Annotated in this window: 47 protein-coding genes, 1 tRNA gene and 1 pseudogene (1 of these 49 only partly in view); 32 read left to right on the forward strand and 17 right to left on the reverse strand. The window is 72.1% G+C overall.

The window, feature by feature from the left end:
• Positions 1–105, forward strand: partial view of a DUF393 domain-containing protein gene (locus ABZU43_RS04395; protein WP_109819716.1) — the 3' portion only. It extends 315 nt beyond the left edge of the window; 105 of the gene's 420 nt are visible here — the last part of the coding sequence; its start codon lies beyond the left edge, outside the window; it ends in the stop codon at positions 103–105.
• Here the strand turns inward: ABZU43_RS04395 and ABZU43_RS04400 are convergent.
• From ABZU43_RS04400 to trxA, 3 genes are all read right to left on the reverse strand, one after another.
• Complete coding sequence (locus ABZU43_RS04400) at positions 69–1,040, reverse strand: HTTM domain-containing protein (RefSeq protein WP_355005112.1); 972 nt, start codon at positions 1,038–1,040, stop codon at positions 69–71. The genes ABZU43_RS04395 and ABZU43_RS04400 overlap by 37 nt on opposite strands.
• On the reverse strand, positions 1,037–1,477 hold the full coding sequence (locus ABZU43_RS04405; protein WP_355005113.1) for a hypothetical protein: 441 nt from the start codon (positions 1,475–1,477) through the stop codon (positions 1,037–1,039). Before ABZU43_RS04405 ends, ABZU43_RS04400 begins: the two co-directional genes overlap by 4 nt.
• 154 nt (positions 1,478–1,631) lie before the next feature.
• Positions 1,632–1,994 (reverse strand): thioredoxin, encoded by a 363-nt coding sequence (gene trxA, locus ABZU43_RS04410; RefSeq protein WP_007455291.1) that lies wholly within the window; start codon positions 1,992–1,994, stop codon positions 1,632–1,634.
• 548 nt (positions 1,995–2,542) lie between these two features.
• Between trxA and ABZU43_RS04415 the strand changes: the two genes are divergently transcribed.
• From ABZU43_RS04415 to ABZU43_RS04465, 11 genes are all read left to right on the forward strand, one after another.
• A complete protein-coding gene (locus ABZU43_RS04415) occupies positions 2,543–3,058 on the forward strand; it encodes a MaoC family dehydratase (protein ID WP_030486570.1) in 516 nt (171 codons plus the stop codon).
• A gap of 93 nt (positions 3,059–3,151) precedes the next feature.
• The gene (locus ABZU43_RS04420; RefSeq protein WP_355005114.1) at positions 3,152–3,688 is read left to right on the forward strand and encodes a hypothetical protein; all 537 of its coding nucleotides are present in this window, start codon (positions 3,152–3,154) and stop codon (positions 3,686–3,688) included.
• A 51-nt stretch (positions 3,689–3,739) separates the two neighbouring features.
• A complete protein-coding gene (locus tag ABZU43_RS04425; protein WP_355005115.1) occupies positions 3,740–4,363 on the forward strand; it encodes an RNA methyltransferase in 624 nt (207 codons plus the stop codon).
• 79 nt (positions 4,364–4,442) lie between these two features.
• Positions 4,443–5,120, forward strand: a complete 678-nt coding sequence (locus ABZU43_RS04430; protein ID WP_355005116.1) for a DUF6758 family protein — start codon at positions 4,443–4,445, stop codon at positions 5,118–5,120.
• Positions 5,121–5,236: 116 nt separating this feature from the next.
• On the forward strand, positions 5,237–5,395 hold the full coding sequence (locus ABZU43_RS04435; RefSeq protein WP_007455302.1) for a hypothetical protein: 159 nt from the start codon (positions 5,237–5,239) through the stop codon (positions 5,393–5,395).
• A gap of 6 nt (positions 5,396–5,401) precedes the next feature.
• Positions 5,402–6,277, forward strand: coding sequence for a PH domain-containing protein (locus tag ABZU43_RS04440; protein ID WP_355005117.1), 876 nt, complete (start codon positions 5,402–5,404; stop codon positions 6,275–6,277).
• 103 nt (positions 6,278–6,380) lie between these two features.
• Entirely contained in the window at positions 6,381–7,163 is a 783-nt protein-coding gene (locus ABZU43_RS04445; RefSeq protein ID WP_355005118.1) for a SigE family RNA polymerase sigma factor, read from the forward strand.
• A complete protein-coding gene (locus tag ABZU43_RS04450) occupies positions 7,160–8,422 on the forward strand; it encodes a hypothetical protein (protein WP_355005119.1) in 1,263 nt (420 codons plus the stop codon). Before ABZU43_RS04445 ends, ABZU43_RS04450 begins: the two co-directional genes overlap by 4 nt.
• Before the next feature lie 53 nt (positions 8,423–8,475).
• Positions 8,476–9,348 carry a PHP domain-containing protein gene (locus tag ABZU43_RS04455; RefSeq protein WP_355005120.1) on the forward strand — a complete coding sequence of 291 codons (873 nt, stop codon included), beginning with the start codon at positions 8,476–8,478 and terminating at the stop codon, positions 9,346–9,348.
• 41 nt (positions 9,349–9,389) lie between these two features.
• Positions 9,390–10,004, forward strand: a complete 615-nt coding sequence (locus tag ABZU43_RS04460) for a MarC family protein (RefSeq protein WP_091394729.1) — start codon at positions 9,390–9,392, stop codon at positions 10,002–10,004.
• 43 nt (positions 10,005–10,047) lie between these two features.
• Positions 10,048–10,968 carry a PD-(D/E)XK nuclease family protein gene (locus tag ABZU43_RS04465; RefSeq protein ID WP_355005121.1) on the forward strand — a complete coding sequence of 307 codons (921 nt, stop codon included), beginning with the start codon at positions 10,048–10,050 and terminating at the stop codon, positions 10,966–10,968.
• Positions 10,969–10,987: 19 nt separating this feature from the next.
• Here ABZU43_RS04465 and ABZU43_RS04470 read toward each other — a convergent pair whose 3' ends face one another.
• Entirely contained in the window at positions 10,988–11,851 is an 864-nt protein-coding gene (locus ABZU43_RS04470) for an oxygenase MpaB family protein (protein ID WP_355005122.1), read from the reverse strand.
• Between the two features lie 59 nt (positions 11,852–11,910).
• The gene (locus ABZU43_RS04475) at positions 11,911–12,339 is read right to left on the reverse strand and encodes a Fur family transcriptional regulator (RefSeq protein ID WP_238671193.1); all 429 of its coding nucleotides are present in this window, start codon (positions 12,337–12,339) and stop codon (positions 11,911–11,913) included.
• Positions 12,340–12,541: 202 nt separating this feature from the next.
• On the opposite strand from ABZU43_RS04475, the gene ABZU43_RS04480 reads away from it, so the two are divergent.
• On the forward strand, positions 12,542–13,024 hold the full coding sequence (locus ABZU43_RS04480; RefSeq protein WP_355005199.1) for a DUF2231 domain-containing protein: 483 nt from the start codon (positions 12,542–12,544) through the stop codon (positions 13,022–13,024).
• 28 nt (positions 13,025–13,052) lie between these two features.
• Here the strand turns inward: ABZU43_RS04480 and ABZU43_RS04485 are convergent, their stop codons facing one another.
• Positions 13,053–13,565: a hypothetical protein gene (locus tag ABZU43_RS04485; protein WP_355005123.1), complete on the reverse strand. Its 513-nt coding sequence runs from the start codon at positions 13,563–13,565 to the stop codon at positions 13,053–13,055.
• A gap of 196 nt (positions 13,566–13,761) precedes the next feature.
• Here ABZU43_RS04485 and ABZU43_RS04490 point away from each other — a divergent pair, with 196 nt between their 5' ends.
• On the forward strand, positions 13,762–13,944 hold the full coding sequence (locus ABZU43_RS04490; RefSeq protein ID WP_355005124.1) for a hypothetical protein: 183 nt from the start codon (positions 13,762–13,764) through the stop codon (positions 13,942–13,944).
• Between the two features lie 125 nt (positions 13,945–14,069).
• On the opposite strand, the gene ABZU43_RS04495 is transcribed toward ABZU43_RS04490, so the two are convergent.
• A complete protein-coding gene (locus ABZU43_RS04495) occupies positions 14,070–14,267 on the reverse strand; it encodes a hypothetical protein (protein ID WP_355005125.1) in 198 nt (65 codons plus the stop codon).
• A gap of 280 nt (positions 14,268–14,547) precedes the next feature.
• On the opposite strand from ABZU43_RS04495, the gene ABZU43_RS04500 reads away from it, so the two are divergent.
• A complete protein-coding gene (locus ABZU43_RS04500; protein WP_355005203.1) occupies positions 14,548–14,778 on the forward strand; it encodes a hypothetical protein in 231 nt (76 codons plus the stop codon).
• Between the two features lie 14 nt (positions 14,779–14,792).
• On the opposite strand, the pseudogene ABZU43_RS04505 reads toward ABZU43_RS04500, so the two are convergent.
• Positions 14,793–14,999, reverse strand: a pseudogene (locus tag ABZU43_RS04505) (FmdB family zinc ribbon protein); the annotation flags it as partial.
• Positions 14,996–15,673, reverse strand: a complete 678-nt coding sequence (locus ABZU43_RS04510) for a 5-formyltetrahydrofolate cyclo-ligase (RefSeq protein ID WP_355005126.1) — start codon at positions 15,671–15,673, stop codon at positions 14,996–14,998. The gene ABZU43_RS04510 and the pseudogene ABZU43_RS04505, both read right to left, overlap by 4 nt.
• An 84-nt stretch (positions 15,674–15,757) precedes the next feature.
• Between ABZU43_RS04510 and ABZU43_RS04515 the strand changes: the two genes are divergently transcribed.
• The 6 genes from ABZU43_RS04515 to ABZU43_RS04540 all read left to right on the forward strand — a co-directional run bounded on the left by ABZU43_RS04515 (position 15,758) and on the right by ABZU43_RS04540 (position 22,548).
• Entirely contained in the window at positions 15,758–18,112 is a 2,355-nt protein-coding gene (locus ABZU43_RS04515) for a diguanylate cyclase (protein ID WP_355005127.1), read from the forward strand.
• Between the two features lie 9 nt (positions 18,113–18,121).
• Entirely contained in the window at positions 18,122–19,084 is a 963-nt protein-coding gene (locus ABZU43_RS04520; protein WP_355005128.1) for a UTP--glucose-1-phosphate uridylyltransferase, read from the forward strand.
• Positions 19,081–20,394 (forward strand): gephyrin-like molybdotransferase Glp, encoded by a 1,314-nt coding sequence (gene glp / locus ABZU43_RS04525; RefSeq protein ID WP_091394702.1) that lies wholly within the window; start codon positions 19,081–19,083, stop codon positions 20,392–20,394. The genes ABZU43_RS04520 and glp overlap by 4 nt, the downstream gene beginning before the upstream one ends.
• Before the next feature lie 111 nt (positions 20,395–20,505).
• Positions 20,506–21,156, forward strand: a complete 651-nt coding sequence (locus ABZU43_RS04530; RefSeq protein WP_355005129.1) for a GNAT family protein — start codon at positions 20,506–20,508, stop codon at positions 21,154–21,156.
• A gap of 200 nt (positions 21,157–21,356) precedes the next feature.
• Positions 21,357–22,139: a hypothetical protein gene (locus ABZU43_RS04535; protein ID WP_355005130.1), complete on the forward strand. Its 783-nt coding sequence runs from the start codon at positions 21,357–21,359 to the stop codon at positions 22,137–22,139.
• Between the two features lie 335 nt (positions 22,140–22,474).
• Positions 22,475–22,548, forward strand: a tRNA-Ala gene (locus ABZU43_RS04540).
• A 104-nt stretch (positions 22,549–22,652) separates the two neighbouring features.
• Here ABZU43_RS04540 and ABZU43_RS04545 read toward each other — a convergent pair.
• Complete coding sequence (locus ABZU43_RS04545) at positions 22,653–23,387, reverse strand: hypothetical protein (protein ID WP_355005131.1); 735 nt, start codon at positions 23,385–23,387, stop codon at positions 22,653–22,655.
• 59 nt (positions 23,388–23,446) lie between these two features.
• Between ABZU43_RS04545 and ABZU43_RS04550 the strand changes: the two genes are divergently transcribed.
• Entirely contained in the window at positions 23,447–24,532 is a 1,086-nt protein-coding gene (locus tag ABZU43_RS04550) for a Gfo/Idh/MocA family oxidoreductase (RefSeq protein ID WP_355005132.1), read from the forward strand.
• A 117-nt stretch (positions 24,533–24,649) separates the two neighbouring features.
• Positions 24,650–25,669 carry a hypothetical protein gene (locus tag ABZU43_RS04555; protein WP_355005133.1) on the forward strand — a complete coding sequence of 340 codons (1,020 nt, stop codon included), beginning with the start codon at positions 24,650–24,652 and terminating at the stop codon, positions 25,667–25,669.
• Between the two features lie 64 nt (positions 25,670–25,733).
• Here the strand turns inward: ABZU43_RS04555 and ABZU43_RS04560 are convergent, their stop codons facing one another.
• Positions 25,734–26,501 carry a DUF4352 domain-containing protein gene (locus tag ABZU43_RS04560; RefSeq protein WP_355005134.1) on the reverse strand — a complete coding sequence of 256 codons (768 nt, stop codon included), beginning with the start codon at positions 26,499–26,501 and terminating at the stop codon, positions 25,734–25,736.
• 202 nt (positions 26,502–26,703) lie between these two features.
• Positions 26,704–27,360 (reverse strand): 4'-phosphopantetheinyl transferase superfamily protein, encoded by a 657-nt coding sequence (locus ABZU43_RS04565; RefSeq protein ID WP_355005135.1) that lies wholly within the window; start codon positions 27,358–27,360, stop codon positions 26,704–26,706.
• A gap of 198 nt (positions 27,361–27,558) precedes the next feature.
• On the opposite strand from ABZU43_RS04565, the gene ABZU43_RS04570 reads away from it, so the two are divergent.
• On the forward strand, positions 27,559–27,828 hold the full coding sequence (locus ABZU43_RS04570; protein WP_355005136.1) for a hypothetical protein: 270 nt from the start codon (positions 27,559–27,561) through the stop codon (positions 27,826–27,828).
• Between the two features lie 46 nt (positions 27,829–27,874).
• Here the strand turns inward: ABZU43_RS04570 and ABZU43_RS04575 are convergent, their stop codons facing one another.
• The 3 genes from ABZU43_RS04575 to ABZU43_RS04585 all read right to left on the reverse strand — a co-directional run bounded on the left by ABZU43_RS04575 (position 27,875) and on the right by ABZU43_RS04585 (position 31,963).
• Entirely contained in the window at positions 27,875–28,657 is a 783-nt protein-coding gene (locus tag ABZU43_RS04575) for a peptidase (RefSeq protein ID WP_355005137.1), read from the reverse strand.
• Positions 28,657–29,934 (reverse strand): VWA domain-containing protein, encoded by a 1,278-nt coding sequence (locus tag ABZU43_RS04580; protein ID WP_355005138.1) that lies wholly within the window; start codon positions 29,932–29,934, stop codon positions 28,657–28,659. Before ABZU43_RS04580 ends, ABZU43_RS04575 begins: the two co-directional genes overlap by 1 nt.
• Before the next feature lie 367 nt (positions 29,935–30,301).
• The gene (locus ABZU43_RS04585; protein WP_355005200.1) at positions 30,302–31,963 is read right to left on the reverse strand and encodes a phospholipid carrier-dependent glycosyltransferase; all 1,662 of its coding nucleotides are present in this window, start codon (positions 31,961–31,963) and stop codon (positions 30,302–30,304) included.
• A 131-nt stretch (positions 31,964–32,094) separates the two neighbouring features.
• Here ABZU43_RS04585 and rsmI point away from each other — a divergent pair, with 131 nt between their 5' ends.
• Positions 32,095–32,943, forward strand: a complete 849-nt coding sequence (gene rsmI, locus ABZU43_RS04590; RefSeq protein WP_355005139.1) for a 16S rRNA (cytidine(1402)-2'-O)-methyltransferase — start codon at positions 32,095–32,097, stop codon at positions 32,941–32,943.
• 31 nt (positions 32,944–32,974) lie between these two features.
• Here the strand turns inward: rsmI and ABZU43_RS04595 are convergent, their stop codons facing one another.
• Positions 32,975–34,027, reverse strand: a complete 1,053-nt coding sequence (locus tag ABZU43_RS04595) for a hypothetical protein (protein WP_355005140.1) — start codon at positions 34,025–34,027, stop codon at positions 32,975–32,977.
• 158 nt (positions 34,028–34,185) lie between these two features.
• On the opposite strand from ABZU43_RS04595, the gene metG reads away from it, so the two are divergent.
• Positions 34,186–35,988, forward strand: a complete 1,803-nt coding sequence (gene metG / locus ABZU43_RS04600) for a methionine--tRNA ligase (RefSeq protein ID WP_355005141.1) — start codon at positions 34,186–34,188, stop codon at positions 35,986–35,988.
• Between the two features lie 43 nt (positions 35,989–36,031).
• On the opposite strand, the gene ABZU43_RS04605 is transcribed toward metG, so the two are convergent.
• On the reverse strand, positions 36,032–37,279 hold the full coding sequence (locus ABZU43_RS04605; protein WP_355005142.1) for a hypothetical protein: 1,248 nt from the start codon (positions 37,277–37,279) through the stop codon (positions 36,032–36,034).
• A 129-nt stretch (positions 37,280–37,408) separates the two neighbouring features.
• On the opposite strand from ABZU43_RS04605, the gene ABZU43_RS04610 reads away from it, so the two are divergent.
• From ABZU43_RS04610 to ABZU43_RS04635, 6 genes are all read left to right on the forward strand, one after another.
• A complete protein-coding gene (locus ABZU43_RS04610; RefSeq protein ID WP_355005143.1) occupies positions 37,409–38,308 on the forward strand; it encodes a TatD family hydrolase in 900 nt (299 codons plus the stop codon).
• The gene (gene rsmA, locus ABZU43_RS04615; RefSeq protein ID WP_355005144.1) at positions 38,302–39,171 is read left to right on the forward strand and encodes a 16S rRNA (adenine(1518)-N(6)/adenine(1519)-N(6))-dimethyltransferase RsmA; all 870 of its coding nucleotides are present in this window, start codon (positions 38,302–38,304) and stop codon (positions 39,169–39,171) included. Before ABZU43_RS04610 ends, rsmA begins: the two co-directional genes overlap by 7 nt.
• 32 nt (positions 39,172–39,203) lie before the next feature.
• The gene (locus tag ABZU43_RS04620; protein WP_355005145.1) at positions 39,204–39,785 is read left to right on the forward strand and encodes a Uma2 family endonuclease; all 582 of its coding nucleotides are present in this window, start codon (positions 39,204–39,206) and stop codon (positions 39,783–39,785) included.
• Positions 39,782–40,729: a 4-(cytidine 5'-diphospho)-2-C-methyl-D-erythritol kinase gene (locus ABZU43_RS04625; protein WP_355005146.1), complete on the forward strand. Its 948-nt coding sequence runs from the start codon at positions 39,782–39,784 to the stop codon at positions 40,727–40,729. Before ABZU43_RS04620 ends, ABZU43_RS04625 begins: the two co-directional genes overlap by 4 nt.
• Positions 40,730–40,849: 120 nt before the next feature.
• Positions 40,850–42,655 (forward strand): ABC-F family ATP-binding cassette domain-containing protein, encoded by a 1,806-nt coding sequence (locus ABZU43_RS04630; protein WP_355005147.1) that lies wholly within the window; start codon positions 40,850–40,852, stop codon positions 42,653–42,655.
• A 100-nt stretch (positions 42,656–42,755) separates the two neighbouring features.
• Positions 42,756–43,211 carry a DUF4383 domain-containing protein gene (locus tag ABZU43_RS04635; RefSeq protein WP_355005148.1) on the forward strand — a complete coding sequence of 152 codons (456 nt, stop codon included), beginning with the start codon at positions 42,756–42,758 and terminating at the stop codon, positions 43,209–43,211.
• Positions 43,212–43,293 lie beyond the last annotated feature (82 nt).

Consider the following 43,293-nt stretch of genomic DNA (forward strand, 5'->3'; position numbering starts at 1 on the left):
CGCAACCGGCACCGGCTTCCCGGCGGCACGGCGGCCTGCTCCCTGCCGCAGGAGGCCCGGGAGCGGCTTTACGGGCCAGCCGGTCGCCCGACCACCGGCGCCTGATCGTCGCGTGCCGGCCCCGCGCCGGCGGTAACCGGGCCCGGGTCGGTCGGCACCGGGTCGACGTCGGCCGGGCGCGGCGCCGAGGCATCTGTCGTGGCCGCCTCGGGAGAGTCGCGGCCGGCGAGCCGGCGCGCCCAGACCAGCGGACGCACCCGTTCCAGCGGCAGGAAGCTGGTCATCGCGGCCAGGTGCGGCGCGAACGAGATCGTGATGGTCGCGATGGTGACCGCGTGGAACGAGTAGAAGAAGCCGACCATGGCGAGTCGCCAGCGGGGTGGCAGGAAGAAGACCACCGGGCTCAGCAGTTCGAACGCCACGATGCCGAACTGGGCGACGATCAGCAGGTACGGCACCTGGGCGATGAGGTCGGCCAGGTCGGTGCCGCGCCGGATGATCGCGCGGGCCAGGACCGAGCCGGTCAGCCAGTCCAGGCCGCCGAACCGCAGCTTGGCGAAGGCGGCCAGGAAGTACGTGCAGATCACCGCGATCTGGGTGACGCGTAGGGCCCAGCCGCCGGCCTCGGTGCGGGTGGTGTCGCCGTGTCGGGCGCGGCCGGCGGTGGGCAGCACGGCCAGTGCGACGAGCAGCCCGAACCGGTCGTGGTCGACCTTCCCGTAGCTCATCGCGATGATCATCCACTCCAGGTACAGCGCGCACACCGCCCAGCCGAGCAGGCGGGGCGCTCGTCCGGTGGCGGCGAGGAGGGCGAGCAGCAGCAACGCCCAGAAGATCACCGTCACCAGCGTCTCGGTTGGCGTCGGCAGTGGGAGCAGGCGGCCGATCAGGAGTGGTTGGTACAGGTCGCCGGGCACGCTGACCCGGGTGCGTACCCAGGGGGTGAAGATCACCAGGTCGGCGGCGACGAACAGGTAGATCAGGGTGCGGAAGGCGGCCACCCGGCCCCGGGGTACGGCCTCGGTCAGCCAGCGGTTCATCGGGCGGCCTGCCAGCTCACGACGGTCTGGTCGGTGTGCTCGCCGGTCGGTCGGCCGGCGCGGATGCCGTGCCAGCGGATGACGATGCGGACCTCGACCAGCGCGGGGGCGTCCGGGTGGCGTTCGGCGTACGCGTCGGCGACCTCGGTGAGCAGCGTCGGGTCGGCGGCGTATCGGGCCTGCTGGCCCTCGATCTCGGCGCGGCGGATGCCTGTCGCGTTCTGGTCGAGGTCGATCACCGCACCGGAGCTGTTCACCCCCTCGACGCGGGTGTCAGGGGCGGGTGCGTTCGGCGGGTTGGAGGTGGAGTACATCCGGAACGGGCCGAACGGGAAATCGTCGTCGCTGCCCCAGAAGGTGCCGACGACGAGCAGGACGAGGCCGAGTGCGGTCGCGCCCAGCCGGGTCACGCGCCCTCGGGTGGTCAGATTCTCCATCGGGTCGTGACGATACGGGATGTACCGACGGCCTCGGGTCCCTCCGACGGCCAGTTCGGCCCGACCAGCCAGGTGATCATGGGTGGAGTCTGCGGGGTACGACGAAGGCCGGGCCCGCACCGGGCCCGGCCTCGCGTGTCGTCGTGGGGACGACTCAGTGGTTGTGCTCGGCCAGCTGCTTGCGGACGTCGTCCATGTCCAGCGCCTCGACCTGCTCGATCAGGTTCTCCAGCGCGGACTCGGGGAGGGCGCCCGGCTGGGCGAAGACGATGACGCCGTCGCGGATCGCCATGATCGTCGGGATCGAGCGAATGTCGAACTTGGCGCCCAGCTCCTGCTGAGCCTCCGTGTCGACCTTGCCGAAGACGATGTTCTGGTGCTTCTCCGAGGAGCGCTCGTAGACCGGGGCGAACCGCTTGCACGGACCACACCAGTCGGCCCAGAAGTCGACCAGGACGATGCCGTCGTTGCCGGTCACCTCGTCGAAGTTCGTCGAGGTCAGCTCAACGGTTGCCATTGCACTCTCCGATCACCGCGGTTTATCTACGTCCCGTAGAACCAGGGCTGACCGTATCGAATTCCCGGGGGGTGGGTCACGAAACGTGCCCGGGGCTGCCGGGGGGTGCCGACGGTCATCGACAAGCATCTGTTCACACCCGACCTGCGGAACGCAAGTGCATGACGCACTTGCGTGACCTGCGGTGATGGGAGCGTTTCCAGGGAGATCCACGCGATTGAGCACTACGAATCGGTAACTTGGGCCTTGACAAGGAGGTATCCGGCCTGCGGAGATCGCTGATCAACCTCCGCCTCATCACTCACAGTAGTGTTACAAAAAGATAAATGTGACCGCGACCTCTGTTGAAGCTACGCACCCGTAGGGCAGAATTCCTCACATCAGAGCGTGGGCGGCGGGTGCCGGGGAGGGCCCCGCCGCTCATTGCGTCTCCCCCCAGGCGAGTGACCGGTGTGACATTTCCGCCGCCGTCGCGCCCCGCCGGTTGCCTTAACCATCGGTAAGGCATGCTGTGCCGAACTCCATCGCCGCCCGTCGAAGGGACCAGCATGCAGTTCGGTCGCTACTACGAGGAGTTCGAGGTCGGCGCGGTCTACCGGCACTGGCCGGGCAAGACCGTCACCGAGTACGACGACCACCTCTTCTGCCTGCTCACCATGAACCACCACCCGCTGCACATGGACGCGCACTACGCCGCGACGGCCAGCCAGTTCAAGCGCAACGTCGTGGTCGGCAACTACATCTACTCGCTGCTGCTCGGCATGTCGGTGCCCGATGTGAGTGGCAAGGCGATCGCCAACCTGGAGGTCGAGTCGCTGCGGCACGTCGCGCCGACCTTCCACGGCGACACGATCTACGGCGAGACCACGGTGCTGGACAAGCGAGAGTCCGGCTCGAAGCCCGACCGGGGTGTGGTGTCGGTGGAGACCCGCGGCTACAACCAGGACGGCACGATGGTCTGCGTCTTCCGGCGCAAGGTCATGGTCCCCAAGCGGGAGTACGCGGCCGCCGCGGTGCCCGACGGCGTGGATCCGGAGCGGCCCAGCTTCCCCGAGCCGCGCTGACGAGTCACGGCGGGCTCGACCGTCGACGAACACCGGGTTCCTTCCCCAGCGCGGGTCTGCTGGGGAAGGGGTCCGGTGCCCGTCGCGGGGCATATGCTGACGCCGGAGGTTCCGATGAGCCACTCCGTCGCGGGAGAGCCGCCCTCTGCCGGCCGCCGAGCCGCACCCTTGACCACCGCTGTCTACTCCGCCGTCGAGTGGGATCTGCTCACCAGCCTGCCCGGTCGGGTCCTCGTGGCCGCCGCGGCACCGGGGCCTGGCCGGACGGAGCGTGGAGTGATGGCCGGCCTGGCCGGTCTGGATGCCGTGGCCGCAGGCCGAGCCTCCGACAGCGACCTGGTCCGCGCGGTGGTCGCCACGATCTACGCCCGCCACGACGGCACCCCACAACCCGCCGAGCGGCTCACCGACCTGGTGGACCTGCTGGCCGCCTGCCGGGCGGCGAGCCGGGTCCTCCGGCGGCGGGCCGACCCCGCCGACTCGGCCGCGTACCGCCAGTGGGTGCAGTCTGTCGCGGCCCGGGTCTGTCGTGCGGTGCCCGGCACCGGCACGCGCCGGGTGGACCCAGCGGCCAGCCCGGCGGACCGGCGCTTCCTGGACCGGCTCGGTGCCGCCCTCGACCTGGGCTGACCGGCAGGTCGGCGTGGCCGACGCCGACGTGGTCCGTACCCTCTGATGACCGTGACCGACGACCAGCTTGAGGTGGGCGTGGGCCCCTGGCCGGGGGACCCGCCGGACGACAGCCGCTACGACCCGCAGCTGCTCGCGGAGGGGGACCGGCGCAACGTCGTCGACCGCTACCGCTACTGGCGGCACGAGGCGATAGTCGCCGACCTGGACCGGCACCGGCACGGCTTCCACGTCGCGATCGAGAACTGGCAGCACGACTTCAACATCGGCACCGTGGTGCGTAACGCCAACGCGTTCAACGCCGCCGAGGTGCACATCGTCGGACGGCGACGGTGGAACCGGCGCGGCGCGATGGTGACCGACAGGTACCAGCACGTACGGCACCACGAGACGATCGAGGAGTTCGTCGCCTGGGCGGCCGAGCGGGAACTGCCGGTGTTCGGCATCGACAACCTGCCCGGGTCGCGTCCGCTGGAGACCGGCACCCTGCCGCGGGACTGCGTGCTGCTGTTCGGCCAGGAGGGCCCCGGCCTCTCCGCGCCGGCCCGTGCCGCCTGCCACCAGCTCTACTCCATCGCCCAGTACGGCTCGACGAGGTCGATCAACGCGGGCGTGGCCAGCGGAATCGCCATGCACGCCTGGATCCGCGCGCACGCCGGTACGCCGCCGGACTGACCCACGTACGGTGCCGAATCGGACGTTCCGGCTTGACGTGCCGGCGGTACGGGGAGACGGTGGGGATGTGAGTGTCGCGGTGAGTTGTCCGAGATGCGGGGGCCCGGTACGGGCGCCGGATCTGATGAACACCGACTCGAGATGTGCGCGCTGCGGCCCGGTGCCGCCGTTGCACGTGCCCGAGCACATCGGAGCGGACATCGTGGCCAGCGTGGTGGAACGGATCACCGCGACCGGCGATCCACCGGTGACACCGCTGTGGTGCCCGTGGCCGCTGCCGCCCGGTTGGACACTCACCGGCGTGGCGTACGCCGGGGACGACCGCACGGGTGTGCGGGCGACAGTGGTGGCGTGCGCGGGCCCCGCGCCCCTTGGTGGTGGTCCGGCCGATCTGGTCTTCGTGGCCGAGGAACCCGGTGTCGGCCTGGGCACCCGGCTTGCCGGTCTGACCGGGCCGGATCCGGGACCGGAGTTGATGGACGCGTTGACCGACCCGGGGCCGGGTCACCCTGACCACGTCGGACAGGCGAAGATCAAGGTCGGCGGGCACCCCACTCCACTGTGGTTGGTGAATTCTCCAACGGATCGAAGCGCGTACGCCGGCGAAGCTCGGGGAATGTGGCTCCATGCGATAGCCTGGCCGGCGAGTGCGGGTCACCTGCTCGCGGAAGACGTCGTGCTACACGACCTGACCGAGTGGACTCCGCCCGAGCTCGTGTACGGCGCACCGTCCCCGTATCTACCCGGTAGAGCTTGACAACTCTTCCGGATTGACGGAGAACGGACGCAGATATTCACTGTACGACACCACACTGATACTCTGGGTGCCGCTGCGGTAATGGGACCCGGCGCCGCGCGAGAGGATGGCCCGCCATGGTCAAGAAGGTCCTCACCTGGGCCGGAATCGCATTCTTGATCTTCTTCGTCGCCTACCGACCAAACTCGGCGGCGGACGTGTTCAAGTCGCTCGGCGGCGGGATCATGGATATCGCCCAGGGGTTTGGCGACTTCTTCACCAGCCTCGTCGCCTAGCCGCCGATGGGCAGCCCCTCCGGTCCACCCTTCGACCCGGACGACCCCGACCGGGAACGTCGCGAGCGCGACACCGAGCCGATCCCGCGGATCGGGCCTGATGACGGCCCGGGCTACGGGGCCGGTCCCAGCCTGTCCGACGGTCCGTCCCTTTCGGACGACGTCGGCTATGGCGACGGGCCCGGCTACGCCGGCCAGGGTCGTTCCGGTCGGGGGTGGATCCGTGATCCGGAGGCCAGCTACCAGCCGCCGCAGATCTCCGAGGACGAGCTGGCCGGGTTGCGTGCCGACGCGACCGGCTCGACCCCTCGGCGGGTGCTGCCGCTGGAAGACGAGCCCAGTTCGCTGGTGGCTCGCTACCTCTTCCCCACCGAGCGCTACCGGGGCGAGTGGAAGCGACACTGGATCCACCTCAGCAACCCGCTGTTGATCGGCGTCGCGGCGACCTTCGTGCTCGGCTATCTCTCCGGCTTCCTCGCCGGTCAGGACGTCGGCGCGTTGACCACCATTGCCGTGCTGCTGTGGTTCGCGGTGATGGGCTGGGTGGCGTGGAAGGTCGCCGACTGGTGGTATGACCGGTTCATCCTGACCAACAAGCGGGTCATGGTGGTCAACGGGATCGTCACCCGCAAGGTGGCGATGATGCCGCTGGTCCGGGTCACCGACATGAAGTACGAGCAGACCCCGACCGGTCGAGCGCTCAACTACGGCACCTTCGTGCTGGAGTCCGCCGGCCAGGAGCAGGCGCTTCGCGAGGTCAAGAACCTGCCCAACCCGAACGAGCTCTACCTGCGCGTCGTCGAGGAGATGTACGAGCCGCAGGCCGTCGAGGCGCGGCTCGGCAAGGAAGCCGACGAGGCCAAGGCCGACGACGGGGCGTGAAGGTTTTCGACCGAACATCGGAGCAAGTGCGCACCTTTCGTCATGGACCAGACCGCCCCTGACGTGGCACTCTGCCAGGACGGCAGGGGTGTGGAGGTGGGCGGTGGCGAGCAAGGACTCGTTGGAGGAGCAGTTCCGCGAGTTCGTCGCGGCCCGCTCCGCCGCGCTCCTGCGTACCGCTTATCTGCTCACCGGCGACTGGGCCACGGCCGAGGACCTGCTCCAGACGGCGCTGACCAAGACCTACCTGGCGTGGAAGCGGCTCGGCGGGATCGAGGCGGTCGAGCCGTACGCCCGGCGTGTGATGGTCAACACGTCGACCAGTTGGTGGCGGCGGCGCTGGCACGGCGAACGCCCGACCGAGGTGCTGCCCGAGCGGGCCGGTGTCGACGAGATCGAGCAGCAACTTGACCGTGACCTGCTCTGGCGGCATCTCCGGGAGTTGCCCAACCGGCAGCGGGCAGTGCTGGTGCTGCGCTACTACGAGGACATGTCGGAGGCGCAGACCGCCGCGATGCTGGACATTTCACCGGGCACTGTGAAGAGCCAGTCGTCCCGGGCGCTCGCCACGCTGCGTCGGCGACTGGGCGCGGACGCACCGGAGCTGGCAGCCGCCGTCGGCATCGCCGGCCGGACTGGCGCTGCCGACAGTGCCGCGGGCGCTATCGGTGCCGGCGGCCGGACGGCGGGCTCGGGTTCCCGGACCGGGCGGATCCCGGCCACCGGTGCCGCTGCCTCACCCCGTCCCGGACGGGCGGCTGGCCGACCCGTGCCCCGCCCTACCGCTCCGCGCCCCGCAGTGCCGCGTGGGATCGATCCGCAGGTGGTCCTGCCCACCGCCCCGGCGGCCGTGCCCGTCGGCACGGGCTCCGGGGAACAGCAGTGAGTCAGTTCCCCGGCCGACGCGACAACCTGACGGACGGCCCACAGCGTTCATACCAGGTGCGGCCTGACGAGTTGGAAGGTGCGGTGCGGGAGACACTCTCGCACCAGGTCGCCCTTGCCCGCCCGCTGAGCGTCGACCCGGCCGGCCAGGCCATCCGTCGCGCGAACCGGATCCGGCGTCGACGCACCGCCGCCGGCCTCGCCCTCGCGGCGGTCACCACCGTGCTGCTCAGCGCCGGCATGGCCCAGCTCGGTGCCGAGACCAGGCGGGACGGCTCACCCATCGTCGTGATCGGCGACCCCGATCCGACCAGTCGACCGTTCCCGACGGCCAGCATTCCCGGCCCCGACCCCTCGCCCACGGCGTCGACCTCGCTCATCGTCAGCGAGACGCTGGTCAGCGCCGACGGGCGGCGGCTGGTGTTGCCCGACGTCGGGCCGGCCGAACGCGTCCAGCCGCTGCCCAGCGGAGGCGGTTGGCTGGTGGTGGGCGCGCCGAGCACCGCCGGGCGCTCTCTGTCGGTGGTGCAGGACGACGGCCTGGTGCAGGTGCTGCTGGCCGGTGCCGGCGCGATCGTCCTGGCCCCGGACAGCCGCCAGGTCGCCTGGCGCGACGGAGACGATCTCCTGATGGCGGGTGTGGTCGGCACCCAACTCATCGGGTCGGTGCGCACCCCGGTGCCGGCGGCGGCGGAGCCCGTCCGGTTCGTCGGTGACAGCGTGCTGGTCCGACTCGACCCGGCCAGCGCCGGTCACACACTCTGGCGGCCCGGGGCGGGGCCGCTGCCCGACGCCCTCGACCGGTTGAGCCTCAACGTCTACGGGCGGCTGCCCGACGGGCGGCTCGTCGGGCAGGTCAGCACGGCCGATCCGGGCCGGACCTGCCTTGCCATCCTCACCCCGACACGTCACCTGGACCCGGTACGCACGGGCTGCGGTCCGGACCTGAGCCAGGACGGCGTCGGCGGGGTTTCCCCGGACGGGCGGTGGCTGCTGGTCAACGAGGACAGCGGCTCGGCCGGTCGGTCCCTGCTGGTCGACCTGCGGCGGCTCGGGCCGGGTGCGACAGCCGTTGCGGCCGGGCCGCCGATGACCGGGGCGATCGTCTGGAGCGACGAGGCCCAGGCCTCCTACCTCGACGGCGACGGCGAGCTGGTCCGGGTCGACATCGGCCAGGTGCGGGCGGGAAAGCCCGCCGGCCCCGCTGCGGTGCCCGGCGTGCCAGCCGGAGAGCGGCCGATCCTGGTGCAGGGCTTCTGACCCCAGGTGGCCCATGTGAGCCGGGCTCACCGTTTCCTCGGTAACGTCGGGCGGTGACCTCGCGTACCGGCCCCGCCCCCCGGATCGACCTGCACGCCCATTCGACGGCCAGCGACGGCACGCTGACCCCGGCCAAGCTGGTCGGCGCGGCCTCCGCCGCCGGGCTGGACGTGCTGGCGATCACCGACCACGACACCACGGCCGGCTGGGCGCCGGCAGTGGCCGCGCTGCCACCCGGTCTGCGTCTGATCCGGGGTGCGGAGTTGTCGTGTCGCTGGTCCGGCCCGCAGCCCGCGGTGCCGCTGCACCTGCTCGCGTACCTGTTCGACCCGGACCACGCGGAGCTGGTGGCCGAGCTGGCGCGGGTCCGGGCCGCCCGGGAAGAGCGTGGCGAACGGATCGTCGGCCTCCTGCGGGCCGACGGCATCGACGTGAACTGGCCGGACATCCTGGCCGGCGCGGGTGGCGGCACGGTGGGACGTCCGCACATCGCGCAGGCACTCATCCGCGCCGGCCTGGTCGGCAGCGTCCGGGAGGCGTTCGGCCCGGACTGGCTGGGCGAGCGGTACCGGCTGCCCAAGGAGGACATCGACGTGTTCCGGGCCGTTCGGCTGGTCCGGGCGGCCGGAGGCGTGCCGGTCTTCGCCCACCCGCGAGCCACCCGACGCGGCCGGGTGGTGCCCGACGAGCTGATCGCCGAGCTGGCCGCCGCCGGGCTCGCCGGGCTCGAAGCCGACCACGAGGACCACAGCCCGGCCGAGCGGGACCACGTGCGGGCGCTCGCCGCCGAGCTCGGTCTGCTCGTCACCGGCTCCTCGGATTTTCACGGCACCCACAAGACCGTCCAACTCGGCGCGTTCAGCACCAGCGTCGAGGCGTACGAGCGGATCGTCGCCGAGGGGGTGACCGAGGTCGCTTGGGGCTGATCCGGGTATTTCGCCCATCGCGGCGCGGCTAGGTTGATCGCGTGGATCTGAAGCTGTTCGGCGAGGTCTTCGTGACTCTGCTGGTGATCACCGACCCGCCGGGCATGATGCCGATCTTCCTGGCGCTGACCGGCCCCCTGCCCGCCCGCGACCGCAACCGGGCAGCCTGGCAGGCCGTCGCGTTGGCGCTCGGCGTCATCGTGATCTTCGCGGTGGCGGGGCAGACCTTGCTCGACTACCTGCACGTGGACCTGCCGGCGTTGCAGGCAGCCGGTGGGCTGCTGCTCGTGCTCGTCGCCCTTGAGCTGCTGACCGGCAAGGCCGACGACCCGAGCCAGCAGGTCACCTCCAACATCGCCCTGGTGCCGCTGGGCACGCCGTTGCTGGCCGGTCCGGGTGCCATCGTGGCCACCATGCTCTTCGTCCAGCAGGCCGACGGGCTGGGAGAGTTCAGCGCCATCGCCGTGGCGATCCTCGCCGTGATGGTCGCCGTCTGGATCGTCCTGCGCTTCTCCGGCGGCATCGTGAAGATCCTCCGGCCGGGCGGGATCGAGGTGCTGACCCGGATCGCCGGCCTGCTGCTGGCCGCGATCGCCGTGCAGCTCATCGCCGACGCGGTGGCCGCCTTCGTCACGCAGTACGTGAACATGGCCTGACGGCACACGCGCGATGTCGGAGATGGATGGCAGGATCTCAGAGGTGCGACGATCCTCATCAGCGGGCCGGCCGGCCGCCGGCGGCCGGGCCCCGCGGCAGCGCGCCGGCGACGCCGAGCAGCTCGGCTTCGAGGGCATGCCCGAGCGGCTGTTCGTCTGCACCCCGAGCAAGCTCGGCGCGTACGCGGACTGCCCGCGTCGCTACCGCTACTCCTACGTCGACCGGCCCGCCCCACCCAAGGGCCCGCCGTGGGCGCACAACTCGCTCGGCGCCAGCGTGCACACCGCCCTGAAGAACTGGTATGCGCTGCCCGCCGACCGAAGGCGTCCCGAGGCGCTGGCCACACTGCTCAAGGGCACCTGGGTCCGCGAGGGCTACCGCGACGACGAGCAGGAGCGGGCCGCCTACCGGCGGGCGCTGGGGTGGCTGGAGTCGTACGTCGACACGCTGGAGCCGGATTCCGACCCGCTCGGCGTGGAGCGGGTGGTGGCGGTCAAGACCGCGGTGCTGGCGTTCAACGGTCGCACCGACCGGATCGACTCGCGGCCCGGCCCGGACGGGCCGGAGCTGGTCATCGTGGACTACAAGACCGGCCGCACCGGGCTGGACACCGACGACGCCAGGGGCTCGCAGGCGCTCGCGCTCTACGCGTACGCCGCCGAGCGGGTGTTTCGTCGGCCGTGCCGCCGGGTGGAGCTGCACCACCTGCCGACCGGCACTGTCGCCGGCCACGACCACACAGTCGAGTCGCTGGCCCGACAACTGACCCGCGCCGAAGAGACGGCCCGCGACATCATGGCCGCCGAGCGGGCAGTCGCCGACGGTGCCGACGCGGACGAGGCTTTCCCGGTGGCACCCGGCCCGCGCTGTGGCTGGTGCGACTTCCGGCGGCACTGCCCGACGGGCGCACAGGTCCCGGGCAAGGAGCCGTGGGCGGCAGTGGACCGGCCGGCCGACGGCTGATCTCCTGCCGAGGGTGGGGTCAGCCGGCCAGCGGGGCGGCAGCGTGCCGCGCGGCCCGCTCCTTGGCTGCCTGAATCAACGGCCCCTCCAGGTAGCGACGGGGGACGGCGGCGAACGCGAGCCGCAGCGCGCGCAGGGACAGGTCCGCCGACAGCGCGGTGGTCGGTAGACCGGGACCTCCGTACATCCGGCGTGCCCACGTCGGCAGCAGCGCGAACGCGGTGCTGGCGATCCCCAGGTACGCCCAGCGTGGCGGGCCCAGCGTGAGCCCCAACCGGACCGGCAGGCTGAGCTTCCACGGCAGCGGCGGGGCGGTGAGGAACAACGCCGTCTCGGCGGCCTCCCGGGTCATCCGCAACTGTGGCCGTACGGCCTCGTAGTAGTCAGCGACCTCGGCGGCGGTCCCCGGGACGGTGGCCGGGTCCAGGCCGACCAGGGCTGCGGCGCGGCGCTGCTCGGTGTAGTAGCCGTCCACCTCGTCGTCGCTCAGCGGCAGCCCGGCGCGTCGGGCCGTGCTCAGGAACGACTCGACCTCGGTCACGTGCACCCAGCGCAGCAGGTCCGGTTCGTCGATCCGGAACTGTTCACCGGTGAGCGTGTCGGTGGCCCGCAGGCGGTCGTGCAGGCGGCGCAGCCGGGCCCCGGCGGCCTCCGCCTCGGCGGTGGTCCCGTAGACGGTGGTCGCCACGTAGGTGGCGGTGCGGAGCAGTCGACCCCAGGCGTCGGTGCGGTAGTTGCTGTTCTGCGCGACACCGGCCATGGCCCGGGGGTGCAACGCCTGGAGGTAGAGCGAGCGCAGGCCGGCGACGATCAGGATCGGCTCCTCGTGCACCTTCCACGTGACCGAACCCGGACCGAAAAGGCCGAGGTCATCGGAGTCCACCGCACAAGAGTGCCACGATCGGGCCCACCTCGCCGCTCACGTGCCGCCGGTGCCGACGGTCAGACGTCGGCGGAGCGGCGGGCCCGGCAGCCCGGGCAGAGGCCCCAGAAGGTCACTTCGGCCTCGTCGACCTCGAACCCGTGCGCGCTGTTCGGCTCCAGGCACGGTGCGCTGCCCACCGCGCAGTCGATGTCGGCGATCTCGCCGCAGCCTCGGCAGACGACGTGGTGGTGGTTGTCGCCCACCCGCGCCTCATAGCGGGCGGGACTGCCCGCCGGCTCGATCCGGCGGGACAGCCCGGCCCGGGACAGCGCGCCCAGTACGTCGTAGACCGCCTGGGTGGAGACCGAGTCGAGGCGTTCGCGCACCCGCCGGGTGATCTCGTCGACCTCCAGGTGGCCGCCGTCGGCCAGCACGTCCAGCACCGCGAGGCGGGGGCGCGTGACACGCAGACCCCTCGACCGCAGCAGCTCCTCGGCACCGGACATTGGCCAATGACAACACGCTCGACCCGCATCGACAACCGTCGCCCGCTCCGGGTGGCCACCGACACAGCCGGGCAAGATCGAGAGTACGGCCCGAGCGAATGAACCCGATCGACGCGGCGCGCGTGTCATCCGTCGAGAGCCTGGGGACGATCGGCGGACCATAGGCTGAACACCCCTGACCATGATCCACCTGGAGGGTTCGATGTTCGAGGAGATCCTGGGTCTACCGGTGCACGTCCTGGTAATCCACGCGGTCGTCGTGTTCGTACCGCTGCTGGCGGTGCTGGCCATCGCGTACGTGGGGCTACCGCGGTGGCGGCACCGGCTGGACTGGGCCCTGGGCCTTCTCGCCGTGGCCGCGCCGGTGACCGCCTTCGTCGCGGTCGAGTCGGGTGAGGCACTCACCGACGCGCTGGTGGCCCGGGGCTTCCAGGGGCCGATCCTCGATCAGATCTTCGAGCACTCCCGCTACGGGGACATCCTGTTACGCGTCGTGGTGCCGCTCGGGATCGTGGCCATCCTGCTGCTCGTGGCGACGAGTGGGCACCCCCGGGTGCCGCGCCTGCCCGCGCTGGTCATCCCGGTGTTGGCGGTAGCGGCAGTGGGGCTTTCCATCGCCGCCCTGATCTACGTCTACCTGACCGGCCACTCCGGCGCCGAGACGGTGTGGGGCACCACCCTCTGAGCTGCTGGCCGCCGCCCGGGGGTGGACATCAGAAGATGACCCGCGAGCAGAGCAGACAGAGCAGTACCAGCAGCACCACGCCGGCCGCCGCCCCGAAGCCGTAGGTGACCCGCTGCGATCGCTGCTCGGCCGCGTCCAGGTCGGCCATGTCCTGCGGTGGCAGCCGTCGCGGCGGCGCCGGCTGCAGGTGTACGGGTGGACGCCAACCCGCCGGCGGCGGCACGCTCGGTGGCGGACCGGAGTATCCGCTGCCAGGTCCTCCCGTCGGCGCCGGTGCGGTTGGTGCGGGCGTCGGCGGGCCTGCGTTCCCGCTGGTAGTGCCTCCCGCCGACGCCGGTGCGGGCGGCGGCGGGTCTGCGTTCCCGCTGGCAGGGTGGCCCGTCGATGCTGGGCTGGCCTGCTCGTTCTGCTGTGGGTTGGTGGACCCGGCCGGTGGTGTGGTGGCGGGCGCGGCAGGAGGTTGGTCGGCCACCGCGTCGTCACCGGCGTCGGGCCGTCGCCAGTAGTCGTCCGGGTCGCTGCCACCGCTGGGGGTCGTCACGCCGTCCGACGCTACCAACGCCACCGGCGGCCCGGTCGCTTCTGGCCGGCGCGCCCACTGTCGGCGGTCTGGCCGGCGCGCCCACTGTCGGCGGTCTGGCGGCGTGCCCACTGTCGGCGGTCCGGCCGGCTCTGGCCGGCGTGCCCACCGCCGACGGCCCGGTCCACCGCCGTCGGCTGAGCTAGTCTTGCCGCTCGTGAGCACCGAGGACCCTGGCACGCACGGCGCACCGCGAGACGATGACCGCGCCGTCGACCTGAGCGAAGACTTCGTGGTGCTGCCCGAGCAGACCACCGACGACACCGACCGTGGTTGGGGTGAGCGGTCGGGCGGCAACGACGACTGGCTGCTCGCCGAACGCCCCCCGCACTGGGAATGACCCCCGCAGGCTCGGCCAGACCCTGACGATCTCCATCCGCCAGCCGACCTGCTCTGGGCGGTGGTCGGTGCTCGACCGGGGGCGGATGCCTGTCCTGCTGCGCTCGCCCGACCGACCTTGGTCGCCTACCGGGTCGGGTCGTCCGCCACCGATGGCGCGTCGGAGGGCACGGCGGTAGGAGGGCATCCAGTCGGGGTGTGCAGGACCGCGGCGGCCAGGCCGAGCAGCGCGGCGACCAGGCCGGCCCGGAGCAGGGTACGCCCGCCGGGCAGAGTGAGCTGGCGCAGCGGGCGCAACGCCCGCGCGAAATCCGGATCGACCATCGCCTCTGCCGCCTCCCGTCCCCGAGCGCCGCAGTGGCACCCGTGCAGGGAGGCTAGGCAGTTCCCGCCGCCTCGGCCGACCCACGGCCGACGCCTGTGGACAACCGCCCGGCCTGTGGAAAACGCCTATCCGTCGGCGCGATCTGCTAGGAGAGCCGCTGTGATCGACTCGGGATCAGGGAAAGCGGGCGGTCAGAGCGACGGGGACAGGCCGGCTTGCGGGAACCCGAGTGGATCGAGGCCCGACCCGTAATGGGGTCGGGCCTTCGGCGATCAGGACGTGGAGCTGGCCGTCGCCGCCTTGCCGCCGCCCGATGCACCCGAGGACGACCCCGAGGAGGACGACGACCCCGAGGACCCCGACCCCGAGGACGAGGACGACCCGGACGAGGACGAGGACCCCGAAGAGGACGACGAGCTGTCAGCGGAGGACGACTCGGACTTCGCCGGCTTGGTGGTCGTGCCGCCGGCGGTCGTCTCGGAACCGGACGCCCGGGAGTCGGTGCGGTAGAAGCCCGAACCCTTGAAGACGATGCCGACCGAGTTGAAGACCTTGCGCAGCCGCCCCTGACACGCCGGGCACTCGGTCAGCGGCTCGTCAGAGAAGGACTGCACCGCCTCGAGCTGCTCACCGCACGTGGTGCAGGCGTACTGGTACGTGGGCACGTTCTCCTCCGGATCTGGGCTCAGCCAGTTGGCACTCGACGTATTCGAGTGCCAATGGTGCGTCATTCGCCCCGGGTTCGTCCAGCAGACGTGTGGGGCGCGACACCGTGCGCCGCACCCGGGCCGCCGTCAAGCGTACGCACCCCGTCGGCGGGAGTGACGACCGCGCGCACCCGACGGTCGTGGGGCTCCGCCGGCAGCGCCTCGACCAGCTCACCGTCGTGCAGCGGCACCACCGTCAGGGCCGCCGCGGGTACCCGGGCGAGGGCGCGGTCGTACGACCCGCCACCGCGTCCGAGCCGCCGACCGTGGTGGTCCACCGCGAGAGCCGGAACGACCACGAGTTCCGCGTGCGCCACGGCGGCCACCCCGAGACGGGCACCGACCGGTTCTCGGATACCCCGTCCCGCCGCGATCACGGCATCGGGCCCGTTATACGCCGCCCAGTCCAAATCCAGGTCACCGAGGAGCACCGGCAGTAGCAACTCGGCGTCCGCCGGCAGCGCCGCCCGCAGCACCTCGGGCAGGTCGGGCCCGCCCGGTTCGGAGCCGACCGGCACGTACGCCGTCATCCGGTGTGGGCGCAGTCGGCGTACCAGGGCGACCAGCTCGGCCTGCACGCGCCCGGCGGCGGCTGCCCGGGTCGTGGCGGGCAGCGACCGGCGGCGGGCGAGCAGCTCGACGCGGGTGTTCCGCTTCGCCACGCGGGTCACTTCCGCTTCATCAGAAAATTCCGGCACGCAACACTCCTGACGCAACGCCTCTCCCACGGTTGCACTGTGTCAGCATCGCAAGCAACGGAGGCGGAACTTCCGGGGGGACGAGTGACGCTACGCGGGCGGTTGACGGCAGCCTTCCTCGTGGTGGTGCTCGGGCCCGTCCTGCTCGGCGCGCTTTTCGTCGCCTCCACCGTCGCGGCGGTGGACCGCAGCCGCTCCACCGAGCGCCTGGCGGTGGCTGCCTCCACGGTTCGCACCTCGGTCGACGCGCTCTGCCAGCAGCTACGCGCCACCGCCGACGCGGTGGCGCTCACCGCCGAGCCGGCCGTCGCCGCCGCGCAACTGGTCGGCCGGGGTCTGGCCGCCGCGGTGCTGGTCAGCGACGTGGCCGGCCAGGTCACCTACCTGTCGCCCGGTGCTCCGTCGACCCCGTGGCAGGACTGCGCCGGCTCGGCCGAGGGCACGAACGGGGGCTCGAACCCCGGCTCGGCCGGCCCGGTCCGTGCGTTGGCCGCCCAGGTCGACCTGCACGATCGCGCCGGCACCCGGCTGGGCACTGTGACCGCCGCGCAACTGGTCGACCCGGCCTTCGTGGCCCGACTGGCGGCGGTGACCGGGGTGGCGGTCACCCTCCTCGACAGTGGGGCGAGCGCCGCGCGGGTCACCCACACGACCGAGTCCCGTGACGTCCGCGACGCGGTGCTGGCCGCCGCCGTCGGCGTACGGGGCGAGCAGGTCACCGAGACCAAGGAGGGCCGGTACGTGCGCAGGCTCGGGCCCTCCGATGCGCAGCCGCTGCCACTGGTGCTCTCCGTGCCCAGTGAACGGCCACCGGGGTTGCACGCCACGCTGCTCGGGGTGGTCGTGCTGGCCGGGCTGCTCGCGGTGCTGGCCGCCTGGCGGCTGGCCCGGGTGACCACCCGGCCGCTGGCGGAGCTGGCCGGTGCCGTCGACCGGGTGGCCCAGGGCGACCTGACCGCCCGGGTGCCGGTGCGCAGTCGTGACGAGTTGGGTCGGCTGGCCGCCGCGTTCAACCGGATGACCCGGGAGACCGGCTCCTACGTCGCGGCGTTGACCAGCAACCGGGACCAGTTGCGCGGGCACCTCGCGGTGCTCGGCGACACACTGGCCAGCACCCACGACCTGCAGCGCATCCTGCGGGTGATCCTGCGCAGTGCCATCGGGGCCACCGGCGCGCGTGCCGGTGCCGTGCTGCTGGTGGAGACCGGCGGGGTGCTTGTCGCCCAGTGCACGGAGGGGTTGGACGGGCGCTGGCCGGCGGAGGAGGCGGACGGGACGCAGACGCTCCGGGTGCCGGTGGGCGTCGGCGTGGTCGGTGAGGTCGCCGCCACCGGGGAACCGCAACGGGGCAGGGCGGAGCAGACCGAGACGCCAACGGGTGAGCCGCGCTGTCGCACCTACGTCGCGGTTCCGTTCGCCGCCCCGCCCGGCGGTGCCACGGCCACCCTCGGCGGATTCTCGGGGCCGGTAGACGAGGCGGGCGCGGCGGCCGCCCTCGGCGTGCTGGCCCTCTACGACCGGCTGGGCGCCGACGAGTTCGACGACGACGACCTGGCCACCCTGCGCACCTTCGCCGGCCACGCGGCCGTGGCGGTGGACAACGTCCGGGTGCACGAGGAGGCGCAGCGGCTCTCCCTCACCGACCCGCTCACCGGGTTGTGGAACTACCGCTACCTGCGCGAGTCGATCCGGCGGGAGGTGGAACGGGCCAGCCGCTTCGGGCGGATGCTCAGCGTCCTCGCGTTGGACCTGGACCGGTTCAAGGACGTCAACGACACCTACGGGCACGCCGCGGGGGACACCGTCCTGGCCGAGTTCGCCCGCCGGGTGCGCGGGGAGATCCGGGAGGTCGACCTGGCCTTCCGCCAGGGTGGTGAGGAGTTCGTGCTGCTGCTGCCGGAGACCGACGCGCGGGGCGCGGCGATCGTGGCCGAGCGGCTCGGCGCGGCGGTGCGCGACACGCCCATCGCTGTCGAGGCGTACGCCGGGCCGGTCCTGGTGACCGTGTCGGTGGGCATCGCCGTCTTCCCGGACCACGGCAGCACCGGGCGGGAGGTGCTGGAGGCCGCCGACGACGCCCTCTATGCGGCCAAGGCGGCGGGCCGTGACACGTACCGGGTCGCCGAGGTTCGCTCGGATCTGCCGACCCGGGAAATTCCCGTGCTCGCGTGCGCGGTGAGCCCAACCGACGGGCTGCCGCGCGCCGGCCAGCCGGTGCAGGCCAGCCGGGAGCCGGGCGGGCCCGCCCGGTCCGACCCGGCGGTGGGCGTACCGGAATCATCGCTGGCGGGCCCGGCGCACGCCCGACCGGATTCGGTCGACGACACGCCGGACGTCGCGACGGACGCGGCGCGGGCCGGCCCGGACGCGGCGCGGCCGGGGCCGGGTGGCGGCGCGTCTTCTGGGCCACACCCGCCGCGGCAGAGCCGTGGCCGATAGTCTCGCGGCATGTCGGAGCACTCAGCGAACCCCTCATCGACGGTCGCCGCAAACGGCCGTCCCCTGGCGGTCAAGGCCGTCATCCCGGCCGCCGGACTGGCCACCCGGTTCCTGCCGGCCACCAAGGCGGTGCCCAAGGAACTGCTGCCGGTGGTGGATCGGCCGGTGTTGCAGTACATCGTCGAGGAGGCCACGCAGGCTGGCATCGGTGACGTGTTGCTGATCACCGGTCGGGGTAAGACGTCGATGGTGGACCACTTCGACCGTCGCCCGGACCTGGAGACCAGGTTGGAGGAGAAGGGCGACTCCGAGCGGCTGGCCGCCGTACGTCGGCCCAGCGAACTGGCCGAGATCTACACAGTGCGGCAGCCCGAGCAGCTCGGGCTCGGCCACGCCATCGGGTACGCCGAGTCGCACGTCGGCGACGACGCCTTCGCGGTGCTGCTCGGCGACGAGTTCGTCAAGCCGTCGGAGCCGCTGCTGCCGGCGATGCTGGAGTTGCAGGCCCGCACCGGCGGTGTGGTGCTCGCCTTCTTCGAGGTCGACCCGTCCGAGACCAAGCGGTACGGGATCGCCTCCGTCGAACCGGCCGAGTCGGAGCTGACCGACATCGGCGAGGTCGTCAAGGTGACCGGGATGGTGGAGAAGCCGCAGCCGGAGGACGCCCCGAGCAACCTGGCGGTGCTCGGCCGCTACGTGTTGCCGGGCAAGATCTTCGACGCGATCCGGCGGACCAAGCCGGGCAGCGGCGGCGAGATCCAGCTGACCGACGCGATGGAGCTGCTGCGTACCGAGGGCACCCCGGTGCACGCGATCGTCTACCGGGGCACCCGCTACGACACCGGCATGCCGCTGGGATACCTCCAGACGGTGGTGCAGATCGCCGCCGAGCGCGAGGACCTGGGCGCCGAGTTCCGGTCCTGGCTGGCCGACTTCGTCAAGGCCGACGCGGCAGGCGGATCTGGTACATGACAGCGACGGCCGACGCCGAGGCGGCCGCGAACGAGTTGACGCCGCTCGCCGACTACCTGGGCAGCGTGCTGCGCAGGTTGCGCGCGCTGCCGCCACTCGACCTCGACCTCACCCAGGCGCACGGCAACGTCCTCGCCGAGGATGTCGTCGCGCCGCACGCCTTTCCGGCCTTCGACCAGGCGGCCGTGGACGGCTACGCCGCGCGCTGGGAGGACATCTCCGGAGGGGGGAGGGGGCCGAGCTACGTCCCGGCCCCCTCCGGCACGCCCGGCGGTCGCACCATCCGGCTCAACGTGGTCGGCGATCTCGGCGCCGCGAGCTGGCGGCCGGTCCGGCTCACCCCCGGTTCGTGCTTCTCGGTGGCCGCCGGGGCTCCGCTGCCGGTCGCCGCTGACGTCGTGGTCCCGGTGGAGTGGACCGACCAGGGCATGGCCGCAGTGGAGATCTTCCGCACCCCCAAACGGGGGTACGGGGTACGCCGAGCGGGTGAGGAACTGCCCGCCGGCACCCTGCTCGCTCGGGCCGGCACCTACGTGTCCCCGGCCCTGGTCGCCGTCTTCGCGGCGACCGGCATCGGGCACGTGGTGGTCCGGCCCAGTCCACGGGTGGTCATCGTTGCCACCGGTGACGAACTCGTCGACGTCGGCCGGGGCAGTCAGCCCGGTCAGGTGGTGGACGCGAACTCGCACGCGCTGACCGCAGCGGCGGCCGAGGTGGGCGCGCTGGCGTACCGGGTGGGCATCTGCGACGACGACCCGGAGGGGCTGCGCGGGCTGCTGGAGGACCAGACGCTGCGTGCCGACCTGATCATCACCACCGGGGGCACCGGCACCGGCCCTGGAGACATGGTGCGTCGGATCCTCTCCCGCCGTGAGGGCGGTCGCGCCGGGCCGGTCACCTTCACCGACGTGGCGCTCTACCCCGGCACCGCGCTCGGGTTCGGCACTGTCGGCGCCGAGGAGGTGCCGGTGGTCTGCCTGCCCGGCGACCCGGGTGCCGCGTTGATCGGCTTCGAGGTGCTGGCCCGCCCCGCCATCCAACTGCTCGCCGGTGCCGAACCGGTGTTCCGACCCAGTGTGCGGGCACACCTGCTGGAGACCGTGTCGTCGCCGACCGGGCTTCGCGAGTTCCGGCCGGCGCACGTCGCCGAGCGACGCGGCGGCGGGTACACGGTCCAGCCGCTCAGCGGCGGGCCGTTCACCCTCTCCGGGTTGGCCGAGGCCAACGGGCTGCTGGTGCTCGGCGAGCGGGTCACCACTGCCGCGGCCGGCTCCACCGTGGACGTCCTGCTGCTGGATCGCCGCCGGTGACGCGTCCCGGCCGGCCCGCTCGCGGCCCGCGTCGGGTGATCGTCGGATCTGTGCGGTGAACGCGGTGAGGCCACTTGTGCGCGACACGGTCCCGCGCGGGAGACTGTCCAGGTGAGTCTCTTCGGTCCCGCGCGGGCACCGGGCTGGCCGGTGGAACTGGCCGACGGCCCAGTGCTGCTGCGGCCGTACCGGCGCTCCGACGCGGCGGCGTGGTCGGAGGTGCGGCGGGCCAACCGGGCCTGGCTGGCACCCTGGGAGTCGTCACTGCCCGGCGGCTGGGACGAGATGAACTCGCCGGCCGCGTTCCGCTGGGTGCACCGTGACCAGCGGCGCTCGGCCCGCGAGGGTGAGGGCATGCCGTTCGCGGTCTGCCTGCGTGAGGCCGACCGGGACCGGCTGGTCGGGCACATCAACGTGGGCAGCATCGTGCGGCGGGCGCTCTGCTCCGGCTACGTCGGCTACTGGGTGGACGCCCGGGCCGCCGGCCAGGGTGTGATCCCGACTGCGCTGGCGCTCGCCGTGGACCACGCGTTCGGCCCGGGCGGGCTGCACCGGGTGGAGGTGAACATCCGTCCGGAGAACCGGCCGTCCCGGCGGGTGGTGGAGAAGTTGGGCTTCCGCGAGGAGTCGTACCACGTGCGCTACATGCACATCGACGGCGCCTGGCGGGACCACATCGGGTACGCGATGACGAGTGAGGAGATCGCCGCCGAGGGTGGCCTGCTGGCCCGCTGGCACCGGATTCGCGCCAACGCGCGGTAGGAGGATTTCCCGACATCCGCCCACTCGTCCCACGGACGGGATCGGCGCGGCGCGGTGGCAACCCGGTCGGTGCGCCGTAACCTCAAGTAACTGCAAGCTGCGGCAAGCGCTCCCCGGCCGGACGATCCACGCCCCCAGGCGTGATCGATGGAAGATCCTGCGGTCGGGTGGCGGTTGCTTCGAATTCGGTGACGGGAGGGGTGAGGGTGCCGACCTCGGTGCTCCTCGCCGTCCTCGCCGCCGCCGGCCTGCTCGCCCTGGCCCCGGCGTTGGTTCGCCGGTACGACGCCACCGAGCGGCTGGTGGCGGAGCGGGCGCAGTCGACGGCGCGGGTGCTCCAGCGCCGCCGACGGCGCCGCACTGTGCCGGGACGGCGACCCGTCCATCCTCCGCGCTCACTGGTCGTCACCCTCAGTGAAGACGCGACTACCGGTGTGTTGGGAGCGCCGGTCTCCGCGCCGCCGGCCGTCCGCCGCTCCGGTCGACTGCGCGCCGTGCCCGCCGCGCCGAAGCGGTCCCGTCGCCGCCCGCCGCCGCACCGGCAGCACACCCCCGCCGTCTATCGGCGTCGCCGTGTGCTCGCCGCCCTGCTGCTCCTCAACGTCGTCGAGTTGATCGGTGTGCTGTTCGTCAGCCCCGGCTTCTGGGTCGGCTTCGGCGTCACCTTCCTGCTCCTGGCCCTCTACGTCGTGCACCTGCGGGGTCAGGCCCTGGCCGGGCGTCGCCGCCGCCGCGCCCGAGCCCGGGAGGCCGCCTGGTTGGCTGCCCGGCAGGCCGAGGTGCGCCGGGAGCAGGCCCGCCGGGCCGCGGCCCGCCGGGAGGCGCAGCGCCGCCTCGCCGCCCAGCGCGAAGGGGTACGCCGAGCCGCCATGGGCCTGGACCGGCCGGGAGACCTGCCGGCGGCGGTCAACGGTGGATCGGTCTCGTACCGGCGGTCGGGCGGCCTGCGCGGCCGCCCCTACGAGGCTGGCCGAGGCGCCTGACGCGGTCCCGGCGGTGCCCCGGTCCCGGCGGTGCCCCGGTCCCGGCGGTGCCCCGGTCCCGGCGGTGCCCCGGTCCCGGCGGTGCCCCGGTCCCGGCGGTGCCTGGCCGCGCCTCGGTCCCGGCCGCGCCCGGCTGGCTTGATCGACTCGGACTCCTGGAAGTCGGGTGGTTGGGGCGTCCGGGATGCCCCGATTTCACGGAACCCGAGTCGATCTTTGGACGGGCCGGAGCGCCGGGCCGGGGGCGGATTCGCGGTGGAGGCCGACGACCTGTTAGCCTTGCTGCCGGCCCGCCCGGTGTAAGCCGGGTGGGACCGAAGCCGGTTCGCCGGCGGGGGGCTGTGGCGCAGACTGGTAGCGCACCTCGTTCGCATCGAGGGGGTCAGGGGTTCAAATCCCCTCAGCTCCACCCCAGGTCAAAGGCCGTTTCCGCAAGTCGGAGACGGCCTTTTGCGATCTTCGGGGTGCGTGACCGACCCACGGCCAGGTCGTGACGACCCGGCGTTGATCCACCTAGGCGAAGCGTTCGGTCGTCACCGGTATCAGGCCGTGCTGGCGCAGGACGTTCGTCAGCTCGGACAGGGTCGAGCCGAGCGCCGCTGTGGCGTCGGTCCTCAGCAGCGCGGTCACGTCGAGAGACCAGGCGAGGGAGTGGCCGACGCGGCGCAGCTCCCAGGTGAACTGGTCGCCGTGCTGGTCGAGACGACCGCTCGCGACTGACGCGACAGTGCCACCCGCCGGTGACCGCCAGGCCGTCCGGAGGCTCGCCACCTGCTCGGCGCGGAGATGCTTGGCGAAGAGGACCCGGTACACCCGTCGCTCGTGGAAGCCGGCCGGTGGCTGCGCCGGGCCGAGCCGCAGCGGCGGGGCAGTGGCGATCGGTTGATGGTCGAGGAAGTGCGTACGAAGCACCAAATCGTCAGGCAGTTGCCCACCACCGAGCGCGCGGTAGACCTGCTCGGCATCCCGGCGGGAGGTGGGGAGCACCCGCGTCAGCACCTCGGGGTCGGTGCGCATGGCGCGGCTCAGCGCGGCGGAACTCCACCAGCCGGCCTCCGGTGTCCAGCCAGCGCTGTCCAGCCCCGTCGTGGTGAAGTCGTGGTGGCGGGTGAACTCCTCGACGACGATCCCGTCCACAGTGGTGGACGCGCCGCTGTCGTCGGGTCGAGGTAGGACCAGGTAGTAGTCCAGGGGCGGTCCCGCGTCGGGCACCAGCACGGGCACGGCCCGCAACGGCTCGGTGTTCATCAGCGCAACCGTAGCGAAGTGGAACGGTTAGCATCCGGACCTCTACGTGAGGAGCCCAGATGACTTCGGTGGCCCAGACCCGGTTCGGCATTATCGGCAGCGGCTGGCGAGGTGAGTTCTTCCTACGCCTGGCCCGGCTGCTCCCCGACAGTTTCCGGGTGACCGGGGTGGTGACGCGTACCGAATCACGGGGCGCCGCCGTGACGGCCGACTGGGGCGTGTCGACCTTCCGCACGACAGCGGAGATGCTCGCCCACGAGCGGCCGGACTTCGTCATCGTGTCGGTGCCGTGGCCGGTGACGCCCGAGGCGACCCGGGAACTGGTCGCGGCCGGCGTACCGGTGCTCGCCGAGACGCCGCCCGCCCCCGACCTGGCGGGTCTGCGCTCGCTCTGGGCCGACGTCGGCGGCAGCGGCCTGGTGCAGGTCGCCGAGCAGTACCTGCTGATGCCCGGGCACGCGGCGCGGCTGGCGGTGGTCCGCGCCGGGGTGCTCGGTGAGCCGACCTCGGTCCAGATCTCCTCGACCCACCTGTACCACGCGGTCTCACTGATCCGGGGTCTGCTCGGCGTCGGTGACGAGAGTGCCGAGGTGAGCGCGCGCGCCTTCGTCGCGCCGCTGGCCAACCCGCTCTCGCCGGCCGGCTGGAGCGGCGACGACACCCCGCAGCAGCTCTCCACCACCCTCGCGACCATCGACTTCGGCGGGCGGATGGGGTTGTACGACTTCACCGACAACCAGTGGTGGAACCCGCTGCGCACCCGCCGGTTGGTGGTCCGGGGCTCGCGCGGCGAGTTGGTGGACGATCGGGTGGTCCGCCTGATCGACCCGAGCACGCCGGTGGAGTCGTTACTGACCAGGCGGCAGACCGGTCTCGATCTCAACCTGGAAGGGCTCGACCTCAAGCACATCAGCTTCGACGGCGACGTTGTCTACCGCAATCCGTTCGTCGGCAGTGGGATGTCCGACGACGACATCGCGGTGGCCGACATCCTCGCTCGCGCCGGGGCGTGGGCGCGGGAGGAGGGCCCGGCTCCCTATCCGCTTGCGGAAGCCTGCCAGGACCACCTGATCAGCCTCGCCATCGAGGAGTCGGTACGCACCGGCCGCCCGGTCGTCACCGCCACCGAGGCATGGGGGCGGTAGCTCCGGCGGATCCTTCTGTCCCTTGGCTGACAGTACGCAACCGTACAGCCAGCTCACCTGTGGAGCCGGTATCAACCGAAAGCCCGGGAGTACCCGGGCCCCACACGGGGAGCAAGGATGAACCGAAGCACTCGACGCCGGATGCTCGCAGCCACCGCGACCGGTCTGCTGGCCACCTCTCTCGGGGTCGCCGTCTCCGGTACGGCGACCGCCGCGCCCAGCGGGGCGACCCCCCGCACCTGCAAGATCAGCACACTGCCGTACCCGACCGACACCTATCGCGCCGACGCGAACGCGGTCGACCCGACGGGGCGCTACGTCGCGGGGACAGCGCTGCGGGTCGGTGAGACCGACAACCAGTACCTGCTGCTGTTCTGGGACGGGCGGCGGGTCACCGAACTGGAGTCGAAGAGCACGGACACCCCCGTAGACATCAACGCCGACGGCGTCGTGATCGGCAACGGATCGGCGGAGAACGGCTACGGGCAGCCGTGGAGGTACCGCGACGGCAAGCTCGAGCAGTTGCCGGTGCTGCCTTCCACCGCCACGTATGTCAGTGCCATCAACGATGCCGGTGACATCGTCGGCCACGGCTCCGACATCGACTCCGGGGAAGTGGTCGCGCTGCGCTGGCCGGCCGCTCATCCGGGCACTGTGGAGGTGCTCGACGCCCCGTTCGACGCCCAGGCAGGTGGGATCACCGACAACGGGACCATCGTCGGTAGCGCCGGACCCTTCGGAGACTGGAACAGCTGGGTCCGCCGGCCGAACGGGAGGATCGACGCGCTCACATTCCCCGGCGCCGAGTGGAGCACTGCCGGCGCGGCGGCGGGTCGCTGGGCGATCGGCCAGGTATCGCTGAGCGGCAGCACCACGTCGACCAGGGTTCGGTGGGATCTTCGCAACGGCTCGCACACGTTGCTCGACCGGGACATGCCTGCTCTGACCGGCGTCAACGCCAAGGGCGTCGTTGTCGGTGGTGACCGCGTTGCCAGGGGTTCCACCTCCCGGGTCCTGCCGGGCGGCGGCACCGGGGTGGTCGTCGGTGCGCGGTCCATCTCCGACTCGGGCACCATCGTCGGGTTCCGCAACGTCCTCGCCGACCGGCTGACTCCGGTGCGCTGGACGGGCTGCTGACCCACCGACTCTCCCACCTCGTGGGGCCGGCCCGGACGGGTCGGCCCCACGTCGCGTCAGCGCGTCACGGCTTCCAGGAACCGGCGGTCTGGAACTGGTCGTGGTACTCCAGCGCGCCGGAGGTGTCGTGCACGTCGAACACCACGCTGCCGGTGCTTCTGGTGCCGGCGGTCAGGTCGTCGACGGCCGGCATCGGTTTGCCACAGCCGGAGAAGGCTCCACCGATCGCTGTGGTCTTGGTGCCGTCGGCGGCGACCCACTGGAAGTAGAGCGGGTTCGTCGACGCGGTGCCCTTGGTGACAGCCACCGTCACGTCGGCGATCACGTACAGGCCCTCGCCGGGCTTCAGTCCGTGGGACTTGCAGGGTTTGGTGGCGCTGCTGAACTTCGTCACGGTGATTTCGACGGTGCCGGCCTCGCGGTTGACGACCAGGGTGTCGCCCGGCGACATCCTGCGGGTGTCGCCGTTCGTCGGCGGGGTCGGCGGGGTGGCTTGTGCCTCGCTCACTGTGGTCGAAGTGCCCTTGGTGCCGATGACGACCGCCACGATGCCGCCGGCGCAGGTGAGCAGGGTGAGTACGGCCGCGGTGACCGCGACGACCACGACGGACTTCTTGGCGCGGTCCGTCAGCGCCGGTGGTGGTGCGATGATCGGGTAGCCGGAGCCGCCGGGTGCCCGATATCCGCCGCCATCGCCCGTGTTCCCGCCCGCCGCCGGGTACGCAGCCCCCGAGAACGGCGGCTGCGGTGTCGCCGCGAACGAGCGGGTCGGCGGCTGCGGGTTCGGCTGTCGGGGGTCGTGCGGCGTAACGCGAGGCTGGGGGTGGGTCACCGTACTCCTTGACGCTTCGGTACGTGCGGTGCGGGAACTCTTCGACGTTACCGTGGGTGGTGGAGCGTCCGATCGCCACGCCGGTGGGCTTCCCACCGCGAGGACGCAAAACCCATCTGGCCTGCGTGGACGGTGTTCAGCTGGTCACCGACGGCCAATGTGGATCGGTATTCCATTCATCGCTATGAGTAACCGGGCGAGGTCAACGTGCGGGAAGCGCGGCAGCGGTGCGGACCAGCCCGTCGGCGATCACGAATCGGCCGCTGATCGATGTCGGTGGGTCGTCGACCCCCGCCGCGTCCACCCGGGCCGACGCGATCCGGGCAGTGAACGTGCCGGCATCCGGATCGATGTCGAGTCGGGCGTCGTGGAAGTCCAGCCAGCCGCGGACGACCGGATGCCACACCTTGTAGACGGTCTCCTTCGCGCTGAACAGCACGATCGGCCAGTAGGTGCCGCTGGGCAGCCGGTCGCAGAGGACCTCCTCCTCGGGCAGCAGCACGAGTCGGCGTACTCCCGGATTGACCTCGCGGTGCTGCTCGGCATCCATCCCGACGGACCGGATGTCGGTGGTGTGCGCCGCCGCTGCGGCGCAGTAGCCGGCGGTGTGGGTGATGCTGCCGACGATCCCGGCCGGCCAGACCGGCGCGCGGTCGGCGGCGGCCGGAACGGCGGTCGACGGCAGGCCGAGGTCGCGCAGTGCCCTGCGGGCGCAAATCCTGCCCGCGGCAAAGTCCCGCCGACGGGTCTGCACCGCCCGCTCGCCGAGGCATGCCTGCTCAGCGGGGAACAACTCGCCCGTCCAGTCCTCCGGCCCGGCGACGGCGACGGCGACCGTCGATGGCAGCAGGTCACGCATTCCGGTGACCTACTGGTCGGTAGGAATGACGCATCAAATTAACCGTCAAATTTCCGACTCCCACGACGGACGAAGGTACCGCAAAGATGTAACACCGGAGGGACGCGCAGCGCTCTCCCTGATGGCTCCGGGGGGACCACCATCAATGCTGGCCGGCACGGCAGCCGCCAGTCCCGTGGACATCTGGAAGGACGTGCGATGACCGATGGTCTGGAACGACCGGGGGTGCGGGCCGACGAACACGCCCCGCAGACGCCCTGCTGGAGCTGCGGCTCCTGCGGTGACGAGTGGCCGTGCGCGACGAAGCGTACCCGGCTGCTGGCGGAGTACGGGGGTGACCGCGCCATGCTCAGCGTCTATTTGGGCTCCTGTCTCGCCGCCGCCACCGAGGATCTGCGCGCGGCTCCGGTGATGTCGCTCCAGGACAGGTTCATCGGCTGGTTGCCGCGCGGCTCCCGGCGGCGCTGAGCCTCTGGTGGCCCCGCCGCTGGGCGGGGCCACCAGAGGGGGCGTTTCAGCGACGTCGAGGGCGTCGGGTCAGCGCGAATCCGAACACGCCGGCCACCGCGGCGAGCGCGCCGCCGATGCCGGTCCAGACCCAGCGCGAGCCGAGATCCGGCAACCAGTCCGTCAGCGAGCCGCTCTCGTCGTCGGCCTCCGCGTCCACCGGGGGTACGGCGTTGAGCACCGTGCCGGCCTTGGTGTTCGGCACCAGCGGGGCGGCCAATTCGCCGTCGTCAGCCGAGGCGCCCCGATCGGCGATGGTGCCCACCAGCAGGTCGACGTCGATCGGCGCGCCCAGATCCGGCTCCGGCAGCTCGATCACCGAGAGTCGGACGACGTACGTGCCGGGCAGTGGGTCGGCCGACCAGGGCTCCGCCCACGGCCGCACCTCGCGCAGCGTGCAACCCAGCACCACGTTCGACGCCTTCGCGTCCACTGTCGGGGTCTGGGCCCCCGCCGTGCACGCCTGGCGTCGGCGCAGCCCGTCGAAGACGTCCACCGTCCAGGTGGAGGCGCCGCTGCGTCCCTTCGGGAAGGTGACGGTGGCGCTGATCTCGTGCACCTGGCCGGCCGTCGCCGGGAACGACCAGTAGAGGTGATCGCCGATCGAGGCATCCACCCGTACCGGTTGTCCGGCGGTGATCGGGGTGGCGGTGAGGAACGACGTGCCGGCACGGTTCACCGGCGTGGCACCCGGGGAGGGGGTTGGTGCGGCGGCGGCCGCAGTGGGGAGCAGAGCGGCCGTGCCGGCGGCGAGCAGCGCCGCCATCGACCGGAACAGTGCGGTACGCATCAGTTCTCCCTCCAGGTGGCGACCCACCAGCGGGTGAGCAGACCGGCGAGCAGACCGGTGAGCAGACCGGCGATGGTGAGCAGTGCGAGCAGCACCCAGCCCCGGCCGAGGTCCGGTCCGTCCGGTGCGGGTGCGGCGGCGACCACGTCGATGGTCAACTCCACCGGCATGCCCGGGGTGGCCGCGGTGCCGGGGCGCGGGGCGAACGAATTGCTGACCACCAGGCAGACGGTGGTGGGTTCGATGACCGGCGCGGCGCTCTGCTCGGTCTCGGCGGCGTCCTCGTCGTCGGCGGTGGCCGACCAGCGCAGCCCGGCGGAGAGCACGTCGGCCCGCCCGCTACCGGCGTCCGCGCCACGGACGAGTTCCCGGCCGTCGGCCGCGGTGGCCCGCAGCAGCACCCCGTAGTCCCGGTTGACGGCCCGGTCCAGCGCCATGCTCACCGAAGCTCGCAGCTCCTGCCCGGGGCGGATCGGCACCCGGTAGTAGCGATGCTCGGAGAATGCCTCCCGGTCGGCGTAGACGCCGGGGGCGAGCAGTGGCGCCGAGTCGCACGCGCTCGTGCCGCCGACAACTGTCGGGGCCCGGGTGTGCGTGTCTCCGGCCCGCTCGACGAGCTGTTTGATCCGGTCGGTCAGCTCCTCGGCGCTCTGCGCGGCGGTGTAGGTCCCGCCGGTGGCGCTGGCGATGCAGAGCAGTTGCCGGCGAACCTTGTCGTCGGGGGCCAGGCCGAGGGTGTCGACGACCAGGCTGGTGCCCTGGGCGGCCAGTTCCCGGGCCACCTCGCACGGGTCCGGCGGAGCGCAGGTGTCCTCGCCGTCGGTGATCAGCACGATCCGCCGGGTGGTGGCCCCGGCGCCCAGGTCCTGTGCGGCGGAGCGCAGCGCAAGCCCGACCGGAGTGAACCCGGTCGGCCGAAGTGTCGCCACCGCCGCCTTCGCGGCGGACCGGTTCACCGGCCCGACCGGCACGATCTGCTGGGTGTCCTGGCAACCGACCTTCTTGTCCTTGCCGCGGTAGGTCGCGCCGAGCACCCGGATGCCGAGCTGTGTCTCCTCGGGCAGCGCGTCAACCACCTCGTTGAATGCCTGCTGGGCGACCGAGATCCGGGTGCGTCCGTCGATGTCGGCGGCGCGCATCGACCCGCTGACGTCGAGCACCAGCTCGACCCGGGGCGGCTCGGGCGCCGGCTCCTCGTCGGCCTGTGCCGGGCCGGTCAGCGCGGTGGTCGCCAACAGTCCGATAAGGACCGCCGCCGATCGTCTGAAGTTGATCACGACCCGCAGTGTAGTGAGATCCACTTTGGATGATCGTTTGGGTGCGGGCGCGCGAGACGGCGGCGGGGCCGCCCACGTCGGGGTTCGCCTCTGATCGGCAGCACCCGCGCTCAGGGTCCATGCCGGGTCACCCTCGGTCAACTGTGAGAGGGAAGGGGTCGGCTCGGCCAGCCTCCGTCGGAAATCTGACCCAAGTCGACCCGTTGTGCCGGTGGTGCGCGGTGGTTAAGCTCTTCATGCGCGCCCCAATCGCCCGCTTCCCCCGTGGCAGGCGATCGGGGCGCGCGTCTTTGTCAAGAAGGGCCCGCACGCTTCGGCGTGCGGGCCCTTCTTCCGTCGCGCTGTGCGGCGCGTCGCCTGTCGATGCTTATATCCACCGACCGTCGAGCCACATCCGGGACAGCCAGTCCGAGTACGGAATCACCCGACCGACAAAAATCGGATAGAAGTACGCGAAGCAGAGCGCCACCAGCAGCACGTACGCCCCCGCCGCGATGCTGCCCACCAGTCGGCGCTCATAAGCCGGGTCACCGGGCACCAGCGGCGTCACCGTACCCACGTCACCCCCGGCGGGCGCGATCAGCGCGCCCAGCACGTACACCACGGCCAGCACCAGGAACGGCACCGCCGGCGCGGCGTAGAACGAGAACATCGTCCGGCCGTCGAGAGCGAACCAGAACCACGGCAGCAGCCCGGCGGCAACGGTGAGCAGGATCGCGCCGGCCCGCCAGTCCCGACGGGCCACACCCAGCCAGGCCAGCGCCACCAGAGCCGGCAGGAACGACCACCAGAGCAGCGGGGTGCCGAGCAGCAGAATCTCCGAGGCGCAGCTCGCCGCGCCGCAGACGCCGTCGCCGGCGTAGTGGAACGCCACCGGCCGGCCCAACAGCAGCCACTGCCACGGCCACGACTGGTACTTGTGCGCGTCGTCAAGCTGGGCGTGGAAGCCGTACGCCGCGCGGTGGTATTCGAAGAGGTTGATCAGCGGGCCGATGAACGGGCGGTCGCTGAGCGGTGCGCTCGGGTAGGCCGACGCGAGCCGGTAGTAACCGTCGTCGGTGAGCAGCCAGCCCGACCAGGTGGCGAGGTAGGTGCCCACCATCAGCACGCCGGCGAGCACCAGCCAGGGCAGCTCGTCGACGAGCGTGTCCCGCCAGGGGCGGCGGACCCCCGCCGAGCGGCGGACGCCGACCTCCCAGAAGAGCACCAGCAGCGCGAAGGCCGGCACGAAGTACAGGGCGCTCCACTTCACCGCGCAGGCGCAGCCGATCAGCACCCCGGCCGCCAGCCGCCACCACGGCCAGGTGCGCCAACCGGTCGGCGGGCGCCCGGCCCGGCCCGGCTGGCTCGGATCGAGCCCGTCGTCCAGGGCCCGTGCCCAGCGTCGACGGCGGGCGTCCCGATCGAGGACCAGTGCGCCGAACGCGGCCAGCACGAAGAACAGCAGGAAGATGTCGAGCAGGGCCGCCCGGGACAGCACCAGGTGGAAGCCGTCCAGGGCGAGCAGCAGGCCGGCCGCGCAGCCGAGCACCGTCGAGCGGAACATCCGCCGACCGATGCGGACCAGCAGCAGCACCGACAGCGTGCCGATCACCGCCGCCGAGAATCGCCAGCCGAACTCCGGTGCGGTGGTCATCAGGTGACCGGGAACGGAGACCTTCGAATCCGCGTCCTGGTAGCCGAAGGCCCACTCGCCGACGCCGATCAACCACTTGCCCAGCGGGGGGTGCACCACGTACGACGGGACGTTGTCCTTGTAGTTCCACTCCACGCCACGGGAGATCAGGCCGTAGGCGTCCTTGGCGTAGTACGTCTCGTCGAAGATCTTGCCCTTCGGGCTGGACAGCCCGACGAAGCGCACGATCGCCGCGATGGCCACCACCACTGCTGTGGCCAGCCAGGAGAACCTGTCCGCCTGGGTGTCGACGGTGGCGAACCGTCGCCGGACCACGGCGACCACCCCGCCGCCCTCGGCGCTCGGTGCCGTCGGCTCCTGGGTGGCACTGGGCTCGCCCGTCACCTGGATCATCTTGTCCGGATCTGCGCTCGGGCTCTGCGCTGTCGACGCACTCGTCACCCGGCGATCGTAGGCTGCCAAGGTGTCCGGTGGCGTCCGTCGTCCCTGATACCGGTATTCCCTGCAATGAAGGAGACGAATTCGTGGGTGAAATGTCCGAAGTTGGGCGCCTGATTCTGCTCGGTGCCCCGCTCGGCAACCCCGCCGACGCCTCGGCCCGACTCCGGGAGGTGCTGATCAGCGCCGACGTGGTCGCCGCCGAGGACACCCGACGGCTCACCCGGCTGGCCCGCGATCTCGACCTCACCGTCGGCGGTCGAATCGTCTCCTACTTCGAGGGCAACGAGGAGCGGCGCACCCCCGAACTGGTCGAGGTCATCCTCGGCGGGTACGTGGTGGCGCTGGTCACCGACGGCGGGATGCCCAGCGTCTCCGACCCCGGCTACCGGCTGGTCCGTGCCACGTTGGACGTCGGTGCGCCGGTCACCGTCGCCCCCGGGCCCAGCGCGGTCACCACAGCGCTGGCCGTCTCCGGGCTGCCCTGCGACAGGTTCTGCTTCGAGGGCTTCCTGCCGCGCACCCCCGGTGGCCGTCGGTCCCGGTTGCGCGCCCTCGCCGCCGAGGAGCGCACCCTGGTCTTCTTCGAGGCCCCGCACCGGATCGGGGCGACGCTCACCGACCTGGCCGACACGTTCGGGGCGGACCGGCCGGCCGCGCTCTGCCGCGAACTCACCAAGACCTACGAGGAGGTGCTCCGTCGCCCCCTCGGCGAGCTGGCCCGGTGGGCCACCGAGGGGGACCCGCGTGGAGAGATCACCCTGGTGGTGGCCGGAGCCCCGGTGACCGCTGCCGAACGCCCCGACGACGAGACCCTTCGCGCCGCCGTCGCCGAGCGGGAGGCCGCCGGCCGGTCCCGCCGGGATGCCATCAGCGACGTCGCCACCGAGTACGCGCTGCGCCGCCGGGACGTCTACACGATCGTGCACAGCTGATCGAGGTGGTCCGGCTCGCCGGACGACCGGGTCACCACCCGGCGATCAGGAAGCCGACGGTGATCAGTGTGGGGCCGGCGACGGCGGCGGCCACGGCCCAGCGGCGCTGCCGGCGACCGGGCAGCCGGGCCGAACCGGTCAACCGGACGATGCCGGCGGCGCAGGCCAGCACCACCAGCAGACCGGGCAGCCAGCGCAGGTGCCGGCCCACGCCGACGTCCGCGTACGCGGTACCGCTGTCCGGGCCGGTCATCCGTGCCGGCAGCGCGGTGCCGGCCGTGCTCCCCTCGGCGGGCACGCCACTGACCCGGACGCCATGGGTGATGAACCGCCCGTCCTCGGCCGTGAAGATCCCCCGGCAGCGCAGGGTGAGACCGTCGCCGGAGCAGCCGTCGATCACCACGGTGCCGGTCCGGGCGTGCCCGACCGCGAGCCAGAACGGGCCGGCGCTGACCCAGGCGAAGAAGGCCGCGACCAGGCTCAGCACCACCAGCGCGGCGAGCCCGGGCAGCGGGTCCGGCGGCAGTGGCGTGCGGTGAGGTGCCCGGCGCCGCGCCACCCGGAAGCCGCGGAACCGCGCCGGTGCCGCGTCCTTACGAATCGGGGTGCCGTCCCAGTGCACCTGCTCGATCGGCGCCCAGAAAGCGCCACCGTCGTCCTCCGGCGGGCCGCCGTCGGGACCATGGCCGCGCTGCCGGCGGCCCTGCTGCCGGACCGGCACCCGACGAGGCACCGCGTCCACCGGCGCGCCGGTGGTGGGCTCCACCTCGACGGGCTCCGCGCCGGCCGGCGCCGAGTCGGCCGGCGGGCCCGACGAGCCGGGCCGGGCCGGGCTGGGTACGGGTGCCCCCGGGGTCGGACGAGTCGGTGTGGGTGACGGCGCCGCCGGCGCGGGGCGGGCCGCTGCGGTGGACCTCCCCGCCGGGGTGGGCCGCAGCGCACCCGGGTCGGCGCTGGACACGAGCCGGGGCTGCGGCGCGACCCCGGCGACCCGCGACGCGGCGGGCCCGGGCCCCGGGTCGTTGCCGACCGCCGACCCGGTGGGAGGGTCCTCGTGGTCCCGCGCCGCTCCTCTGCCCGTCACGACGTTCATTGCACACCGCACCAGGAGGTGAAACGGGCAGGTGAGCCGCGTGTCGACGACAAATCGGACCAACGGGCGAGGTGGTCGGCCCGGTCCGCCGGTCGGGCACCCCCTATTGGTTCGCGAACGCCCCGGACGGGTCACTAGGCTCACTGCTCATGAGTCACGTTCTCGCGGCAGTGGCCTGGCCGTACGCCAACGGCCCCCGCCACATCGGCCACGTCTCCGGTTTCGGCGTTCCCTCCGACGTCTTCGCCCGGTACATGCGGATGGCCGGCCACGACGTGCTCATGGTCTCCGGCACCGACGAGCACGGCACCCCGATCCAGGTGCAGGCCGACGCCGACGGGGTGACCCCGCGCGAGCTGGCCGACCGGTACAACAGGGTGATCGTCGAGGACCTGCACGGCCTCGGTCTCTCGTACGACCTGTTCACCCGCACCACCACCCGCAACCACTACGCGGTGGTGCAGGAGTTGTTCGAGGGGATGTACCGCAACGGCTACATCGTGCCGAAGACCACGATGGGCGCGATCTCGCCGTCCACCGGGCGCACCCTGCCCGACCGTTACATCGAGGGCACCTGCCCGATCTGCGGGTACGACAGCGCCCGCGGTGACCAGTGCGACAACTGCGGCAACCAACTCGACCCGATCGACCTGATCAACCCGAAGTCGCGGATCAACGGAGAGACTCCGAAGTTCGTCGAGACCGAGCACTTCTTCCTGGACCTGCCGGCCCTGGCCGAGGTGCTGCGGCAGTGGCTGGACACCCGCGAGGGGTGGCGGCCGAACGTGCTGCGGTTCTCCCGCAACCTGCTCGACGACCTCCAGCCCCGGGCGATCACCCGTGACCTGGAGTGGGGCGTACCGATCCCGCTCGACGGCTGGCGCGATCGGTCGGACAAGCGGATCTACGTGTGGTTCGACGCGGTGATCGGCTACCTGTCCGCCTCGATCGAATGGGCCCGTCGCTCCGGCGACCCGGACGCGTGGCGGAAGTACTGGTCCGCCGACGGCGCGGGCAAGGACGCCCGGTCCTACTACTTCATGGGCAAGGACAACATCGTCTTCCACTCGGTGATCTGGCCGGCGCTGCTCTCCGGCTACTCCGGTGAGGGCTCCCGCGACGGTGAGCCGGGCGAGCTGGGTCGGCTCAACCTGCCCACCGAGGTGGTTTCGAGCGAGTACCTGACCATGGAGGGGCGCAAGTTCTCCTCGTCCCGCAAGGTGGTCATCTACGTTCGCGACTTCCTGGAGCGCTACGACGCCGACGCGCTGCGCTACTTCATCGCCGCCGCCGGCCCGGAGAGCAACGACACCGACTTCACCTGGGCCGAGTTCCTTCGCCGCAACAACGACGAGTTGGTCGCCGGTTGGGGCAACCTGGTCAACCGGTGCGTCTCGATGGCCGCGAAGAACTTCGGGACGATCCCGCCGGTCGACCCGGCCGGGCTCACCGAGGCCGACGAGGCGCTGCTCGCCGTCGCCCGGACCGGGTTCACCACCGTCGGCGACCTGATCGGCCGGCACCGGCAGAAGCAGGCGATCGGTGAGGCCATGAAGGTGGTCGCCGAGGCCAACAGGTACCTCTCCGAGCAGGCGCCCTGGAAGCTCAAGGACGAGGCGGACAAGCCCCGGATGGGCACCATCCTGCACGTCGCCCTTCAGGTGATCAGCGATGCCAACACGCTGCTCACCCCGTTCCTGCCGCACTCCGCGCAGCAGGTGCACGAGCTGCTCGGGGGCACCGGCGTGCACGCGCCGATGCCGGTGATCGAGCAGGTCGACGACCTGGACGGCGGCCCGGCGTACCCGGTGTTGACCGGGGACTACACCGTCGGCGCGCGCTGGGAGTCGGTGTCGATCGAGGCGGGCCGCCCGCTGGCCGCGCCGAAGCCGGTGTTCCGCAAGCTCGACCCGTCGATCGTCGACGAGGAACTGGCCCGGCTCGCCGACTGACCGCACGACGCGCGGCGGCGGGTGCGCCCGCCGCCGCGCGCCGTCACATCGCGTAGCGAGTGTCCATCACCTGGTCGTCGGTCACCTCGGCGCCCGGCGCCCAGGCCTCGTAGACGCCGCGTTCCTGGCACTGCGCGCCGGTCGTGACCAGGGTGTCCGGGTTCGGGTAGCGCAGGCGCACCCGCAGCCAGCCGGCCTCCTCCCGCAGCACAAGGCACGGCACCCCCCGCCACTGGGCGAACCGGAGCCGGCGGGCCACCGCGTCGACCGGGTAACGGGCCGCCCGGGTCATCGCCAGCACCCGGAACCCACCGGGCAGGTCGGCGACCGCCTCGTACTCGCTGTCGCCGTACATGCCGACCAGCTGGGTGGAGCGGGGGGCGTCGGCGTTCGGCACGTACTCCTGGTCCGGGGAGAGCCCCGGCACCGCGGCCAGCAGGTGCCGCCACTGCGGGCCCACCATCCGCAGCCACCCGCGCTGCTCGGCCTGGTAGGTGTACAGCACCACCTCCATCCCCTCCGCCGGGTACGCGATGAGGGCGGCGTTCGCCGGCATCGGCAGGTCGGCGAAGTCGCGGGTGATGAACTCCGGGATGAGCTGACCGTTGCTGGGCACGAAGCCGGTGCCGAGCACCGGGGCGCCGAGCCGGTCCCGGGCGGCCAGCGCGGTCAGGCCGCGGTGTGCCGGGCCCACCGGCACCTCGTAGTCGCCCGGGTCGGACGCGCGCCAGCGCAGCGCGTACGTCACGTCCGTGCCGTCCCGGCCAGCGTCACCGTCCGTACGCAGCACCGTCGTCGTCGCCGGCGTACGCAGGTGCGCCACATCGTGCTCGCGGTAGCAGAAGCCGTGCGGCAGCCAGCCCCGTAGATAGCCGGCGAGCTGCTGGGCCGAGAGCACCTTGATCATCCGGGTGCCCCGCCGGACCACCGCCGACGCGCGCGCGGCCACCAGCATCGGGTCGCCCGCCGCCGCCGGCTGCTGGCTGAGCTGGTGCAGGTACGCCCAACCCCGCTCGCGGTGAGCGGGTATCAGCAGCGGCGTCTCCGGCTCGTCGACCGGCTCCGTCAGCCCGTGCACAGCTGTCACCTCGGTGACGTGTACGAACCGGTGCCACGGCAGGGCGCTACCCGGGCGGGGTGCCCACTCGAAGCCGGCCACCTCGTCGGCGCTGAACAACTCGTACGCGGCGCCCCGGGCGATTTCCTCCGCCGGGTACACGCCGCCACCGAACGCCACGTTCAGTCCGGTCCGTTCGCCGGCGCTGCCACCGGCCTGGGGAGTGACGCTCATGCCGTCGCCTCGCTGCTCGGTGGGATGAGGTCCGCACGCTGTCGCGTCCGCTCGTGAGCGACCGTAGAGTCGCGCGGCGTAGTCGGGGTGAACGTCGGGTGGCGGGCAGATGGACAGGCCCGGTGTGTGATGCTGTCGCTGATGAGCGAGCCCACTGAATCCCGCCGCGAGCGTGCCGCCCGGCGGGCCGGAGAGTTTCCGCCTGCCCCCGAGTCGTTGCCCCGGGCGGTGCTGGACAGCCACACCCACCTGGACATCACGGTCAGCGAGGCCGGTGTGCCCGGCGGCGGGCCGGCCGACGACCCGGTCGCCGTGGCCATCGCGTTGGCCACCAAGGTCGGCGTGGACCGGCTGGTCCAGGTGGGCGTGGACGTCGCCTCGTCCCGGTGGGGCGCGGACATCGCCGACGAGTACCCCGCGGTGCTGGCCACCGTGGCGCTGCACCCCAACGAGGCACCCCGGCTCGGCGACCTCGACGAGGCGTTGCGGGAGATCGAGTCCCTCGCCGCCCGCGACCGGGTCCGGGGGATCGGCGAGACCGGAATGGACTTCTTCCGGACCGGCGACGAGGGGCGTGCCGCGCAGGAGCACAGTTTCCGGGCGCACATCGCCATCGCCAAGCGGTACGACAAGACGCTTGTCATCCACGACCGTGACGCGCACGCCGACGTGCTGCGCATCCTCGACGACGAGGGCGCTCCCGACCGTGTGGTGCTGCACTGCTTCTCCGGCGACGCCGACTTCGCCAGCGAGTGCGTCCGCCGCGGCTACCTGCTGAGCTTCGCCGGCACCGTCACCTTCGGCAGCGCGACGGCGCTACGCGAGGCCGCCGCGCTCACCCCGCTGGATCAGATGCTGGTGGAGACCGACGCCCCGTACCTCACCCCGATGCCGTACCGAGGCCGGCCGAACGCGTCGTACCTGATTCCGCTCACCGTCCGCGCGCTCGCCGCGACCACCGGCAGCGACCTGGACGAGCTGTGCGGGGCCATCTCCGCCACCGGCGAGCGGGCCTTCGGCCCGTGGTGAGCCTGCTCGGCCCGGCGGAGATCCGGGAACTCGCCGCCCGGTTGGGCGTCGCGCCCACCAAGAAGCTGGGCCAGAACTTCGTGCACGACCCGAACACTGTGCGCCGGATCGTGACCGCCGCCGGCCTCACCCCCGACGACGTGGCCCTGGAGGTGGGGCCTGGGCTCGGCTCGCTGACCCTGGGGCTGCTGCCGGTCGCCGGGCACGTGCACGCCGTGGAGATCGACCCGGTGCTCGCCGGGGCGCTGCCGGAGACCGTCGCCCGGCACGCCGAGGGCGATGCCGCCCGGCTCACCGTGCACCGCGCGGACGCGTTGCGCATCGCCGCCGCCGAGCTGGGCGACCCGGCACCGACGGCGCTCGTGGCGAACCTGCCCTACAACGTCGCCGTGCCCGTTGTGCTGCACCTGCTCGCCGTGCTGCCCACCCTGCGCCACGGTTTGGTGATGGTGCAGAAGGAGGTCGCCGACCGGCTCGTCGCCGGTCCCGGCTCCAAGGTGTACGGCATCCCGTCGGTGAAACTCGCCTGGTACGCCCAGGCCCGGAGCGCCGGCAAGGTGCCGCCGAACGTGTTCTGGCCGGTGCCCAACGTCGACTCCGGCCTGGTCGCCTTCACCTGCCACGAGCCGCCCCGCATCGACGTACCGCGGGAGCGGGTCTTCGCCGTGGTGGACGCGGCGTTCGCGCAGCGGCGCAAGACGCTGCGCGCCGCGTTGGCCGGCTGGGCCGGTGGCGCGGACCGGGCCGCCGCGGCGCTCACCGCCGCCGGCGTCGACCCCGGCGCCCGTGGGGAGTCACTGACCGTCGAGCAGTTCGCCGCCATCGCCGCGTCGGCCCCGGCCGGTACGCCGGCCGGGAAGTAGGCTGACGCCGTGCCCGCCGAGGAGGTGTACGAGTGACCGCGCAGCCGATCGAGCCCGCCCACAGCATGTGGAGTCCGGATCCCGTCCGGCAGCGGCTGGCCAACCACACCATCGAGGACGTGCTGGCCCTGCCCGACGACGCCCCCCGCGTCGAGCTACGTGACGGAGTCCTCGTCGTGGTCCCTTCCCCGACCATTGGTCATCAGAACATCAGCAACCGGCTCTGGATGTGGCTGTTTCAGCACGCGCCCGCGGAGTATGAGCCCGTCACCGCTGTCGGTGTCGCGCTCACCCACCGCAACACACTTGAGCCCGACGTGCTGCTACTGAGTCGGCCAGTCGTCGTTGAGAACCATTACGTCGACGCCGAGCAGGTCGTGCTGGCCGTCGAAGTCGTGTCGCCCGGCACCCGTCGTCGGGACCGGCTGGAGAAGCCGGCCGACTACGCCGACGCCGGTATCCGGCACTACTGGCGGATCGAGCAGAATCCGGTGCATGTGTACGCGTACGACCTGGTCGGCGGCAGGTATGAACTGGCCGCCGACTCCTCCGAGGAGCTGATCGTGGCCAAGCCGTTCGACATCCGCCTGCGCGTGCGGGACATCACCCCGTGACCGAGGCCTGGCGACCGGACGACGACGAGCCACGCGGGGCCATCGGCCCGGTGCGGGTACGGGTGCCCGCGAAGATCAACCTGCACCTCGGGGTGGGCCCGCTGCGCCGGGACGGCTACCACGAGCTGAACACCGTCTACCACGCCATCTCGATCTACGACGAGCTGACGGCCCGCCGGGGCGACACCCTCGCCCTGACCATGGAGGGTGAGGGCACCGGCGAGCTGGCCCTGGACGACACCAACCTGGTGATCCGTGCCGCGCACGCCCTCGCCGGGTACGCGGGGGTGCTGCCGCACGCCCGACTGCACCTGCGCAAGCAGATCCCGCTCGCCGGTGGGTTGGCCGGCGGCAGCGCCGACGCGGCCGCCGCGCTGGTGGCCTGCGACGCGCTCTGGGGCACCGGGCTGTCCCGCGACGAGCTGGCCGGCATCGCCGCCGACCTCGGCTCGGACGTGCCGTTCCTGATCTACGGTGGCACCGCGCTGGGCACCGGCCGGGGCGAGGCGGTCAGCCCCGTGCTGGCCCGCGCCACCTCCTGGCACTGGGTGGTGGCGATCGCCGACGTCGGCCTCTCCACGCCGGCCGCCTACCGGGAGCTGGATCGGCTCCGCGACTCCGGTGCCGCCGGTACCCCGCTGGGCAGCACCGACGCGCTGCTGGGCGCGCTGCGCCAGCGTGACCCCCGGGTGCTCGCCCGTACGCTCGGCAACGACCTCCAGGACGCCGCGCTGGCCATGCGCCCGGCGCTGGCCGACACTCTGAAGGCCGGCGAGGCGGCCGGCGCGCTCACCGGCATCGTCTCCGGCTCCGGCCCGACCTGCGTGTTTCTCGCCGCCACCGCGGCCGACGCGGAGCGGATCGCCGCCGAGCTGACCGCCGCGGGTGTCTGCCGGGAGGCGCGGGTCGCGCACGGTCCGGTAGCCGGCGCTCGCGTCGGCTGACGACCCGTTCCACCGGAGCTGCCGGCGCGCGGCGCGGGCGTTCGGGGCTTCCGCGTACCCTTGGGACAGGCGTCCAGGTGCCCGCCGGCACCGGGACGCCTTGATCATGAAGGGTGGAACGTGGCGAACATCGTCAATCTGGACCGGGTGTCCAAGGGGTACGGCGCCGCCGGGCGGCTGCTCACGGACGTCTCGCTCGGCCTGGACGACGCCGACCGGATCGGCGTGGTCGGCCTCAACGGCGCCGGCAAGTCCACCCTGCTGCGGCTGCTCACCAAGCAGGAGGACCCCGACGACGGCCGGGTGACCCACCGCCGTGACCTGCGTGTGCTCTGGCTTCCGCAGCAGCTCACCCTCGCTCCCGAGGCGACCGTCCGGGACGTGGTGCTCGGCACCGCCTGGCTCGCCGAGGGCATGGGCGCCGAGCACGAGTGGGCCGGCGACTCCGGGGTGCGGGCCATCCTCGACGGCCTCGGCATGCCGCACCTCGGCCTCGACCAGCCGGTCGGCCCGATGTCCGGTGGCGAACGCCGCCGCGTGGCGCTCGCCGCGCTGCTCGTGCGCGACTCCGACCTGCTCATCCTCGACGAGCCCACCAACCACCTGGACGTCGGCGGGGTCGACTGGCTGGCCCGGCACCTGGTCGGCCGCAAGGGCGCCCTCGTCGTGGTCACCCACGACCGGTGGTTCCTGGACGCGGTCTGCACCAACACCTGGGAGGTCGCCGACCAGACCGTCCGCGCCTACGAGGGTGGCTTCGCCGCCTGGACCCTCGCCCGCGTGGAGCGCGAGCGGGTCGCCGCCGCCACCGAGGCCCGCCGGCAGAATCTGCTCCGCAAGGAGATCGCCTGGCTGCGCCGTGGCCCGCCCGCGCGGACCTCCAAGCCGCAGTTCCGCATCGACGCCGCGAACGCGTTGATCGCCGACGTGCCGCCGGCGCGCGACACCATGTCGTTGCAGCGGATGGCGGTTTCCCGCCTGGGCAAGCAGGTGTACGAGCTGGAGAACGTCGAGCTGCACGCCGGCCCGAAGGAGATCCTGCGCGACACCTCCTGGCTCGTCGGCCCCGGCGACCGGATCGCCATCCTCGGTGCCAACGGCGCCGGCAAGACCACGCTGCTGCGGATGCTCGCCGGCATCACCCGCCCCGATGGCGGTCGCCTCGGCACCGGCTCCACGGTGCGGCCCGCTTTCCTCTCCCAGGAGCTCACCGAGCTGCCCGGGCACCTGCGGGTGCTGGAGGCGGTGGAGGAGGTCGCCCGCCGGGTTCAGCTCGGCGACCGGGAGGTCTCCGCTTCGCAGCTCGCCGAGGTGTTCGGCTTCGACGACCGCAGGCTCTGGACGCCGGTCAGTGATCTCTCCGGTGGGGAGCGCCGGCGGTTGCAGATGCTGCGGCTGCTGGCCGGCGAGCCCAACGTGCTGCTCTTCGACGAGCCCACCAACGACCTGGACACGGACACCCTCGCCTCGCTGGAGGACCTGCTCGACTCGTGGCCCGGCACGATCATCGTGGCCAGCCACGACCGTTACCTCATCGAGCGGGTCACCGACACTGCGTACGGGATGTTCGGCGACGGTCGACTTGTGCACCTGCCGGGCGGTGTGGACGAATACCTCGCGCGGACCGCCGAGCGGGCCGGCTCTCCCCGGGCGGGCGTGACCTCGACCTTCGCACCCGGTGCGCCCTCGGCAGGCGGCATGACCGCCGCCGAGGTCCGTCAGGCCCGCAAGGAACTGACCCGGCTGGAGCGGCAGCTCAGCAAGCTCGACCAGCGCGAGACCACGCTGCTCGGTCAGCTCGCGGCGGACGCCACCGACTACGCCCGGGTCGCCGAGTTGGACACCCAGCTGAAGGATCTGCGCGCCGAACGGGAGCGGATCGAGGAGAGCTGGATGACCCTCGCCGAGGACCTGCCCGAGAGCTGACCGGCCGGGCGCGCCGGCCCGGCCCCCGTGTGCGGCGTCACACCACCACATGCGAGACAATCGTCGGCGACACCTACCCCACGGCGTTGGAGACACAGACATGGCACACACCCCCGTCAACCACCCCGCGCGGCCGATCTACCGGGCGATCGGCGGGCTGACCGGTCTGTACCTGGTCGTCTTCGGTGTGCTCGGCATCATCGCCAGCACCGGCAACGAGATCCTCGCCCAGGACGACACCCGGGTCCTCGGTCAGGGCACCAACCTCGGCTTCTCGCTGTTCAGCGTGCTGGTCGGGGTCGTCGTGCTGGTCGGCACCGCGCTCGGCCGCAACATCGACGTGGCGATCAACCAGTGGCTGGCGTACGGCCTCATGGTGGTCAGCCTGGCCGGTCTCGCGTTCATCCGGACCGACGCCAACATCTTCAACTTCAGCATCACCACTGTGGTCGTGGTGATGACGGCAGCCCTGGTGCTGCTCATGGTCGGCATGTACGGCAAGGTCGGCACGGATGATGAGGCGGAGGCGTTCCAGAAGGCTCGTCTCGTTCTCTGATCTTCTTGGGTTTCGGTCCAGGGTTTTCCGCCGGAGCCCGAGCTGCGCAGGGATCAAGCCTGACCGCCCGGAGCAGCTCGGG

Origin of the sequence: Micromonospora sp. NPDC005205 (genome assembly GCF_040608275.1) — a bacterium.
Lineage (GTDB): Bacteria > Actinomycetota > Actinomycetes > Mycobacteriales > Micromonosporaceae > Micromonospora.

Excerpts from the sequence above, each read along its gene's own strand:
- ABZU43_RS04610 (WP_355005143.1), top strand. The coding sequence starts at position 37,409 with ATGCTGTCGCTGATGAGCGAGCCCACTGAATCCCGCCGCGAGCGTGCC.
- metG (WP_355005141.1), top strand. The coding sequence starts at position 34,186 with ATGAGTCACGTTCTCGCGGCAGTGGCCTGGCCGTACGCCAACGGCCCC.
- ABZU43_RS04570 (WP_355005136.1), top strand. The coding sequence starts at position 27,559 with ATGACCGATGGTCTGGAACGACCGGGGGTGCGGGCCGACGAACACGCC.
- ABZU43_RS04585 (WP_355005200.1), bottom strand. The coding sequence starts at position 31,963 with ATGATCCAGGTGACGGGCGAGCCCAGTGCCACCCAGGAGCCGACGGCA.
- ABZU43_RS04575 (WP_355005137.1), bottom strand. The coding sequence starts at position 28,657 with ATGCGTACCGCACTGTTCCGGTCGATGGCGGCGCTGCTCGCCGCCGGC.
- ABZU43_RS04605 (WP_355005142.1), bottom strand. The coding sequence starts at position 37,279 with ATGAGCGTCACTCCCCAGGCCGGTGGCAGCGCCGGCGAACGGACCGGA.
- ABZU43_RS04545 (WP_355005131.1), bottom strand. The coding sequence starts at position 23,387 with ATGAACACCGAGCCGTTGCGGGCCGTGCCCGTGCTGGTGCCCGACGCG.
- ABZU43_RS04440 (WP_355005117.1), top strand. The coding sequence starts at position 5,402 with ATGGGCAGCCCCTCCGGTCCACCCTTCGACCCGGACGACCCCGACCGG.
- ABZU43_RS04435 (WP_007455302.1), top strand. The coding sequence starts at position 5,237 with ATGGTCAAGAAGGTCCTCACCTGGGCCGGAATCGCATTCTTGATCTTC.
- ABZU43_RS04495 (WP_355005125.1), bottom strand. The coding sequence starts at position 14,267 with ATGGTCGATCCGGATTTCGCGCGGGCGTTGCGCCCGCTGCGCCAGCTC.
- ABZU43_RS04555 (WP_355005133.1), top strand. The coding sequence starts at position 24,650 with ATGAACCGAAGCACTCGACGCCGGATGCTCGCAGCCACCGCGACCGGT.
- trxA (WP_007455291.1), bottom strand. The coding sequence starts at position 1,994 with ATGGCAACCGTTGAGCTGACCTCGACGAACTTCGACGAGGTGACCGGC.
- ABZU43_RS04480 (WP_355005199.1), top strand. The coding sequence starts at position 12,542 with ATGTTCGAGGAGATCCTGGGTCTACCGGTGCACGTCCTGGTAATCCAC.
- ABZU43_RS04635 (WP_355005148.1), top strand. The coding sequence starts at position 42,756 with ATGGCACACACCCCCGTCAACCACCCCGCGCGGCCGATCTACCGGGCG.
- glp (WP_091394702.1), top strand. The coding sequence starts at position 19,081 with ATGACAGCGACGGCCGACGCCGAGGCGGCCGCGAACGAGTTGACGCCG.
- ABZU43_RS04565 (WP_355005135.1), bottom strand. The coding sequence starts at position 27,360 with ATGCGTGACCTGCTGCCATCGACGGTCGCCGTCGCCGTCGCCGGGCCG.
- ABZU43_RS04400 (WP_355005112.1), bottom strand. The coding sequence starts at position 1,040 with ATGAACCGCTGGCTGACCGAGGCCGTACCCCGGGGCCGGGTGGCCGCC.
- ABZU43_RS04475 (WP_238671193.1), bottom strand. The coding sequence starts at position 12,339 with ATGTCCGGTGCCGAGGAGCTGCTGCGGTCGAGGGGTCTGCGTGTCACG.
- ABZU43_RS04420 (WP_355005114.1), top strand. The coding sequence starts at position 3,152 with ATGCTGACGCCGGAGGTTCCGATGAGCCACTCCGTCGCGGGAGAGCCG.
- ABZU43_RS04520 (WP_355005128.1), top strand. The coding sequence starts at position 18,122 with ATGTCGGAGCACTCAGCGAACCCCTCATCGACGGTCGCCGCAAACGGC.
- ABZU43_RS04550 (WP_355005132.1), top strand. The coding sequence starts at position 23,447 with ATGACTTCGGTGGCCCAGACCCGGTTCGGCATTATCGGCAGCGGCTGG.
- ABZU43_RS04415 (WP_030486570.1), top strand. The coding sequence starts at position 2,543 with ATGCAGTTCGGTCGCTACTACGAGGAGTTCGAGGTCGGCGCGGTCTAC.
- ABZU43_RS04405 (WP_355005113.1), bottom strand. The coding sequence starts at position 1,477 with ATGGAGAATCTGACCACCCGAGGGCGCGTGACCCGGCTGGGCGCGACC.